General features: G+C 55.4%; 47 protein-coding genes (1 of these 47 only partly in view). 25 read left to right on the forward strand and 22 right to left on the reverse strand.

All coding sequences use genetic code 11. From position 1 onward, the window contains the following. The first annotated feature begins 304 nt into the window (after window positions 1-304). Together B0B09_RS02485 and B0B09_RS02490 are read left to right on the forward strand one after the other, a co-directional pair. Window positions 305-3943: a vitamin B12-dependent ribonucleotide reductase gene (locus B0B09_RS02485; protein ID WP_076658226.1), complete on the forward strand. Its 3639-nt coding sequence runs from the start codon at window positions 305-307 to the stop codon at window positions 3941-3943. Between the two features lie 481 nt (window positions 3944-4424). Further along, window positions 4425-5915, forward strand: coding sequence for a TniQ family protein (locus B0B09_RS02490; protein WP_076658227.1), 1491 nt, complete (start codon window positions 4425-4427; stop codon window positions 5913-5915). A 259-nt stretch (window positions 5916-6174) separates the two neighbouring features. Here B0B09_RS02490 and B0B09_RS02495 read toward each other — a convergent pair whose 3' ends face one another. The 4 genes from B0B09_RS02495 to B0B09_RS02510 all read right to left on the reverse strand — a co-directional run bounded on the left by B0B09_RS02495 (window position 6175) and on the right by B0B09_RS02510 (window position 14104). Next, window positions 6175-9177: a TrlF family AAA-like ATPase gene (locus tag B0B09_RS02495; RefSeq protein ID WP_076658228.1), complete on the reverse strand. Its 3003-nt coding sequence runs from the start codon at window positions 9175-9177 to the stop codon at window positions 6175-6177. 430 nt (window positions 9178-9607) lie between these two features. Further along, window positions 9608-10966: a hypothetical protein gene (locus tag B0B09_RS02500; RefSeq protein WP_076658229.1), complete on the reverse strand. Its 1359-nt coding sequence runs from the start codon at window positions 10964-10966 to the stop codon at window positions 9608-9610. Continuing rightward, window positions 10953-11411 carry a response regulator gene (locus tag B0B09_RS02505; RefSeq protein ID WP_076658230.1) on the reverse strand — a complete coding sequence of 153 codons (459 nt, stop codon included), beginning with the start codon at window positions 11409-11411 and terminating at the stop codon, window positions 10953-10955. The genes B0B09_RS02500 and B0B09_RS02505 overlap by 14 nt, the downstream gene beginning before the upstream one ends. Next, on the reverse strand, window positions 11408-14104 hold the full coding sequence (locus B0B09_RS02510; protein ID WP_131824983.1) for a hypothetical protein: 2697 nt from the start codon (window positions 14102-14104) through the stop codon (window positions 11408-11410). The genes B0B09_RS02505 and B0B09_RS02510 overlap by 4 nt, the downstream gene beginning before the upstream one ends. A 311-nt stretch (window positions 14105-14415) precedes the next feature. Between B0B09_RS02510 and B0B09_RS17765 the strand changes: the two genes are divergently transcribed. Both B0B09_RS17765 and B0B09_RS02515 read left to right on the forward strand, forming a co-directional pair. After that, complete coding sequence (locus B0B09_RS17765) at window positions 14416-14721, forward strand: hypothetical protein (protein ID WP_131824984.1); 306 nt, start codon at window positions 14416-14418, stop codon at window positions 14719-14721. 176 nt (window positions 14722-14897) lie between these two features. After that, window positions 14898-15845, forward strand: coding sequence for a hypothetical protein (locus tag B0B09_RS02515; RefSeq protein ID WP_242654328.1), 948 nt, complete (start codon window positions 14898-14900; stop codon window positions 15843-15845). 126 nt (window positions 15846-15971) lie between these two features. On the opposite strand, the gene B0B09_RS02520 is transcribed toward B0B09_RS02515, so the two are convergent. From B0B09_RS02520 to B0B09_RS02535, 3 genes are all read right to left on the reverse strand, one after another. Beyond that, entirely contained in the window at window positions 15972-16439 is a 468-nt protein-coding gene (locus B0B09_RS02520; RefSeq protein ID WP_076658233.1) for a glyoxalase superfamily protein, read from the reverse strand. Window positions 16440-17343: 904 nt separating this feature from the next. After that, complete coding sequence (locus B0B09_RS02530) at window positions 17344-17880, reverse strand: 3'-5' exonuclease (RefSeq protein WP_076658235.1); 537 nt, start codon at window positions 17878-17880, stop codon at window positions 17344-17346. A 101-nt stretch (window positions 17881-17981) separates the two neighbouring features. Next, the gene (locus tag B0B09_RS02535; RefSeq protein WP_076658236.1) at window positions 17982-18776 is read right to left on the reverse strand and encodes a metallophosphoesterase; all 795 of its coding nucleotides are present in this window, start codon (window positions 18774-18776) and stop codon (window positions 17982-17984) included. A 471-nt stretch (window positions 18777-19247) separates the two neighbouring features. Between B0B09_RS02535 and B0B09_RS02540 the strand changes: the two genes are divergently transcribed. The 7 genes from B0B09_RS02540 to B0B09_RS02575 all read left to right on the forward strand — a co-directional run bounded on the left by B0B09_RS02540 (window position 19248) and on the right by B0B09_RS02575 (window position 31032). After that, window positions 19248-21281, forward strand: a complete 2034-nt coding sequence (locus B0B09_RS02540) for an N-6 DNA methylase (protein WP_076658237.1) — start codon at window positions 19248-19250, stop codon at window positions 21279-21281. Then, entirely contained in the window at window positions 21278-22504 is a 1227-nt protein-coding gene (locus B0B09_RS02545) for a restriction endonuclease subunit S (RefSeq protein WP_076658238.1), read from the forward strand. The genes B0B09_RS02540 and B0B09_RS02545 overlap by 4 nt, the downstream gene beginning before the upstream one ends. A gap of 15 nt (window positions 22505-22519) precedes the next feature. Beyond that, window positions 22520-25756, forward strand: a complete 3237-nt coding sequence (locus tag B0B09_RS02550; RefSeq protein WP_076658239.1) for a type I restriction endonuclease subunit R — start codon at window positions 22520-22522, stop codon at window positions 25754-25756. A gap of 73 nt (window positions 25757-25829) precedes the next feature. Further along, window positions 25830-26360, forward strand: a complete 531-nt coding sequence (locus B0B09_RS02555; RefSeq protein WP_165689281.1) for a transposase — start codon at window positions 25830-25832, stop codon at window positions 26358-26360. Window positions 26361-27050: 690 nt separating this feature from the next. Beyond that, a complete protein-coding gene (locus tag B0B09_RS02565; RefSeq protein WP_076658242.1) occupies window positions 27051-27827 on the forward strand; it encodes a hypothetical protein in 777 nt (258 codons plus the stop codon). Then, window positions 27824-30067, forward strand: coding sequence for a TnsB C-terminal domain-containing protein (locus B0B09_RS02570; RefSeq protein ID WP_084190707.1), 2244 nt, complete (start codon window positions 27824-27826; stop codon window positions 30065-30067). Before B0B09_RS02565 ends, B0B09_RS02570 begins: the two co-directional genes overlap by 4 nt. A gap of 8 nt (window positions 30068-30075) precedes the next feature. After that, window positions 30076-31032: a TniB family NTP-binding protein gene (locus B0B09_RS02575; RefSeq protein ID WP_207552125.1), complete on the forward strand. Its 957-nt coding sequence runs from the start codon at window positions 30076-30078 to the stop codon at window positions 31030-31032. A gap of 204 nt (window positions 31033-31236) precedes the next feature. Here B0B09_RS02575 and B0B09_RS02580 read toward each other — a convergent pair whose 3' ends face one another. The 7 genes from B0B09_RS02580 to tyrS are packed head-to-tail and all read right to left on the reverse strand — an operon-like array spanning window position 31237 to window position 37053. Then, window positions 31237-31656 (reverse strand): cupin domain-containing protein, encoded by a 420-nt coding sequence (locus B0B09_RS02580; protein ID WP_076658245.1) that lies wholly within the window; start codon window positions 31654-31656, stop codon window positions 31237-31239. Continuing rightward, window positions 31653-32228, reverse strand: a complete 576-nt coding sequence (locus B0B09_RS02585) for a GNAT family N-acetyltransferase (RefSeq protein ID WP_165689282.1) — start codon at window positions 32226-32228, stop codon at window positions 31653-31655. The genes B0B09_RS02580 and B0B09_RS02585 overlap by 4 nt, the downstream gene beginning before the upstream one ends. Before the next feature lie 11 nt (window positions 32229-32239). Then, window positions 32240-33517: a phosphopyruvate hydratase gene (gene eno / locus B0B09_RS02590; protein ID WP_076658247.1), complete on the reverse strand. Its 1278-nt coding sequence runs from the start codon at window positions 33515-33517 to the stop codon at window positions 32240-32242. 41 nt (window positions 33518-33558) lie between these two features. Continuing rightward, a complete protein-coding gene (locus tag B0B09_RS02595; RefSeq protein ID WP_076658248.1) occupies window positions 33559-34449 on the reverse strand; it encodes a DMT family transporter in 891 nt (296 codons plus the stop codon). Window positions 34450-34451: 2 nt separating this feature from the next. Beyond that, a complete protein-coding gene (locus tag B0B09_RS02600; RefSeq protein WP_055292600.1) occupies window positions 34452-34871 on the reverse strand; it encodes a Fur family transcriptional regulator in 420 nt (139 codons plus the stop codon). 59 nt (window positions 34872-34930) lie between these two features. Beyond that, window positions 34931-35782 (reverse strand): PhzF family protein, encoded by an 852-nt coding sequence (locus B0B09_RS02605; RefSeq protein WP_076658249.1) that lies wholly within the window; start codon window positions 35780-35782, stop codon window positions 34931-34933. 20 nt (window positions 35783-35802) lie between these two features. Beyond that, complete coding sequence (tyrS, locus tag B0B09_RS02610) at window positions 35803-37053, reverse strand: tyrosine--tRNA ligase (protein ID WP_076658250.1); 1251 nt, start codon at window positions 37051-37053, stop codon at window positions 35803-35805. A gap of 63 nt (window positions 37054-37116) precedes the next feature. On the opposite strand from tyrS, the gene B0B09_RS02615 reads away from it, so the two are divergent. Both B0B09_RS02615 and B0B09_RS02620 read left to right on the forward strand, forming a co-directional pair. After that, window positions 37117-38205, forward strand: a complete 1089-nt coding sequence (locus tag B0B09_RS02615; protein WP_076658251.1) for an anhydro-N-acetylmuramic acid kinase — start codon at window positions 37117-37119, stop codon at window positions 38203-38205. A gap of 224 nt (window positions 38206-38429) precedes the next feature. Further along, window positions 38430-39053, forward strand: coding sequence for an outer membrane protein (locus B0B09_RS02620; RefSeq protein WP_076658252.1), 624 nt, complete (start codon window positions 38430-38432; stop codon window positions 39051-39053). Between the two features lie 118 nt (window positions 39054-39171). On the opposite strand, the gene B0B09_RS02625 is transcribed toward B0B09_RS02620, so the two are convergent. From B0B09_RS02625 to soxR, 4 genes are read right to left on the reverse strand one after another with little or no spacing between them, the layout of a single operon-like run. Continuing rightward, window positions 39172-39981 (reverse strand): isocitrate lyase/PEP mutase family protein, encoded by an 810-nt coding sequence (locus B0B09_RS02625; protein WP_076658253.1) that lies wholly within the window; start codon window positions 39979-39981, stop codon window positions 39172-39174. After that, a complete protein-coding gene (locus B0B09_RS02630) occupies window positions 39978-41039 on the reverse strand; it encodes a bifunctional transcriptional activator/DNA repair enzyme AdaA (protein WP_076658254.1) in 1062 nt (353 codons plus the stop codon). The genes B0B09_RS02625 and B0B09_RS02630 overlap by 4 nt, the downstream gene beginning before the upstream one ends. A gap of 50 nt (window positions 41040-41089) precedes the next feature. Next, window positions 41090-42265 (reverse strand): pyridoxal phosphate-dependent aminotransferase, encoded by a 1176-nt coding sequence (locus B0B09_RS02635; protein ID WP_076658255.1) that lies wholly within the window; start codon window positions 42263-42265, stop codon window positions 41090-41092. 33 nt (window positions 42266-42298) lie between these two features. Continuing rightward, window positions 42299-42742 (reverse strand): redox-sensitive transcriptional activator SoxR, encoded by a 444-nt coding sequence (gene soxR / locus B0B09_RS02640; protein ID WP_076658256.1) that lies wholly within the window; start codon window positions 42740-42742, stop codon window positions 42299-42301. Between the two features lie 77 nt (window positions 42743-42819). On the opposite strand from soxR, the gene B0B09_RS17850 reads away from it, so the two are divergent. Both B0B09_RS17850 and B0B09_RS02645 read left to right on the forward strand, forming a co-directional pair. Continuing rightward, window positions 42820-42993: a hypothetical protein gene (locus tag B0B09_RS17850; RefSeq protein WP_165689283.1), complete on the forward strand. Its 174-nt coding sequence runs from the start codon at window positions 42820-42822 to the stop codon at window positions 42991-42993. A 2-nt stretch (window positions 42994-42995) separates the two neighbouring features. Continuing rightward, the gene (locus B0B09_RS02645; RefSeq protein ID WP_076658257.1) at window positions 42996-43385 is read left to right on the forward strand and encodes a VOC family protein; all 390 of its coding nucleotides are present in this window, start codon (window positions 42996-42998) and stop codon (window positions 43383-43385) included. On the opposite strand, the gene B0B09_RS02650 is transcribed toward B0B09_RS02645, so the two are convergent. Further along, window positions 43376-43714: an MmcQ/YjbR family DNA-binding protein gene (locus B0B09_RS02650; protein WP_076658258.1), complete on the reverse strand. Its 339-nt coding sequence runs from the start codon at window positions 43712-43714 to the stop codon at window positions 43376-43378. The genes B0B09_RS02645 and B0B09_RS02650 overlap by 10 nt on opposite strands. Before the next feature lie 750 nt (window positions 43715-44464). Between B0B09_RS02650 and cysS the strand changes: the two genes are divergently transcribed. Genes cysS through B0B09_RS02670 form a run of 3 tightly spaced genes read left to right on the forward strand, consistent with a single transcriptional unit; the run spans window position 44465 to window position 48287 of the window. Beyond that, a complete protein-coding gene (gene cysS, locus B0B09_RS02660) occupies window positions 44465-45898 on the forward strand; it encodes a cysteine--tRNA ligase (protein ID WP_076658260.1) in 1434 nt (477 codons plus the stop codon). After that, on the forward strand, window positions 45898-47523 hold the full coding sequence (gene cimA / locus B0B09_RS02665) for a citramalate synthase (protein WP_076658261.1): 1626 nt from the start codon (window positions 45898-45900) through the stop codon (window positions 47521-47523). Before cysS ends, cimA begins: the two co-directional genes overlap by 1 nt. Beyond that, window positions 47520-48287 (forward strand): squalene/phytoene synthase family protein, encoded by a 768-nt coding sequence (locus B0B09_RS02670; protein WP_076658262.1) that lies wholly within the window; start codon window positions 47520-47522, stop codon window positions 48285-48287. Before cimA ends, B0B09_RS02670 begins: the two co-directional genes overlap by 4 nt. On the opposite strand, the gene B0B09_RS02675 is transcribed toward B0B09_RS02670, so the two are convergent. The 3 genes from B0B09_RS02675 to cobA all read right to left on the reverse strand — a co-directional run bounded on the left by B0B09_RS02675 (window position 48284) and on the right by cobA (window position 51720). After that, window positions 48284-49498, reverse strand: a complete 1215-nt coding sequence (locus B0B09_RS02675; protein ID WP_076658263.1) for an MFS transporter — start codon at window positions 49496-49498, stop codon at window positions 48284-48286. The two genes, B0B09_RS02670 and B0B09_RS02675, sit on opposite strands and share 4 nt — an antisense overlap. A gap of 44 nt (window positions 49499-49542) precedes the next feature. Then, window positions 49543-50796 (reverse strand): cobyrinic acid a,c-diamide synthase CobB, encoded by a 1254-nt coding sequence (locus B0B09_RS02680; protein WP_076658264.1) that lies wholly within the window; start codon window positions 50794-50796, stop codon window positions 49543-49545. 72 nt (window positions 50797-50868) lie between these two features. Next, window positions 50869-51720 (reverse strand): uroporphyrinogen-III C-methyltransferase, encoded by an 852-nt coding sequence (gene cobA, locus B0B09_RS02685; protein WP_076658265.1) that lies wholly within the window; start codon window positions 51718-51720, stop codon window positions 50869-50871. 98 nt (window positions 51721-51818) lie between these two features. On the opposite strand from cobA, the gene B0B09_RS02690 reads away from it, so the two are divergent. From B0B09_RS02690 to B0B09_RS02720, 7 genes are all read left to right on the forward strand, one after another. After that, a complete protein-coding gene (locus B0B09_RS02690) occupies window positions 51819-52868 on the forward strand; it encodes a cobalt-precorrin-5B (C(1))-methyltransferase (RefSeq protein ID WP_076658266.1) in 1050 nt (349 codons plus the stop codon). Further along, window positions 52865-53587 carry a cobalt-precorrin-6A reductase gene (locus B0B09_RS02695; RefSeq protein WP_076658267.1) on the forward strand — a complete coding sequence of 241 codons (723 nt, stop codon included), beginning with the start codon at window positions 52865-52867 and terminating at the stop codon, window positions 53585-53587. Before B0B09_RS02690 ends, B0B09_RS02695 begins: the two co-directional genes overlap by 4 nt. After that, complete coding sequence (locus B0B09_RS02700) at window positions 53569-54213, forward strand: DNA-3-methyladenine glycosylase family protein (RefSeq protein WP_242654329.1); 645 nt, start codon at window positions 53569-53571, stop codon at window positions 54211-54213. The genes B0B09_RS02695 and B0B09_RS02700 overlap by 19 nt, the downstream gene beginning before the upstream one ends. Then, window positions 54210-54878 (forward strand): alpha/beta hydrolase, encoded by a 669-nt coding sequence (locus B0B09_RS02705; RefSeq protein WP_055292623.1) that lies wholly within the window; start codon window positions 54210-54212, stop codon window positions 54876-54878. The genes B0B09_RS02700 and B0B09_RS02705 overlap by 4 nt, the downstream gene beginning before the upstream one ends. 65 nt (window positions 54879-54943) lie before the next feature. Next, on the forward strand, window positions 54944-56086 hold the full coding sequence (locus B0B09_RS17770; protein ID WP_076658268.1) for a DUF4240 domain-containing protein: 1143 nt from the start codon (window positions 54944-54946) through the stop codon (window positions 56084-56086). Window positions 56087-56250: 164 nt separating this feature from the next. Next, the gene (locus B0B09_RS02715) at window positions 56251-56973 is read left to right on the forward strand and encodes a GGDEF domain-containing protein (RefSeq protein WP_084190708.1); all 723 of its coding nucleotides are present in this window, start codon (window positions 56251-56253) and stop codon (window positions 56971-56973) included. Window positions 56974-57108: 135 nt separating this feature from the next. Then, window positions 57109-57671, forward strand: the 5' portion of a protein-coding gene (locus B0B09_RS02720) for an HNH endonuclease (protein ID WP_076658270.1). The gene runs 25 nt beyond the window's last position; 563 of the gene's 588 nt are visible here — the first part of the coding sequence; it begins with the start codon at window positions 57109-57111; the stop codon falls past the right edge of the window.

Here is a 57671-nt window from a genome sequence, read left to right on the forward strand (position 1 = left end):
AGGGCGGGCATGTGAGGACGGGCAGGTCAACTGAATTAATCCACATTTTGTGTTAAAAAGCCGTTGACCCACGAGGGCTAGATGCGTCAGGTTGTGCAGGCCGACGAGCACGACACAAGATGTGGTAGCGGCGCGGGGACAGATCAACAGGCGGGTGCATACATTGAGCGCCCAATGACGGGCTCTTGGACATGTATCAAGAGCAGTACACCGTCGATACGTGACATCTCCTTTATTCGGCCGCAGCCGCGGTCATGTTGAGACTTTAGCCGCAACGTCGGCGCATACTAGATGGGGCAGACCAATGAAAATTGACCGTAATTTCACGAAAGCAAAAACAGGCGCCTACGGCGAGCTGGCGTTCAAAACGACGACGTCAGAGATCCGCAATCCTGATGGGACGGTTGTTTTCAAGCTCGACAATTGTGAAATTCCGGCTGGCTGGAGCCAGGTTGCGTCTGACGTGATTGCGCAGAAGTATTTCCGCAAGGCGGGTGTGCCCTCGGAAGTGAAGCGCGTGAAGGAAAAGGGCGTGCCAGAGTTCCTGTGGCGCTCGGTGCCCGCCAAAGACGCGACATTTGGAGGTGAGACATCTGCCAAGCAGGTGTTCGACCGTTTGGCCGGTGCATGGACATATTGGGGCTGGAAGGGCGGCTATTTCACCTCCGAGGAGGATGCGCGCGCCTATTTCGACGAAATGCGCTACATGCTGGCGACCCAACGCGCCGCACCAAACAGCCCGCAGTGGTTTAACACAGGTCTGCACTGGGCTTACGGTATCGATGGTCCCGCACAAGGCCACTACTATGTCGACTATCAGACAGGCGAGCTGACAAAATCGGCTTCCAGCTATGAGCACCCGCAGCCGCACGCCTGCTTTATCCAGTCTGTTGACGATGATCTGGTGAACGAAGGCGGGATCATGGACCTGTGGGTCCGTGAAGCACGTTTGTTCAAATACGGCTCTGGCACAGGCACAAACTTTTCGTCGCTGCGTGGCGAGGGTGAGCCTTTGTCCGGTGGTGGTAAATCATCCGGCCTGATGGGCTTCCTCAAAATCGGTGACCGCGCTGCCGGTGCGATCAAATCGGGCGGCACAACACGTCGTGCTGCCAAAATGGTCATCGTCGATGCGGACCACCCCGATATTCAGGAATTCATCAACTGGAAGGTGATCGAAGAGCAGAAAGTGGCATCCATTGTCGCCGGCTCAAAAATGCACGCCCGTTACCTGAACGCGATCTTTGCGGCGATCAAATCTTGGGACGGCACAGAAGTCGCGGCCTATGACCCCAAGACAAACGAGACACTGGCTGCGGCCGTCAAAGACGCCAAGCGCTCTGCGATCCCCGAGACCTACATCAAGCGCGTGCTGGATTACGCCAAGCAGGGCTACACCAGCATCGAATTCCCGACCTATGACACCGATTGGGATTCGGAAGCTTATTCTTCGGTCTCTGGCCAGAACTCCAACAACTCGATCCGCGTCACGGATGCTTTCCTCAAGGCTGTCGAAGAAGATGCCGACTGGAAACTGATCAACCGCCGCAACGGTGAGGTCGCCAAGATCATCAAAGCCCGCGAACTGTGGGAACAGGTGGGCCATGCGGCGTGGGCCTGTGCTGACCCGGGTATCCAGTACCACGACACGGTCAACGCATGGCACACATGCCCCGAAGACGGTGAAATTCGCGGCTCAAACCCTTGTTCCGAATACATGTTCCTTGATGATACGGCTTGTAACCTCGCATCGATGAACCTGCTGACATTCTATTCGGACGGTCAATTCCAGGCCGAAGACTATATGCACGCCACACGTCTGTGGACCGTGACACTGGAAATCAGCGTGATGATGGCGCAATTCCCGTCCAAGGAAATCGCGCAGCGGTCCTATGACTTCCGCACATTGGGTCTGGGCTATGCCAATATCGGCGGTCTTTTGATGAATATGGGCTTTGGCTATGACAGCGATGAAGGCCGTGCGATGGGCGCTGCCCTGACCGCGATCCTGACCGGTGTGTCCTATGCGACATCGGCCGAAATGGCCGGTGAGTTGGGTGCCTTCCCGGGCTATGCCAAGAACAGCAAGCACATGCTGCGTGTCATCAAGAACCACCGTCAGGCGGCCTTGGGCAAGTCCGATGGCTATGATGCTCTGGACGTCAAACCTGTGCCGCTCGACCATGCCAATTGCCCCGATCAGCGTTTGATCGAACTGGCTGTTGGCAGCTGGGACGAGGCGCTGAAGTTGGGCAAAAAGCACGGCTACCGCAACGCGCAAGTGTCCGTTATCGCGCCAACAGGCACGATCGGACTGGTCATGGACTGCGACACCACCGGGATCGAGCCTGACTTTGCGCTGGTGAAGTTCAAGAAACTGGCCGGTGGTGGCTACTTCAAGATTATCAACCAGTCGGTGCCAGCGGCCCTTGAAAAACTGGGCTATGGCTCGGCGCAGATCGAGGAGATCATTGCCTATGCTGTCGGTCACGGTTCGATCGGGCAGGCGCCTGCGATCAACCACACCTCACTGATCGGACACGGCTTTGGTCAGGCGGAACTGGACAAGATCGAAGGCGCGCTAGCGTCGGCATTTGACATTCGTTTTGTCTTTAACCAGTGGACACTGGGCGAAGAGTTCTGCACCAAAACTCTCGGCATCCCTGCCGAAAAGCTGAACGATCCGACATTCGATCTGCTGCGCCACCTCGGCTATTCCAAGCAGGACATCGAGGCCGCCAACGATCACGTCTGCGGAACCATGACGCTGGAGGGCGCGCCATTCCTGAAGGAAGAGCACTACAGCGTGTTCGACTGCGCCAACCCATGCGGCAAAAAAGGCAAGCGTTATCTGAGCGTTGACAGCCACATTTACATGATGGCTGCGGCCCAGTCGTTCATCTCGGGTGCGATTTCCAAGACGATCAACATGCCAAACGACGCGACAATCGAGGACTGCCAAAAGGCCTATGAATTGTCGTGGTCATTGGGTGTGAAGGCCAATGCGCTTTACCGTGACGGCTCGAAGCTGTCCCAGCCTCTCGCGGCGGCCCTTGTCGAGGATGATGAGGACGCGCAAGAGGTGCTGGAAAGCGGCAACCACCACGAGAAAGCCGCCGTTCTGGCCGAAAAGATCGTTGAAAAGATCATCGTCCAAGAGGTGCGCAACCGTGAGCGCGAAAAGATGCCACAGCGCCGCAAGGGCTACACCCAGAAGGCCATCGTTGGCGGGCACAAGGTTTACCTGCGCACCGGCGAATATGAAGATGGCCAGCTTGGTGAAATCTTCATCGACATGCACAAAGAAGGTGCCGGTTTCCGCGCGATGATGAACAACTTTGCCATCGCCGTGTCGGTTGGTCTTCAGTACGGTGTGCCGCTTGAGGAATTCGTGGATGCCTTCACATTCACCAAATTCGAGCCCGCAGGCATGGTGCAGGGTAACGACAGCATCAAGAATGCGACCTCGATCCTTGACTATATCTTCCGCGAACTGGCTGTGTCCTACCTCGACCGCACCGATCTGGCGCACGTCAAGCCAGAGGGCGCATCGTTTGACGACATCGGCCGTGGCGAGGAAGAGGGCGTGTCCAACGTGAAAACACCAACCGAAAACGCGGCTTCACGCTCGCTCGAGGTGCTCAAGCAGATCTCGTCCACAGGTTACTTGCGCAAGCGGATGCCGCAGGATCTGGTCGCCTTGCAGGGCGGCGTGCGTCTGGCGCCGGTGGACAGCAGCATTGACCCTGTCGCGACGCTGCAAACCATCGTCAGCGAAAGCGTGACGTCCACAACCGCCACAGCAACAATCTCGGCCCGCGACAAGGCCAAGATGCAGGGCTATGAGGGCGATCCGTGCGGCGAGTGCGGCAACTACACGCTGGTGCGCAACGGCACCTGCATGAAGTGCAACACCTGCGGCGGGACAAGCGGCTGTAGCTAAGGGATAACGAGCTTCGGAGCGGGTGCGCTCGCTCCGGCGCGGATTGGGCCGCAGGCAAACAAACCGAGCGGTATAATGAGTGAGCCTGATCAGCGAAACTATGGGGGAGCATCCGCTCCCCCTTTTTTATTTCGGAGACTAGCTGTCAGAAGCCGTAATTTTGTCGGAATTTCAAAATTCGGCGGAATTCGGTGTCAAGAAATAAGCTGGTTGCAGAGGCCAAACTTTAGGAAATATCCCTTTCCGCCAATGAATTGGTGGGAAGGGTATCAGTAAAAATAGGATCCGGGGCGGGTGCGCTCGCCCTCGGCGCGGTTCGGGCCGCAGGCAAAAAACTTCGAGCGGTATAATTCGAGCCCGAACAGCAAAACTCATGGGGTCCCTTCGGGGGCCCCTTTTTTATGCGCCCCGTCCAAGCAGAAGGTTGTGATTTTGGCGTCTGCCCTTGTGGCGCGCTTTTTTGTCTGCAACATCCAAGACCATGAGATTGAAGAACACGGTTCTGCTCCAACCTGACGAGACTACAGCGTCATTTGTGTCGCGTTTGGCCTTTGCTAACGGGGTCCCAACGATCACGGATTTCTTGATGGATGCTGAGTTGACCATGGCTGGGTTCCTGAAGGGGGACCCAAAGGTCTTTGCCAAGGTTTCTGATCTTTCCGGAGTCGCAGTTAGCGACCTGATGAGACAGGCATGCGTACCCCATGGATCGTCTCGTTTCGAACTGCTTGGGCATGACTTGGGAAAACAACATCTCTTACGTGGGGAGAGTCGTATTTGCCCGGCGTGCATTCGGGCCGATACCGGCATGCAGGTTACGCCTGAAGCAATAGCAAAAGCTTTTGGTCGCACACTTTGGGTGATGGCTTCAGCGCGGGTCTGTCCGGTTCACGGGCTTGCGTTGGTTGCGCCGCCGGAAGAAGGTGCGAAACATGAGTTCCTTGATGCCTGGCTGCCGTGGATGTTTGAGGTCATGGAAGGTGAGCTGGATCTGGACATTGCTGCGGGTGGTCTACTTGAAGACCACCTTGTGCGCAGGCTTCGGGGCGAGCACCCTGCAGGATGGGCCAGCAGCTTCCCGCTCGGCGCTTTGGGCGCAATTTGTGAGATGTTGGGGGTGTCGCGGGTTCATGGAAAGACAGCCACTCTGGGGCGGCTCTCGCAGGCTGAATTGGCTATCGCGACAGCTGCTGGTTTTGAACTCCTGAACGATGGCCCAACAGAAGTCCTCGCCTACTTTGAGGGCCTCAGAGTGGACCCAGGCAAGCCGCAGGACCGGCCACAAGCACGTTATGGCCGGATCTACGACTGGTTGAAACGCGGGGCAGGGAGCGGCCCGGAGTTCGAGCCGCTTCGGGGCCTGCTGCGGCAGCATATCTTGGAAAGCTGGCCGTTGGGTGCCGGTGATTATGCGCTGGACTATGTGTTGCCGGCCCGTCGGTTGCATTCCATCAGAACGGCGGCAAAGACCCATGACTTGCATCCGAAACGATTGCGCCGAATCTTGGTCGACGCAGGCATCATACCTGAAAGTGATCGGGCAGATTTTGAGGTCACCTTTGACGCAGGTGAGGCGGGAGACCTTCTCGAACAGGCAAGTGGGTCAGTTGCGTTCTCTGCCGCACAAAAGAGATTGGGTCTGACCCGTGGGCAAATGGAAACGCTGATCAAAGCTGAAATCCTGATCCCGGGTGAGGGAGGCGATCTGGCCCGCCCCAGGTTTACAGAGGCAACCATAATGACGTGGCTGAAGCTGTTTGGGTCATTCCCAGAATCTCAGAAGTGGGAGACGTTGACGGGTATCGCCGATGCGGTTCGAAAACATGGGGTCGCTACCGATCAGATTTTGAAACTCATTCTGGACGACCGCATAAAGAAGGTTTTCCGGTTAAAAGGGCAGAACACCTTTTCCACCATTCTGATCGATAAACATGAAGTTGTTGAGCAGCTTACAAACGGCGACGACAACTAGAAGATGCCATAGTTCGACGTCACCATGGGCGGGAAGTGTGAATTCGCCGCTACGCAGCAAGATTTTGAGATGCCGCCAAAGCGGACCTCCAAGACCGAGCAGCCTGATCGGTCCTGTTTCGGGATGTTTCTTCAGGAAAACGGAAGTTCGCTACGTTCCAGAGAATATCCGTTAAGCGTAAGGCCTTGATTGTAATTTTGTGCTCCGTTCGACCAAACTGATTAGAGCTGACCGCCAACGGCAACTCACCCAATGTTCGCTACCGTTCCATTTTGACCCGCAACCTTCGTGCACGGTCCTGAAACGCGGGCTCGCCGCCTTCGAGAATCTCGCAAACCTCGGAACGGATTTTGGGGTCGTCCAAGCCTGCTCCATTATATGTGATGGGCGGCAACCCACCCAAAGCATGCGGACCTGCTTCAGCAATGATGACCTGATCTGCGTCGGTGTTGACCACAAGATTAGCGTTGTGGGTGACCATGATTACCTGGCGGCGCTTCTTCGCTTTGATGAAGAGAGGCACCAATTCATCATTTACAGACTTTGGATCAAGGTTCTCTTCGGGTTGGTCGATGATGAGTGGTCGGTCATCCTGGTCATCAAGAGCCAGATACAAAAGCAAAAGCACGATGCCTCGTGTGCCTGGCGACAGCTTGCGAATATCGACGCCGTCATAGCCAATTTCATAGCGAACAGTGATGTGATCTGTGGCGAACAGCCAATGGGCAAACTGGTTCATCCAGTTACGCAATTCTGCCTTCTCGGTCTTTTCAAAGGGGGCGTGGGAAAGAAGTTCCGCTGCATGAGCGCCCATGAACGCTTCCATCGCCGCGCGCACATCGGCAGCGGCCCCAATTTTCCATGCTGGCGCCAGCTGCTCGGCTGCAAGGGCTGTGAGGGACCCGACGCCTTTCGTGGCACCCTTGCGGCGTTTGTCGAAGAGATTCTCCTCGCCGAAACGACCCCATTTTTCGACGTCTACGACGCGCGTTGCCGAGAATTGCAGTTTGCTGAGCGTGCCCGATGTGGCTTCAAGCCGTTTCAACAAGGGCTGGTAAAGCTCCTGTAGTGCGGTTTGTTCATTGATGATCGCTTGGAAAATCCGCTCGTAGCAATCGATGCGCTGGCGCTGCAGGTCTTTCCGGCGCACCTCAGCCCCTTCGGCGGAGGTCAGTGTCGCTTTCAGCTTTTCGAGGGCAGCAGTTTCCCGAGTAATGGTCGTGGTGGCGGCCTGCAATTGCTTGCGCACATGTTCATCGGCTGTGATGAACGTCGATAAACGAGAGATCTCGGCCGTGAGCCTATTGAGAGTCACGGCTGAGATGTCTTGATCCCGTGCGATCAAAGGGGTGTTTTGGTCCTGGGCGACGACGGCATCGCCTGTCAGACGTTGAATTTCGCGATCTGTATCTGCAATCACTGTGTGCAGAGTGGCATCCACATCGCCGTTGTAGACTAAGAGGAAATGGTCCCACTGGGTGTCAGACATTTTGCCTTTGAGGTGCTTTTCTTTGGTCTGTCGCAGCATCTCAGGCGCGGTCGAGGCGCGAACACTTGCCACTTCGTCCTGAAGGTCAACGTAAGCGCGCCGTTTTTCGGACATCGCATTGATGGTCCGCCGCAGATCGGCCTCGGCTGTCACCAGCGCGTTATGTCGCGCAATGAACTCGGGCTTCCCGGTGAGTTTGAGTTTGTCTTTGTCGGCGGTTTGATCTGCGATTAACTTCGTTTTTTGCGCCACTAGCTGCTTCAGGCCGGCGACTTTCGCTTCGTTTTCCAACTCTGTGGCGATGTGATCGGACAGGTCGGCAATCGCAGTTTCCTCTCGATCCCGGGATTGCCGGAAGCGATGCGTGTTCTGGTCTCGAAGCTCGCTGAAGTTGGTCGCGCCCTCGGTGTTGTTTGGATCATGCGCCTGATAAACAACGCGCTCGATCTCATGGACCAGACCATCGGAGATACCGGTGGACGAACAAAGATCCTCGACAAATTGTTGGGAGAGATAGCGCGCGCGGGGATAGGCGGACAGCTGTCCTGCGTCAGAGCCATCAAGAGCGCGATCGACACGTTCGCCGCTGCCCCAAGTGAGGGTCGCGCGGGACGATCCGATCAAAGGCTTGGCACGTGCAAGAAACGACGGAGTTTGTAGGTTTTCTTCGCCACCTGACCAGACGGCGGGAGGCACGGCATCGCATGTAGCGGCAATGATGTCGGCCAGGGCAGTTTTGCCCGAGCCCCGCGCGCCGATAACGGTGACAAGGCCTGGATTCAACGGAACGGTGGGTGTGGCGGCCCAATCCGCATTTGAGACGGTAATTGAGCTGATCACTTGAGACGGAAGGGCACCGGAAGGGGGCGCATCCGCAACGAAAGCGCGGTATTCGGGATCGATGCAAGCCTGGCGCAAAGCATCAAAGGTCGCGGCGCCCTTTACCCAGGAGTACCGATTATGGTCGGGCTGGCCGACCTCATCAGGGCGATGCGCATCGCAACCATGCAGACAAGGCTTGCAGCCGTCATATCGCTCCTTAAGCCCTTGGACGGAAATAGCCTGGCGCTTGCCAGTCCAGAATTCCCGTTGGGCAACGCTGCTTGCAAAGATGATATGTGCGAATTTCTCGATTTCAGCGCGCAAGGTCGCATCAGACGCCTGACGCAATCCAGATGTGCCGTCATCTTTTCCACCGGCGACAGCGATCAGGACGTTTTTCTTCGCCCAATCGGATTTCCGGTAGATGTTCTTGAGCTGGTTGAATTCGACTTTGAATTGGTTCGCACCGGCAGCGATCAGCGCCTTTTCGGATGCGTCGCCAGCCAGAGACTTGCGGCCCAGTCGAGTAAGATCGTCGCGGGTGCATTTGAAAACGTCGCCATGGGCCTCAAATTCAAGCAAACTGAGGAACCGCTCTGCCGCTTCAATGTGGTCGTCTTCGGTTGGGTCGATGAGGAGATGGATATTGACGAACCCATTGGCCGCCCGCGTTGTCAGGCGCAGCTCGATGTTGGGAAAGATTGTTGTGACATCGGCCAATCGGCTGTTCGCCTTTTGCAGAAACACCGCGCGATACGTGTCAAGAAGATAGTAATCTGTGACCCCAAGCACCTCGATCTTGGGATCGCTGGCTTCAACGGCGGACAGGTAGGTTTCCCAAGCATCGGCACCGCCAAACTGGTCGTTCAGGGTCGTGCCAGGCGCATGAATATGTGGATCCCATCGTCTCCATATTGATCCAAGGGTGAGGGCCGGGGCTTTTGTAGTCATGTAAAGTCTCTTTGCATCAGATTGAATATAGCAGCCTTTTGGGGATCCTGCGGCGAATGTCTGGTCTTCGCGACCTCTCAAAACTCGATGGACGCGGGCCAAAGGAGAGTCCGGGTATCGAGAGACCGTTCTGAGCCCAACTTGACCGATGCTGCACAATGCAGGAATGTCTGCAACCGTCAGGTTAAGCGACCGAAAGGCCCAATTGAACATGACGCCAAAATCGAAATTTGTTCTGGCCAATGATGGTGTTGGCTGTAAGCGGCGTTTTGCCCCGACCTTCCCCGTTGCAGCTTTGATCTGGGATCCCCTACCTCGATAATTTGAGGGAGTTTCTCCATGGAAACTATTAACAAGTTATTCGTGCGTGTTCCACGAGGTTCGAACGGCCACAGTCGCTGGTGGAGGGGAATACCTTCAAAGCGATTCCCTAAGACAACCTGCATAACTCTTCCCGAAGAATACGTTCGAATACTCGATACGAGGCCTGAGAAGCCATCGCTTGCACCGGTTTCGCCTTCGTTCCATCACCAAAATCAGCTACCCCCTTAATTACCAAAGTGTTTGGTTGTAAGCCAATCGTTGAAGCCGACGCCGAATAGATTGAATGTGCCTCCATCTCGAGACCGATAGCGCGAGGAAACCTAGTTTGAATCGTATCAATCATCTCATCTGAATCGATAACGCATGCCCCCGAGACGATTGGCCCCCAATGAACTGAGGCATCCGCCGAAAAAAATACGTCCCCAATCAATCCACTTTGAACGACATCAAGATCGTAGCTCTCGTACAGCGACCTGATATCATTTGACAATTCTTCCTCATTTTCATCCAAGAATCTATCCACACGCTTCCAAAATACTGGGTCCGGTGACTTGTCTACTGCCCGATTATTAAAGAATGGGCTTTCTGTTAATGAGGGGTCGTTGTCGACATACTTACCCTCATCCCAGCAACATGTATCTCTTGCGACGATGACATCGCCTAACTTGCATATAGAATTCAGTGGCCGATCTGCTTTGTCTGGGCGAACGATTTTCTTTAGGCCACAACACATTCCTAACATAGCCAAATATCGTGGGCGCAATATTGAAACCAAACCCGCCGTCACTGCTGCCGAGTGCGACAATCCCATCTCGTCCAAGCAAACGACACCAATTGAGACTGACGCGCCGGCTTCCAAGTTAATCTTACCGAATGTGTTCCTAATCTCCCCTAACTCTGGTCTTGGAGCGTTGTAATCTCCTAGCCAGTCGATTTGTTGCAATATTGGATCATACTCATTCTTCTTCCGTGCAGTTATTATAAGCGCATCAAGGCCACTGTTGTTATTGAGGTAATGCGACAACCCTGACTTTGCACCCAAAACAAAGCTCACCCGGTTCATTAATTGGTTAAGCCAATCTCCGTCGTGATCATACTCTCGAATTGTAAAATTCGCCGTCTCGATGAATTCTTGGCCTACTTCATCAAGCGGAACTGATGTGAGGCCAAGTACGTAAAAGGGCTTATAGGGAGCTACATCACGAACAAATTCAAATAGTTCTTTAGAATGCTCGATCCTTGATTCGCCATTCGGCATCACCGGAATCTTCAGATCAAGAATAATCGCATCAAAGTAATCGCTTTGAAGTAGTGATTGAGCTTCGGAGAAGCATGTCGCAGTCTCCAGTATGAAGATTACACCTTCTTTGGAAAGCCTGCAGTCATTGATGGACTGGACAATAGCCTGCAACTTCTCTGGCGTATCTTCTACGACCAGAAGCTTTATTTGATCAGATTTCCGCATTTATTATCACTTCTGCAAGTTGTTCATGCCAAATTTTTTCGTCGGGACCCAGTGACAAGCACTCCATAACGACGTCGCCAAAGTTCTCATGAATATAGCCTTTCAGCGCATCGAGACCGACGATTTCGCCAAAATCGGGGTCCGTATATCTATCGTGGGTTGTCAATATAACCGTCGGAAGCGAAATATTCTCCACCCACAAAAATTGCAGGACATGCAAACCCGCCAAGCCGTTGAATGCAACATCCTCGGAAGTAGCGCCATGCCGTTCAAAAGACATGTCAAGTATTAGGAGATCATAGTCGAAATACAGAAGATTATTCTGTGATTGTCGAAAATTTTTGAACCAAGAAACCTCATACGTTGGGAAATATCGCTCAAAAAAATCCAATATTGCGGTATATTTTTCACTGGTATCATCAATCACTACAACCTTGGCACTCATGCAGAAGCTCTCTTTTTGGGCAGCCCGCATTGAACTAAGAAGGTATCGCGGTTGATCTCGTCATCTTTGGCTAACAACCAAAAATCGTCACCTAAGTGGTCCTGTAAGTCGAAGAATATTCGCTTCAGCCCCGATCCACCGACTTCTACCGGTGCAATTCCGCCGTCTATTTTTGCGGCGGCCCTCGCCTGCGACACCATTTGATTAAACTTTTTAACCTGATCTCTCATCTTTCCTCGCACTTCAGGAGCGAATGCATTACGGAATTCTACTTCGATATGGTCTTGCCCCAAATCAATAATCGCAACTTCAACCCTGATTTGTTTGATGGGAAGGGAGCAGTACTGAAAGGAATTTTGTAAGAGGTTCTGTATGAGTTGCACAACTCCCCCAAACAACTCGCCAGATAGATAGACGTCTTTCACACGGTCGATGGGCTTCCCACCCTCCTCCTTGTCATAACAGGACACGGTAATAGGTCTACGATGTGTTCGCGCCGATGAGTAGTTTGTTGCTTCGAATTCAAACAGCTCTCTTAGCGCAAACGAAGCTTGGATAGGGTTCTGATTTATCGACAACCAACCCTCTGTATCTGCAAAAATATATTCAAAATTCTTTGTCAAAGAATCTAAAAGCACTGAATCTGTTGCATAGTTCGTTCCTAGTAGTGTGGATAGCACCGCTTCAAGAATCTCTTCTTTCGCCCCAGAACCCCAAACTTGCTTGCAGGCAACCAAGAGACGCTGATAAGAGCCGATCACCTCGTCTACAATCATGTCCGATACTGCATCGTAGTCGTCCGCTTTCGCGGACTCCACAAGAGAAAGGTGTGACAGTATCATAGAGCGCAACCCTTTATAGAATGAGCGGGTTTTTGATATTGTCAGCCAATCCTTGCAGTAGGCATCCAGAGGTATCTTAATCGAGGATTTAAATGCTGGTACATGTGCCTCAGGATAGGGTTCGAAGGATTTGTCGATAGCCGTTTCCAGCTTAAACCGCAAAAAGCTATGGCGAAGGTTACTCAGCAAGTAATCCAATGCAAACTTGCTAGAAAAACATATATGGTAAGTAAGCCTTTCGGCAAATTTTTGGTTGTAATCTCTTAAGAGAAAGTTTCGAAGCTCAACTTCGCGCTGATCATTCGATCTGGTTTGCTGCGGAATAGCATAGTGGTTTTTGCCGAAGAAGGTCCGAATTTCCGAACGGAGTTTCGCAGAATTCAGATGTATTCGTCCTCCGCTAATGTCGTCCTCATACTTGACTTGGCGCAATCTATGGCGAGCATCAGCATCAATTGCGTCAAGACTTTCATGATGGATAATGTCCCTTATTTTCAAAAAGCTGACGCAATCCAATTTTAGGCTTAGAGCATTGATGGCATCGTTCCGCTCGACGTGTTTGAGGAGTTTTCGACCCGACGGGAAAATGTTTGACAAACCATCCATTACGCCCGGTCTGAGAAGATACTCGAATATGGTTATTTGTGTTGGCTTCGAGAACTTCTGAAATGTTCGAAAGAAGCGATGTGCGGTCCCATCCGAACGTGACCTAAAATAGTCAGCGTACTTAAAAAGATGAGTTGCGGCACTCGTGGGAATATAGCGTGCTTTGAAGCGTTGTGAGCGCCTCAGCACGTTTTCCTGCGAAAAGATTGCAGCCATAGCTACCAATTGAGGGCTTGGAATTTCGGTACACTCTCTGACGGTTGGGAGAAAAGGGTCCCATTGCAACAGTCCCAGCACACTTTTGTCCGTGTTGTTTACTTCAATCAGACGCTCCATGAAGTCAAACTCTGATCGAAATTCCAACATGTACATGGTCAAGAATGTTGCTCGTTCGATTGGGTTCTCACTCTTTGCCTGTTCGAGTTGTTCCTTATCGATCCCAGATCCATTCGTTTCCAAATGTTCGTATACTTGCTGAATTTGAAAATCTGAGTACTCACATAACTCCAAAACACCTCCACTGGTAACGATTTGCTTTGCGGTTTCTGATTTGCAGACAGCCTGCAAGACTATGAGCCGTGCGAGTAGGCGCTCAAGGCCAAAACCATCCATCAGTGCAAGGTGATTTTGCATTTCGGAGACGGTGATTTCGTGATCAAAATCAAAATATTTTAAAGGTATGTGTAGTATTGTGGCATCAAAGAGCGGCCATGTTCGCAGCGCGAAGTCCCAAATGAAAAGGGCTAAAGCCCCAAAACTGTGTAGGTTTGGAGGCTCGTATGCCTTATCGACGCGGCGCGCTAGAGCGAGCATCCCTTTTTTGTCCAGTGGCGTTCGAATTCCCAGTTCGCGCAATATGCTATCATAGCAACTGCGCTTTCTTTTTGAGAAGCCGTCGAACATCAAGGGTGCGGAAGCCAAATACCTGTCTGTGTAGTGCGCCAGATCGACATCAATAGCCTCGTCCGGTGACAATATCAGTTTTGCGGGTGTGTTTGTCCCATTGGCAAAGTTGCCAATTACCTCGTCTGCAGCTTCAAATCCGTCACGCTTAGCTACACGCAGAGCAATTTTTGTTAATGTGACATCAAAAGGCTCTTCTTCGCTTTCGTCCTTGTAACTGGTGAGGTAACCAATGCTGAATGATGAGCTCCTCGCTCTATCGACTGACGGCGATGGCAAATTTCCTACCGAAGAAAAACGTCGCAATAGACTTGCTTGAAAATTTACAAACTCTGAAGTCACTTTACTTCCCCAAATCCGTTGTACCGTTACTTATTTGGGCTCGTGGATCAAGGCTTTGTTTATACTAATAGTTGTGTGATTGCGCGGCAGACGCAGCAAAGCATGGGCGACTTTTGGATCCTGATGCGACCAGTAGCTCCCTCGGGCACCATGCCCGTTCAAAGCAAGGTTTGCCAGTTGATCAATCGGTTTGCATTCTGTGTCAACGTTCGAACATTTCCGATGCTTCTTGATCCTCGAAGTACCACCCATCATGGACCTCCTCCGGCCCAAGGAGCTCAAGTTTTTCGGCGGAGGCTGAGCGCCTGGCGGTGTCCGATGCTATCATCGAATGGGCAAAAGCTAGTCAGGGTTTCGAACTATTGCCCACCTGCATGGACGATAGCTTTTGCTATTTAAGCCTTTCAGAATATGAAAAACTTGCCCGTTTAAAAGCAGCCATTCAATTTCAAATTTGGATGATCGCTTTGTCCGCGTTGCAGTCATCCAATTTGTTGAAATGCTGCGTTCGTGCGGCAATGTCCGCTATGCGGGCTGCAACCGCAGCATCCGATAAAGACGTCGAGTGTCCGGTATGGGCCGCTCCTGCTCAACAAAATATGAGCGTAATACAATGAGTATGACATATCTTCGTTTCTAGTAAGATTCTTCTCGTAGCGGCTAGCCATGTCAGCAAGACTGGGGCAGTAAGATCGTTGGAGCGAGTTGAATCGAAATGAAAGTCTACGTAGCAAATTTTGGGCGGCAAAACTACGAATGGCCAGCTTGTCGGGAGCGTGGAACAGTGGCGACTATGAACGCCATCGACGCTCAAAAATATTGGGAAGCGAATGACCGCGAGGGTTATGTTGCGACCCGAATGGCCAAAGACACCACTGCGGCAGGAAAAAAACCGACCAAGGCAACAGCTTCTCGCTGGTTCAATTTGATGACTACCGTTGCTGAGACTGTAGGCGATATTTGGGTTCACAAGGACGGGGACGAACTTTGGTGGACGACCTCGCGCAGTGACGCACCTACTTTCGAATCTAAGAAGGAACCCATCGAGCGAGGGCGTGACGTCGTAATTTGTCATAAGTTCTGTGAGCCATGGTCAAACAGGTCAAAGAAAGGCGTTCCACTGCGGTGGAACGAACTACACCCCAAGGCGAAAGACTTCTTGTCTACTGAGGCTACGCTACAGTCTCTGAGTCCTTTGTACCGAGACTATACATTGGCACTGATTGCCGGAGATGACCTAAGCCAATGGCATGATACTCCACTTTGGCAAAATCGAAGCGAAACCACCAAGAAAGGGTATGCACCGATCAAGTATGGGTCACAGGCAGACAAGATTGCATACCAGCGAGCTTCGGAGCTGTTCGAAGAGGCAGATGCCGCTGAACGCATGGCTCGTACCGCCGTTGCAACCACCAATTCAGCAAATGGTCAGACGGTTGAGCGTGTAGTGAAAAAGAAGGACCTTGGATTCCCGTCGGCAGCAGCTCTTCAGGACTACATCATGGAACTAATGGGTTCACAGGAGTATTTCTGCGAATTAACAAACCTCCCGCTGGAACTGGATGAGGTCAACGGCGATCCTGCGATGTTCGCTTCTTTGGATCGCATCGACAGCAATGGGCATTATGCACCAGGCAATCTTCAGGTTGTCTGCCGTTTCGCAAACTTCTGGAAAGGTGCCTCTGAAAACGCGGAGTTTCGACGCTTGATCGAAGCTCTACGGTCATCTGTGAACATTTAGTGGGACGCGACTGTGCGAATGTCCGCAATGCGGGTTGCGACCGCAGCATTTCTACCGCTTGGTGAATGGCTGGTTAGGGCCGGTCACGGACAGGGGAGCTAACACAGCTCCCCTGTAAGTTCGACGCTAGTCCTTTCCAAGTGCCATCTTGTCGGCTGTGGTCGCCAAACCAACGACATGAGAGAGCATAAATGCTTCAATCAATGACAAGGCGTAGTCGCTATCGATTGGCAAGTTTTCGGGTGAAAAATGATCGTCATCGATGTGCTTTTCAGCATTCCATAGTTTGCGCGTCATTTCTGGATTATTGGGTTCTATCCCGTCAAATACTCTCTCGAATGCTGCGTTGGCGACTTCGATGGCTTCAGCACGAAAGTCGACATCCAATGGAAGTTTATTGATTTCAAAACTAACGCGGTCTTGGACTATTGGCTTAGGTTTCTGATCCTCGTACTTGTGGATCAAGAGGCTCCAGCTTGTGAAGCCTTCTTCGTTAGCAATACAGTTTAGGGCTTCGCTATGCTTAAGCCCTTTCTCACGACGAAGCTGTTTGGCCTTGCGCTTGAGCTCATAGATTGGGGCAGAAAGTTCCATTTTGGGTTCTCCTATAACGAGCTATGAACACAATCCCCCCTTATGTGAGTGCTCGAATAGAAAATCCTAAAGCTTAACCCTACATTCCAAATGCTTTCCCGTCGGAGGGGCGGAGGCTCGGGCACAAGCCTATCCAACAAAGCTAGGTGATCGACTAACTTAGTTCAACCTCTAAAAGGGCTTTCTTGCGCGGCTCAACTTCAGAATCATGCGCGCACAACTATGTAGGAAGTAGAAACGTGCGCTCAAAGCCGTCGTTCGCTCCGATCTGCTCGAACGGCTCCTAAGGGCCGTCAGAGTCGCTTTCCTATAACCAATCCGCCTGAGGTCGCGCCGTCATGCTATCGTCCAGTCAGGCTTCTCGGAGGTATCGCGCGAACCTGTTGTTGCTGGTTCACTTTAGAAGTTCAAATCGCTATCTGACCAACTTGTTGTAGCTGTGGGCTCCGGTGCGTCCAACACATACCAGATCGCCGCTCGTAAAGTCTCAAACACCCCCCATAGTTTGGGCTTGGTCTCTGTTGGCCTGATACAGAACACGCGGTATCCATCTGAGGTGCTCACGATCCACGGCTGGTTTGCCCAGACCCTCTCGGCGTCGTCCTGCCACCGCCGGATCGGATCAACGTGTTCCATTAATGGAGGGCGAACTGGGTTTATGGGGATATTCCTGATCTCTGCTTCCGCAAATATCGGCCCCTCTTTAGTTTCGATCTTTATCATTCACTGAACCCTCATGTCAGTCATAGCACCCTGTGAGGACGTCTCCCGGCTGTTATCGCAAAGATCGGCACGCAACATCGGCACCGACGTCAAATCAATTCGTCTTCGAGATTGATTTAATTCAATTTTTACCGATCTGTAGATCGGCACAAAATGGTTACAACAGATCGGCACAAAATGGTTACAACTTGCTGCCACCGTTTTTTAGGTGCCGCAATCCCACAGCCCATGCCTCAGCCAATTTGGCGCTGTCATCTCCGGCGCGATGTTTTTTGCGGCCGCGCGTCATGCGTTCATAAATGTGATTCAAAGCCGCATCTGGAAAAGTCTGAAACGTAGTTGCGTCAAAGTCTTGGATTTGAACAGTATTGACCAGCTGCGCGGCTTGCAGCAGGGTTTCGAGCCAGTGGCGCTCGAACGCAGGCGCATCAGACAACGCGATGCGGTCCCCCAAGATCGTCAGAAAGTCTCGGGCGACAACATCAAGACTGGGAGCGGTGTCTAAGTCACGACGCGGAATATTGTGGACTTCAGCACTGATCGGAGACCACGCATCCTCAAACCAATCGGGTGAAGGTTTGATCAAGTTGGCGTAGGTTTCGACCTGAAAATCCGTTGTGATCCAGCTTACGCCCAGCTCGATCGGCCAGCTGTTGGGATCTAAGCCGCTCGCTTCGAAATCGAGGAATACATATTTTTCAAAGGGAATATCTGTCATTTATTAACTCAATTTTTCTGATGTTTGGTGAAGCGGGGATCGCAGTTATTTAAAGGCCGCATACTTTGCCGGTCCAGTGATCACGCTGAAACGGCATAAGATTATGAGCTCTCCGCCTCGACGATGAAGCGGTCCAGAGGTTCTATTGGGCTATTTTGACCGGGGTAACCGACCGATACGTTTCGCAGTTCTGTCGCACCAATCGTAAATGAGACGCGATGATGCGTGTGCCCGTACAACCAACGCCTCGGCTGATATTTCAGGATCATGTCTTTGAGATCTGAGGCATAGCAGGGACTATATGAAGTCTCCGCTTTCAGCGCATTGCGATGCGGCGCATGATGCGTAATCACCGTAGTCTCGCCTTCAAATCCTTCCGCTAGCCGCGCTTCGAGCCACGCACGGTGATCGCGGTGAATTTCTGCGGTCGTGGACGGCGTTAAGCGCTTGAATCCGTTCTGTGCAACTCGAATATGATGATAGTCATTCATCACACGCGAAGCGGTATGCATGTTTGCGACCCGGTCGCCGTAAACTTCAAAATCAGACCATAATGTTGCGCACAGAAAACGTTGATTTCCTGAGATAAGGTCTGATTTCTGGATGTATGTGGCCCCATGTTCCGCAGCGACACTCTCTAGGCGGTCTTCTTGATCAATACGAAAGTCATAAAAATCATGATTGCCAGGCATCACATAGATCTGCGCATCTGGCAGCCTTTCTGTCAGCCAAGACAGACAGCGCGGCCATTGTTTATGTGCTTTGTTGGAAAGGTCTCCGGCGATGATGCAGTGCGTGATTTCATCCAGCGCACCGGTTGCGATCTTGGAAAACGGATCCATCCGTTGCTTGAAGTGATAGTCAAGATGGAGGTCAGCAAGGACGAGGTATTTCATATGGTGACCTGTTACTTAGGTTTTAGTACCTCGACTCGTACCGCTAATCCCGTTGTACCAAGAATAAATATGGCATCTTTGCGTTGATTTTTTAGGAGGAATCTGTGTCGATTTTTTTTCGCAAGTGGGAGTCTATTCCCGTACCTCAAGTCATACGAAACGAGGTTGAAATGTTCGCGTTTTGCCCTTCGATTTTTCGCAATGCGTGTTTGTCGTAACATAGCAACAAAGCCGGATTTTCATCACTATAAAGCCCGTTCTTGTTTCGTTGAGCCGCGAGCTGAAGCGGCACGAAAGATCGACGACCCCCGTTCTCATTTCAACGTGACGCGGGTGGGTTCCCTTGCATTGCGGAAATCAATTTCCACACCAAGGTTGAGCATCAGCCAATTTCGTCAAAACAGATTGTGGCGTTCAGATATCGTTTGCCTGTAAAGGTCTTGCAACTGCAGGAAAAGTGGAGCGTTCGTTATGGAACATGTCGGCAACTTGGAAAAGCGCCTCTGGTCTTCAGCGGATGTTCTGCGCTCAACATCAAATTTCGCCAGCAACGAATACTTCATGCCGGTCATGGGCCTAATTTTCCTACGTCATGCCTGTTCCAGATACCTAAAGGTTCGCGATGAAATTCTTCCGACGCTACCAAGCCGTGGTGGCAAAACGAGGGATCTGACCAAAGCAGACTTCTCCAGCCGTAGCGCCATTTTCCTGCGCCATGAAGCACAGTTTGACTACCTTGTAAGCCTGCCTGAAGATCAAAGTCCGTCCGTTGCGGTCATCCACGCGATGGAAACGATCGAGGAAGACTACGAAAACCTCAAAGGTCTTTTGCCTAAGCAGGAATACACTGAGCTTGATGATGACGCGCTGCGTCAGGTTCTTCGTATATTCAACGATCCCGCTCTGCAAAAAGCAGATGGTGATGTCTTCGGGCGGATTTACGAATACTTCCTAACCCAGTTCGCAGACCAAAAAGCCCACGACAACGGAGAATTCTTCACACCTGTCAGCATCGTGGAAACGATCGTTAATATCATTGAACCCACCCGGGGCAGTGTGATCGATCCGGCCTGCGGGTCTGGCGGCATGTTCGTGCAGTCGGCGCATTTCGTCGAGGCTATGAAAGCCAATCCAAATGAAGAACTGACTTTTTATGGGATGGAAAAGAACCCGACGACGCTGCGGCTGGCCAAGATGAACCTCGCGGTGCATGGGCTGGACGGCGACATCGAGAAAGCGATCAGCTACTACGAAGACCCGCACAAAGCCAAAGCGCCGTTTGACTATGTCATGGCCAATCCGCCCTTCAACGTGGATGAGATCGACGCGGAAAAGATCAAGGATGACAAGCGCCTGTCCTTTGGCCTGCCGGGTGTGAACAAGGGCGGCAAGGTGTCGAACGGCAACTATGTCTGGATGTCGTTCTTCCATTCCTACCTGTCCGAAAAGGGCCGCGCTGGTATTGTGATATCGTCGCAGGCGTCATCAGCTGGCGGGCAGGAGGCCAAGGTGCGCGAGGCGATGGTCAAGTCCGGCGACATCGACATCATGTGCGCGATCCGCGGCAACTTTTTCTACACCCGCACGGTGCCTTGCGAAATCTGGTTCATGGACAAGGGCAAGCCTGAACATCTGCGCGACAAGGTGTTGATGCTGGATGCGCGCAATGTCTTTCGTAAAGTGACGCGCAAGATTTTTGACTTCTCGCCAGAGCAGATGAAAAATCTGACGTCGATCGTCTGGCTGTATCGCGGGCAAGAGGATCGGTTTGCAGCGCTGGTGCAGGACTATCTGACCACCGCGCAGTCAGAGGCGCAGGCGGCTGACTTTGACGGCCTGATCGCAGCACTTGAGGCGGCGCAGGCCTATCTGACCAAACACACCGACACGGCTGATTTGACGGCTGCCATCGGTAAGCTGCGCAGTGATGCGGCGGGTTTCGGCAAGGCAAGCGCTGCTTTGGTCAAACCTGATAACGAGATTGCGGCGCTCGCGTCAACGCAGGCGGCCCTGCAACCTGTTGCGGATCAGGCGAAGACCTTGATCAAGGATATCGACCACGTGGCGAAGCTGGCGCAGAAGGCGCAGGACGCGGCGGTCGCAGGAGGTGAGAAGGCGGCTGAGGGCAAGAAGCTGTTGGCGGCAATTGCCAGCGCCCGCGTTCCGCTGACAGGTGATCCGGATGTGCAGCTGACGGTGACGGGTACGTTGAAACGGGCGCGATATTTTGAGGGGCAGGCGGACTGGCTGTTGTCGCGCTTTCCAGATGGCGTGTTTTGCGATGTGGAGGGGCTGGTCAAGCTGGTGGGGCAGAAAGAGCTGGCCGCCAATGACTACAGCCTGACACCGGGGCGCTATGTGGGCGTAGCGCCGGAGGTGGAGGATGAGGATTTTGATTTCGAGGAGACCATTAAGGACATCCATCTGGAGATCGACGTTCTGAACGCCGAGGCCGCAGAGCTGGCCGAGACGATTGCAAAGAATTTCGAAGAGTTAATTGTATGAGTTGGCCGACGATGCGTCTGAGCGAAGTTGCAGACTTCAGGCTTGGAAAGATGCTCGATCAACGAAAAAATAAGGGCGATCTCCTCCCATATCTGGCAAACAAGAATGTTCGCTGGGGTGAATTCGACTTGAGCGAAATGCGGGAGATGCGTTTTGAGGAACGAGAGCTTGAAACGTTCTCGTTGAAAAATGGCGATATCGTCATGTGCGAAGGCGGTGTTCCTGGCCGATGTGCCATCTGGCGCGATCAACTGCCAAAAATGATGTATCAAAAGGCGCTTCATCGCATTCGTCCATTTGAGACGATGAACGAAGTGTATCTATATTATAACCTTTCATATCGCGCGAAGTCTGGGCATTTTGAGGGCCTTTTCACTGGATCAACGATCAAGCACCTACCGAAAGAAAAACTGGCACTTGTTGAGGTTGATGTTCCCGACCTTCCCACCCAAGAACGCATTGCAGCGATCCTTTCGGCGTATGACGACCTGATCGAGAACAACCGGCGGCGGATTGCGTTGTTGGAGCAGGCCGCAAGGCTGCTCTACCGTGAATGGTTCGTCCATTTCCGCTTTCCCGGCCATGAGACAGCAAAGTTTGTTGATGGGCTGCCGGAGGGGTGGGACAAGCGACCGCTGATTGATCTGACTACAAAGCTGGGCAGTGGCGCTACGCCGAGAGGTGGTGCAGGTGCTTATCAAGAAGTTGGGCTGACGCTGATCCGAAGCTTGAATGTTTACGACTATTCCTTTCACGACGATGGCCTTGTTTTTCTCAATGAGGATCAAGCCAAAAAGCTTGCGAACGTGACCGTCGAAAAACATGATGTTCTGCTAAATATTACAGGGGCATCTGTAGCGCGTTGTTGCATGGTTCCTGACCGCCATTTGCCTGCGCGGGTGAACCAGCACGTTATGATCGTCAGAACAGATTTAGATGAGAGTAGCCCATTCTTCATCCTCCATTCGATCAATGCCCAGCAAAACAAGGAGAAGCTGCTTAGCATCGCAAGGGCTGGTGGTGCGACCAGAGAGGCACTCACTAAAGATGTTGTCGGCAACTTCGAAATTCTATGTCCACCAAATGAGTTGATCACGCTTTTTGGCGATCAGGTTGAGCAGATGCACGAGCAGGCAGAAACACTTTCGGCGTTAAACGCCCAACTCACCCGCGTCCGCGATCTTCTCCTCCCGCGACTTATGGATGGACGAATTCCCGTTTAGCGTTAGTCTGTTGATATGAATGATTATACCGAGGACCAATTGGTCCAGACCACCATGGCCGATTACCTCGCAGCGGAGCACGGTTGGCGCTCTGTCATGGCGTGGAACAGCGAGACGTTCGGGGCTGAGGGCACGCTGGGGCGGCGTTCTGACAAAGACATTATTCTCACGCGCTATCTGTCAGAGGCCTTGGTCAAGCTAAATCCCGGTTTGCCCGATGACGCCTATAAACAGGCTCTCCGCGAGATCACCGACATTTTCGGCTCTCAATCCTTGGTCCGGATCAATCAGGAAAAATACCACCTGATCCGCGACGGCGTGCAGGTGAAGTTCCGCCAGAACGGTGAACAAAAGACCCACCGCCTGCGCGTGTTTGATTACGACACCCCCGAGAACAACGATTTCCTGTGCGTGCGCGAGTTGTGGATACGCGGTTATGCTCACCGCCGCCGCGCCGATATCATCGGCTTTGTCAACGGTTTGCCGCTGATGTTCTGCGAGCTGAAACGCCCCGACAAAGACTTGGCGCGCGCGTATAATGAGAACCTGTCGGATTACAAAGACACGGTCCCGCATCTGTTCCATTTCAACGCCATGGTAATTCTGGGCAATGGGGGCGAGGCCAAGATGGGCTCGATCACCGCCGACTATGAACACTTCGCCGACTGGCTGAAGCTGGATGAGGTCGACCGCCGCGACGACATGCTGCCGATGGAGGCGCTGCTGAAGATCGTCTGCGACAAGCGGCGGTTTCTGGACCTGTTCGAGAATTTTATCCTGTTTGCGGATACGGCAAGCGGCCCTGCCAAGATTTTGGCGAAGAACCACCAATACCTCGGCGTGAACCGTGCAGTTGAGGCTGTAGAGCGGCGTGAGACCCTGAATGGTAAGCTGGGTGTGTTCTGGCACACGCAAGGGTCAGGTAAGTCGTTCTCCATGGCGCTGTTTACACAGAAGGTGCATCGCAAGCTGGGTGGTGATTATACCTTTGTGGTGTTGACGGACCGCACCGATCTGGACAACCAGATTTACAAGACGTTTGCGTCGGTCGGGTTGGCGAACAACGACAAAGACCCGTGTCGTGCCGGATCAGCCGCAGGGTTGCGGGACCTGCTGGGTAAGCAGAAGAAGGTCGTCTTTGCGATGATCCAAAAATTCACAGACGCGCAGGCCGAAGGGGGCGTATATTCGGACCGTGACAATGTAATCGTTATGACGGACGAGGCGCACCGCACGCAATACGGCACGCTCGCGCTGAACATGCGCAAGGGGCTGCCTAACGCCAGCTTCATCGGCTTCACCGGAACGCCCCTGTTCGGGAATGACGAAGTTACTAAGCAGGTGTTTGGTGAATACCTGTCCACCTATGACTTTCAGGATGCGATCTTGGATGGCGCGACCTTGCCGTTGTTTTACGATGCACGCGGCGACAAGCTTCAGGTTGCGGGCAACGGGCTGAACGAAAAGCTTGCAGAGGCCATTGCTGAAGCGGAGATTGATGACCCCGACGTTGCAGCGAAGCTATCGGATGATCTGAAACGTGAATACCATGTCGTGACTGCTGAGCCGCGTTTGCAGCATGTGGCGAAGGATTTCGCATCCCACTTCGCGACGAACTGGGAAAGTGGCAAGGCCATGTATGTGGCTATTGATAAGATCACAGCTGTTCGGATGTATGAGTATATCAAGACGGCATGGGCAACGCGGATAGAGGCGCTAGAAGTCGAATTGAAATCCGTAGGTGATGATCAAGAAAAGGTCATCAGGAGCCAGCAGATTGAGTGGATGCGTGAGACCGAGATTGCCGTTGTTGTCAGTGACGAGCAGGGCGAGGTGAAGAGGTTCGCGGATTGGGGACTGGATATCATCCCGCATCGTAAGTTGATGAAAGACGGATTCACTGTCAGAGAGATCGTTGGTGGACGTGAGATCGAGAAGCGGCTGGACGTTGAGACTGCCTTTAAGCGCGATGACCATCCGTTCCGCATCGTGATTGTCTGTGCGATGTGGCTGACAGGTTTTGACGTGCCGTCGCTGTCTACGTTGTATCTGGATAAGCCGTTGCAAGCACACACTTTGATGCAGGCCATTGCGCGGGCGAACCGAGTGAAAGAAGGCAAGAATAACGGGTTGATCGTGGACTACTGCGGGATCCTGAAAAACCTTCGCAAAGCGCTGGCGACCTTTGCTGGGCATACAGGGCAAGGTCCTGCCGGAGGGTCAGGGGAGGCGCCTGAAGTTGATCCCTTGAACCCTGATGACAAACTTCTCGGCGAGTTGGCAGAGGCCATTGGGTTGGTGCGAGAGCGCTTGACAGATGAAGGGTATGATCTTGATCGAATGAAAGATTCATCCGGCTTCAACAAACTGAAAGCGCTTCAGGATGCGAAAGAGCTGATCAACACAAACGACGAGACACGCAAGGGGTTCGAAATTGCCTGCCGCGCTGTGTTTCGCAAATACAAAGCATGCCTGACGTTTGAGCGTGTTGAGACCTACAAAGCCGACTATCAGGCGATCAACTACATCTACAGCTCACTACAGGATGACAAGGCTGACGCCGATACTGCGGCCATCATTCAACAATTGAATGCGATCGTCGCAGAGGCCATCGATATCAAGGCAGACCGTGAGGAAGATCGGATATTCGACATCTCGAAGGTCAATTTCGAAATGCTCCGAAAGGAATTTGCGAAAAGTGAACGCAAGGCTGGCGACGTACAGGATCTACGAAGTGTCCTACAAAAACGGCTCGCCAAGATGCTCGCAGCCAATCCGACGCTGAATGATTTTCAGGAGCGATTTGACGAGATAATTGCGGAATATAACAAGGAAAAAGACAAAAACACGATCGAGGCGACTTTCGAAGCCTTGATGAGGCTCACAGCAGAGATGGAGGGCGAGGAGCAAGCGCATGTCGCACTTGGTCTTACGGCTGATCAGAAACCGGTCTTTGATTTGTTGGTACGGGATGACCTGTCAAAAGACGAGATAAAACAGATAAAATCTGCCTCCGTTGCCTTGCTGAAATCAATTCAGAGAAAGATCGAAGCGGTTCAAGATGTATTTGAGAAGCAGAGCACGCGGGATGGGCTTCGGCAGGAAATCTACGACCTTCTATATGATGAAAGAACTGGGTTGCCGCCTTCGAAATACAATGATGACGCCCTGGACGCGAAAACCGATGCGTTGTTTCAGTTCTTTGAGAATTCCCAGCATGGTCTTTCTCGAATGAGCGCGTCGATGGTGTGACGGTCCAAAGAGTGAATGTGAGCCTTTTATGCTAAGACTTTCAGGCGACAACTTAGACGTGACGCACTGGCGTATGTTGGCTTCTGGCCTGCCAAAACAAGGTATTAAAAAAGCTTTTCCAACCCTCGCCGCGGCTGAGCGGCGCGTTGCAACAGTTGTTTGGCCAGACGGTCCGTGTTGTCCTAGGTGTCAATCCGAAGACTCCTGGTACATAAAATCGCGCAATCTGCGGCAGTGTAAGGGAATGTATGACGGAAAAAAGTGTAAAAAGCAATTTTCCCTAAGGTCGGTCTCGCCTTTGCGGCGTTCGCGAATCCCGCTGCATAAATTGTTCTATGGTGCGTCTACGCTGATCTGGACACTGGCCAAAGAGGAGCGGAGTACCCAGCGAACCATCGACTATTTGCAGCAGCAAATGGATTGCTCTTATGTGCCCGCTCGAAATCAAAGATTGTCTATGTTTGCTGATCTCAAGATGGATCGTGGCGGATTTTGGGGAAGCTTGATCTGTATCAATGAGATGACTCCTGCAAGCTACGCTGACGAATGGTATCGCGATTTTATTGATGAGCAGGATCCCTCCTTGCTCTTGGATTTTGACTAAGAAATAGCAAAGCCTGAATTAAGTATACATCGCAATGCGGCCGTATGAGTTAAGTATATGTCCATCTCAGTTCAACGCCTTCCATTACAGAAAAGGCTGCCCTAGCTCAAAGTCATCGAGAGACTGTTGGTCATCAAAAAGGAGCAAGTTTGCGAAAAGCGTAAAAGCTGCGAAAATCGCATAAGTCATTGAAAATAAATGATTCGACTCCGTTTTCAAATTGTGCATTTTGCTGCGAACACGGAAATAAATTATCCTAAGACGCCCTGAAAACAGAAACGAGGAGGGCAAACACCGAGGTAGAAAAAACAAAGACCCCGCTGGTGGTACAGCGAGGCCTTTGTGGACTGATCTTGCGACCAATCACCTTCTGAACATCAAAGTAGTCTCTTTTGGGTCTCCGTTCAACAGATTTCAAAGCGCGCAAACAATCCTGCATATCTCCCAGCAGCAACAGATCTAGGTCGCATCAGCGGCCTCCCCCCAAACTTTGAATTCCAATAACTGCGCCATGATGGGCGCAAACGGAGAAGCTATGCCTAAGACGAAACTTGAGAGCCAGTTGAATGGCTCGACCCCCTTATTTTCTTACTTTGAGAACAGGAATGAACGTCCCCTTCGGGACTCGCCAATGATTGAGCGTTTTTTTTCGAGACTGCAGGCCGAATTATTGAAGCAGGAGGACAAGAAATGTCGGTAGCCCTCCAAGAAATCCAGACAATCGCCGCAGGTTCGGTGAAGAAACAAAGAGCTGCAAAAGAAAAGCGAAAACGGAAGCAGAAGATCCACATCGAGGCCATCGATGGGTTTTTGCCATATGAGGGCCTTCATAATCCGCTGTCTCGTAGCGACACCTCTTACAAGTCCGGGATGCCATTGAGGACGAAGGCGAATGGTGGCGTGCCGAAGGTTGTTCTGAATGATTCAGATGCAGAGGAGGCTGTGAAGATCGAAGCCGTCCTGCAACCGAACGTGTGGGATGTCCATTGCCAGCCTGTGAAAATCAAGCTGCCGGGGGGCAAGGGTGAGCCGAAAAGTCATACTTTCGATGTTGGTATTGAATATGATTGTGGGCGTAAAAAACTCATCTTTGTTCGGGGGCAGATCAGCCTCGACAGCAGCAAGACCAAAAGCCGTATCGCCAACATCGTACGCCATACACCGGCGGACGCTGCGGATGAGATTGTTGTCATCTCTGATGCCTCCTTTTCTCGCGTTTATCGTGACAACAATCGGCGCATCTTGATGTGTCAGTTGATGCCAAACTTGGACGCTGACGAAGGCGTTGTTGAGCTTGTCGACTATGCTCGAGCTGGCGCCCGTCTTGAAGATATCGTTACGGATTCCGGTCTCCCGGAATCCGTCGCTTACCACGCCATTATGCGAATGATTGGCGCTGGTCGCATTGGTGCCGAGCGTGATGCCGTCATCGATTACCCCTCACAAATTTGGAGCAAGAAGCAATGAGTAAGATGAATCCACCTGAATTTCCTATCGGTTGTCTGTTTGTTCAAGACACCAAGACATCACGCCTTGTTGCCATGGTTGATGGCCTTGCAGTGCTTCGCCCGACCGGATCTGATGCACACGATAATCAAGACTTCACGATGACTGTTGAGCAAATTCGCGAAAACATGAAGCGCGTTGATTTTGAAATCAAGTTTCCGACGGCGGCATACATGAAGGGTGCTACCGCCATGAGGACCAGTGGGGACCAATACGTGGACCTTGATGATGAGGCCAAACAGAAAATCCTTTTCTCTATTTGCTGTTGTATTGCGTTGGAAGAATTGGCGCGGGAGAAGGCAATTAAGATCACTGAGACGTCGATCGACGCAAACTTCCATATCGTAGAAAAGCGTATCGAGGAACTTTACAGGAAAGCCTCTGGCACACCGCGGCGAGGTAATGCCAAGCGGGTGGAATACGTGGTTCCAGCTGGTGAAACGCTTGTAAAACAATACCGTACATATGCGACCGATAGCTTCGATCCTGTCGACCTGAATACAAAGCACAGCAATGCTGGACGTCCACGTAAGCAGTTTCCTCAGTGGGTTGTCGACCTGATGCATGAAGCGTTGGAGCCGAATCTGGATGACCGTGAGCCCAAGCTAATCCGCTGCTATGAAGATCTTAAAGGTAAGGTCTTGATCGCGAACCGGGAGCGCTCCACCACCGTGCCGGATCATACCGACGTAAAAGTCTCAGAGCGCAAATTTCGTGAATTCGCCAAAAGCATGGACCCTGCGTCTGTAAAAGTAAGTCGGAAGGGCTGGGACGAACTCAAGCGTACGATGCGTTTGGGCTTTGGGGAACTCAAGGCTCGAATGATTGCTGAGGCCATTCAAATTGATGAATGCGAGATGCCGTTGTGGACATTCCTGGAAATGACAGGCCTCGACAAGGTGGTCGGAGCGAAAACCATGCGCCAACTCGAACGGGAGGCCAAAGCGGGTGATGTCGGGAAGATCTGGATCTTGGTGGCAGTCGATGTCGCAACCGGGTTTCCATTGGCATTTCATCTTGCGCAGAACCCCAATGCCGATGACACACTTGAGCTTTTGCGTCGACTGGTCTCTGACAAAACACAACTCGCTCGCGACGCCGGATGTGAAAATGCGCCACCGCCGCCTGTAAGGCCATTCATGATCATGATGGATACCGGCTCAGGGCTGTGGAACAACACCATTCCACATGCAATCTTATCGCTTGGCGCAATGTTTCGGTTTGGTCGGACAAAGTCGCCATCTGACAAGGCGTTTATCGAACGCTTCTTTGCGACCCTTGGGTCTGACCTCCTCAAGGCACTTCACGGCTATAATGGTGAAGGACCAGGCAAACAGACTGGATATGATGGTCAGGAGATGGCTGTTATGTCCATGGCTCAACTTGAGAAAATCCTGTGGTGGTATTTCACCGATTGCCTGCCTTTCAAAGCAACGCAGCGCAAAGGGGCCTGGGGTGGCATTCGACACGTCATTTTTGACCGCATCAAGCGCATGTACGGCATGTTGCCTGCACTGTCCCATCGTGAGGTACGCCGAGCGGTTGGTCTGCGCGTCACGCGCAAAGTTACCAAGATGGGGATCGAAGCGTTTCGGATGCCTTATCAGGGCAACGAGGCATTCCGCCGGTGGGTACCCCGGAACATCGGTGCCACACTGACTATCTGCGTCGACCCTAACCGGATCGAAGAGGTCACGGCGATCACCAACGACGGGCAGGTATTCTATCTCAAGGCCTGCTTGTCCCAATTTAAGCATTTCAGTTTGCGGGAGTGGCGGCATTTTCTGGAGGAATGGCGCGCGACTGATCCCGTGACAGAAGAGATCGCGGTGGAAGCACTGTATCGTTTTTATAACCGTGTGCGCGCTGAAATGGACGGGCTGTTGGCGTTTTACGGCAAGGAGCACAAAGTGATCAAACGGGCCGAAGCGCAGCGCCTAGCTGATACACTTGCTGGTTCCGACATGACCATCCTTCACGGTGAAGACGCCAGCCCGTCAGCAACCCTGTCTGCCTTGGCTGAGCCGATCGGCATGGGAGAAGGAGTGTATACACCCGGTGACGAAGCTGCGGTCGAGGACGTGGATGAAGGTGACGACGCCGACAAGCCGGACGTGGCAACAAGCGGCGGCGATAAATCACCCGCAAAGAAAGTTCAGAAATTTACCGGTGCGCCTGAAGGCAAAGGATCATTGAAATGAATGGCACTATGAGTACGGACGCCGATCTGAAACCATCAGTTGCGGTTCTGAAAACTCTGAAGTCGCGGTATTATGAATTGCCGCGACTTCAGAAGCTAGACAGCGCCTTCGACCGCGTACTGGACCAGTTCCTTTCGGCCTACCTTGCGGGGCAGCACATCGAGGGCAGGGGCTTGCTTGTCACTGGAGGGACAAGAACTGGGAAGAGCCATGACATCAAGTATCTTCTTCGGAGTTTTGCTGCGTCAGAAGAGCTTTTGGCGGGCAATTTCCAACGCAAATACCTTCGCGTGTCATTGCGAACTAATACCAGTTGGAGAGGCCTGGGAGTGGCGTTTTTGGAAGCCATGGAATACCCATTCAGCCTTGATCATCGCAGCACGGCGACGATTTGGTCACGGGCAGAAGCGCAGCTGCGTCGCGACAAGTATCTTGTCTTAAATATCGATGAGGCTCAGCACCTATTTATGGGTAAAAAGGATAAGGAGATCGAAGTAATTCTGAACGGTCTCAAGGACCTTATGAAGCGACCGGGATGGCCAGTGTTGCCGATCTATTCTGGTGTGCCTGAGCTGATGGATCACGCCAATGCGAACGAACAACTGACCAGCCTATTGGAGCCGGTCACATATGAAGACATCGCATACGATGCGACCAGTCTGACGGAGGTCGATGCGATCTTGGTGACATTCAGTGAAGTCGTCGGTTTGGACCCAGCCGAGGTGCGCAATTCGGATGTCTACAATCGGCTGATCCATGCATCAAATCGGCGTTGGGGCAGGCTGATCGAGTTGATCGTTCATGCATTGGCCGAAATCTGTGTCGAACATCCCGATCGAAACGAGGTCCTCATCACCGACTTCGCCTTGATCTTTCAGCGGTGGACCGGTGTTTCGGACGCGGCAAATGTGTTCCTCGTCGAGAACCCATATCGGATTTCTGTTGGGGTTCTCTATAAGAAATAATACCGTCCTAAATTTCATGAGGCCGACGACCCCGTAGCTGTTTCAGCTGCGGGTTTTTTCTTTATCTCATTGAAAACATGGGTAATTATGAAATTGGGCTGCAGAATTTTGAAATTTCAAAATTAACTTCCGATAACGCATTGAAAATGCTTGTAAATTTCTGATTGTCTTGAATGATTTCCGATGAAATTACGGCATCTGACACTAGCGCGGGATATCCACGCCGGGTGCGGCCAGCGTGAAGCCTGCGAACTGAAACCCGGGTGAGACGGTACAGCCCACGAGTGTCCAGTCGCCCGTCGTGGCCGCCATCTGCCAGTGACCTTCGGGCACGATGGCTTGCGGTAGCTGTCCTGCAGCAAGGTCCGGTCCCAGCATGTGGTCCGTGGCTGGCCCGTCCAAGCTGGGGGCCAATGACAAAACCAGCGGCGCGCCTGCATAGTAATGCCAGATTTCAACCGCATCGACCGCATGCCAATGACTGGCCTGTCCGGCTTTGAGCAGGAAATAGATGCAAGTGCCCGTCGCGCGCCCTTCGTTTTCGGCCACCCACGTCTGGCGGTAATACCCGCCTTCGGGATGCTGGGCGAGGTCGAGTTGGGTGATGATGTCGTCAGCGGTCATTTGATCAACGGTACATGCGGGGCGGTGGTTTCAGGATGGATGCCATCACATCTTGGGTCAGAAAAGACTTCCACCGCAATCTTATAGGGGACAAAACCGGCTTTTTGATAGAAGCGAAGCGCACGCGGATCGTCCCAGTTGCAGGTATGCACATAGAAACGGGTGATGTTACGCGCAAAGGCGCGGCTTTGCGCCAGCGCCATCATCGGGCCGCCAAGTCCTTGGCCTGTTGCTTCTTTGATGATCCCGAAATACGCCAGCTCGCAGTCCTTTGCGCCTTGAAAAGCCAGTTCAACAAGGCCGATCGGGTCTGATCCCTTGCGGATCACCCAGACTTCTGTCGTCTCGCGTGCCAAAATTGCGCTGAGTTCTTCCGCATCGAGCATCAGCCGCGACGACCAGAGCCATGGTGCGCCCACTGCACGGAACAACGCGCGGTAATCTGCGATTGTGGGCACTTCGCGGGTTGCTGTGATGCCATCGGGAAACGGCATGTCGCCCGTAATCGCGGGGGCGGACATCTCCAGATAGGTCACCACCGCCGGCACATGGCCGGCGGGGATGTCGTGCATCCCTTCGCTGATCATCCTTTCAGGATGCTGCGCCCAGCGTAGACAGCGGTTTCGCCCAGCATTTCTTCGATGCGGATCAACTGGTTATACTTTGCCAGACGGTCCGAGCGGGAGAGCGAGCCGGTTTTGATCTGCCCACAGTTGGTGGCCACGGCAAGGTCAGCAATCGTCGCATCCTCGGTCTCACCCGAGCGGTGCGACATCACATTGGTGAACTTCGCACGGTGTGCCATATCAACGGCCTGCAATGTCTCGGTCAGCGTCCCGATCTGGTTGACCTTGACCAGCATGGAGTTGGCTGAACCTTTGGCGATGCCGTCGGCCAGACGCGCAGGGTTGGTGACGAAAAGGTCGTCGCCCACAAGCTGCACCTTGTCGCCGATCATGTCGGTCAGGGTCTTCCAGCCGTCCCAGTCGTCCTCGGACATGCCGTCTTCGATGCTGATGATGGGGTAATCTTCGACCAGCTTTGCGAGGTAAGCCGCGTTTTCTGCCGATGTCAGGGACACGCCTTCGCCCACCATTTCGTATTTGCCGCCCTTGTAGTACTCGGTCGCGGCGCAATCGAGCGCGAGGTAGATGTCCTTACCAGGCTCATAGCCTGCCTTCTTGATCGACGTCATGATGAAATCAAGTGCTACACGGGTGCTGGCAAGGTTGGGGGCAAAGCCGCCCTCATCGCCGATGCCGGTGTTTTGACCCGCGGCAGAGAGTTCTTTTTTCAGCGTGTGGAATACTTCGGACCCCATGCGCACCGCTTCGCGGATGTTTTCCGCAGACACCGGCATGATCATGAATTCCTGAATATCAATGGGGTTATCAGCATGTTCGCCGCCATTGATGATGTTCATCATGGGCACGGGCAGGGTGCGGGCAGAGGTGCCGCCGATGTAGCGGAACAGCGGCTGTGCGGTGAAATCTGCCGCAGCTTTCGCCACCGCCATGGACACGCCAAGGATCGCATTTGCGCCAAGGCGGGCTTTGTTCGGTGTGCCGTCCAGTTCGATCATCGCCATGTCGATGGCCACCTGCTCGGTCGCGTCAAAGCCAAGGATGGCTTCGGCGATTTCGCCGTTGACGGCGGCGACGGCCTCAAGCACGCCTTTGCCCATGTAGCGGGACTTGTCGCCATCGCGCTTTTCGACCGCTTCATGCGCGCCGGTTGAGGCGCCCGACGGGACAGCGGCGCGGCCCATGGTGCCGTCTTCCAAAATCACGTCAACCTCGACGGTCGGGTTGCCCCGGCTGTCCAGAATTTCGCGGGCGTGGATGTCGATGATCGTGCTCATGGGGATGCTCCTGAGGGCGGGTGTTAGCGTTATCAGCGCTTCTATAGCGCGGGTCCGGGTTGAAGGGAAGCGCGGTGCAGGCGGGCCTCGCGCCATAGAGTATAGATGCCGGTGGCCATGATGATCGCCGCCCCGATGACCGTGGGCATGTCGGGAACTTCGCGGAACATCAGATAGCCGACGATCAGCGCAAAGATCATACGGCTGTAACGGAATGACGAAATAATGCCTGCATTGCCGCCACGGGTTGCCGCGAGGATCGCGAGATAGGCAATCATGCCCACCACGATGGTGCCGAACAGGATCAGCGATTGATACGCATCCGGCATGACAAAGCTTTGCCCGCGCAAGACTGTGACCAGCAAACCTGCTGGCACGATCAGGGCAAAGGTATGGGTTGCAAGCTGAGGCCCATTCAATTTCACCGTCAGGCTGCGCGTAATGAGATCACGCGCCGCAAGCCCGAGCATCCCCGCAACGGCCAGCAGGGTGGCGGGGGTGAAACCTTCCATGCCGGGACGGATGATGATCAGCACGCCGATGAACCCGATCACAATCGCGATCCACCGCCGCCAGCCGACAGCTTGGCCAAGAAAGAGCGCCGCCCCCACTGTGACCACCAGTGGTGTGGCCTGAATGACCGCTGAAGCGGTCGTGAGCGGTACAAGCGCCAGTGAGGTGGCGAAAAGGATAGAGCCTGCGGTGTCAGAGGCACTGCGCAGCAGGACTTTACGGTTCAGGTACTCAGGCTGCCACAGCGCATCGCCCTTGATTGCCGACCAGACCAGAAAACCGATCAAGCCGCCGAGACAGGCAATGGAAATGATCTGCCCCACGGGCATATCCGCCGCCAACAGCTTGATCATGCCGTCCTCGACGGCAAAGCAGAGCATCGCAAAGACCATGAAGCCCGCGCCGCGGATATTGTCCACGTTCAGTCGTCCTTATCTGTGAGGGGAACCGCATAAAGTTCGAGCCGGTGTCCCATCAGACGGTACCCCAGTTTCGCCGCGATCCGTTCCTGAAGCTCTTCGATTTCAGGGTCGACAAATTCGATCACCGCGCCCGAATGCACATCAATCAGGTGGTCATGGTGTTCGCGGTCCGCCGCCTCATAGCGCGCGCGGCCGTCGCCGAATTCGTGCTTTTCAAGGATACCGGTCTCTTCAAACAGTTTGACTGTGCGGTAAACCGTCGCCAGTGAAATGCGCGCATCGACGGCCGAGGCACGGTTATAAAGCTCTTCGACGTCCGGATGATCCTCCGCTTCCTGCAATACCGCAGCAATCGTGCGCCTTTGGTCTGTCATCCGCAGCCCATTCGCTTCGCAGCGTTCAAGAATGGTCGTCGTCATACCGGCCTCTTTGTATCCTGATCTTGTGATAGCGGGGCAGGCCGCCGGTTTCCAGAAGATTAGACCACTAGCGTGCCTTGCATCGTCCGCACAGCTTGGCCCGCGATGGTGACAGCGACAGGACTGCCATGGCGGGTCGTGGCGGAAATATTGGACGGGCGGCCCATCTTTTCGCCTTGCAGGATATCAAGCGTCAGGTCTTGGCCCAATGCCTCGGTCAGCAATGCAGCCAGTGTGGCTGCCGCACTTCCCGTGGCGGGGTCTTCGGGGATATTATCAAGCGGTGCGAACATGCGCGCGTCAATGTGGTTGCCGTCGCGGACATAGGCGTAGAGCGCGAAATCGATGCTGGCAGGGTAGGTTTCGGCCCCTTGCCGGATATGGTCAAGCGATGGCGCGCAGGCGTCCAGTGCGCCTTTGTCGCGCAGTGCGACCAGCACGAAAGGCAGCCCGATTGTGGCCTGCACAGGGGCATGCGTGGTCAGATCAATTGCCGCTTTCTCCAGTCCGAGCGCCTGTGCGACAAATGCCGGATCAGGCGTGGCGAGCCGCGTCAGCGGTGCGTCGATTGTGAATGCGGCGCTGTCGCCTGCAAAATCACAGGCGATCGGGCCAATCCCCAGCTCTAGGGTCAGTGGGCCTTCGTGGCCTGCATCGCGCAGCGCGATTGCCGTGCCGATGGTGGGATGACCCGCGAAAGGGATCTCCATTGTCGGGGTGAAGATGCGGACCTTTGCAGTATGTGCGGGATCCTTTGGCGGATACACAAAGGTCACTTCCGAGAAGTTGAATTCGCGCGCGATCTTTTGCAGATTTGCCTCGGGCAGCCCGCGCGCATCAGGAAAAACCGCGAGCTGGTTGCCGCCAAAAGCCGTGTCGGTAAAGACGTCGTAGACCAGATAATCCGTCATTGCTTTACCTCTGTCTTTCACTACGCCAGCTGCACCAAAGCATGGCGCTTTTTACCAGCGCTCAGCTTGATCGGTGTGGCAAGCTGGCTTGCATCCACCATCAGGCCCGCATCGGTCAGCGGTTCATCATTCATACGTGCACCGTTTTCTGCGATCAGGCGTTTGGCCTCTTTCCCGCTTTTGGCGAGGCCCGATTTCACGATCAACTGCACGATAGACATACCACCGCCCAACTCATCGTTTGTTAACGTCAGCGTTGGCAGGTCATCCCCGACGCCGCCTTTTTCAAAGACTTCGCGCGCCGTGGCTTCCGCTGCTTTGGCAGCCTCGGCCCCGTGCAACAGGGTTGTGACCTCATTGGCCAGAATAATCTTGGCGGCGTTGATCTCGGCCCCTTCCAGCGCGCCTAGGCGGTCACATTCTTCCACAGGCAGTTCTGTGTAAAGCTTCAGGAACCGTCCGGTGTCCGCATCGGTAGTGTTCCGCCAGAACTGCCAGAACTCATAGGGGCTGCACATATCGGCATTCAGCCAGACGGCCCCGGTCTGCGACTTGCCCATCTTGCGCCCGTCGCTGGTGGTCAGCAGGGGTGAGGTCAGGCCGTAAATTTCCTGATCCAGCACGCGGCGGGTCAGGTCGATCCCGTTGACGATATTGCCCCATTGGTCCGACCCGCCCATCTGCAACAGACAGCCATAGCGGCGGTTCAGCTCTAGAAAGTCATAGGCCTGCAGGATCATGTAGTTGAATTCGAGGAAGGACAGCGATTGTTCGCGGTCCAGCCGCGATTTCACGCTTTCAAACGACAGCATCCGGTTGATCGAGAAATGCCGCCCGATATCACGCAGGAATTCGAGGTAATTCAGCCCGTCAAGCCATTCGGCATTGTTGATCATGAGTGCGTCGGTCGGCGCATCGCCATAGCTGAGGTAGGCCGCGAACACCTGTTTGATGCCCGCGATATTCGCGTCGATCTGTTCCGGCCCCATCAGCGGGCGTTCATCCGCGCGGAAGGACGGATCACCGACCTTCGTCGTACCGCCACCCATCAGGGTGATCGGCTTGTGACCGGTCTTTTGCAGCCAGCGCAGCATCATGATCTGGATCAGCGATCCCACATGCAGCGACTTTGCCGTGGCATCAAAGCCGATATAGGCAGGCACGACCCCCTTGCTCAGCGCCTCATCAAGGCCCTGATAATCCGTGCAATCGGCCAAAAAGCCGCGCTGCATCATGACGTTCATGAAATCGGATTTCGGATGGTAGGTCATTGGCTTGTTCCCGGCATTGTCTCGGTGCACTCTATAGTGAGGACGAAGGCATAGGGAAAGTACATGTTGCAAGATGGCGTGATCACCGTGCTTGGCACCATGTCGGGCACCTCGCTTGACGGGGTGGATGCGGCCGTTTTGCACACGGATGGCAGGCAGATTGCGGGTTTCGGGCCCAGTGCCTACCGGCCCTATAGTGCCGCCGAACAAGCGGTCCTCAAGGCGCATTTGGGCCGCTGGCAGGACGCGGATTGCAGCAAGGCGGCTCAGATTATCGAAGACGCCCATATCGCTGTGATGGCACCTTTCGCGGATATCCAGCTTGCGGGGTTTCATGGGCAGACCCTTGCCCATGATCCCGGTGGGCGCGGTACCCATCAATGCGGCGACGGGGCGCGGCTGGCGGCGGCCTTGGGGTATCCTGTGGCGTGGGATTTTCGGACCGCCGATGTGGCGGCCGGCGGGCAGGGGGCGCCGCTGGCGCCTTTCTATCACTTTGCCTTGGCCAAGTGGATCAAAGCGCAAACACCGGTCGCCTTTCTGAACCTTGGCGGCGTCGGCAATATCACATGGGTCAATCCTGCCTGCGCCGCGCCCGAAGACCCTGCGGCCCTGCTGGCTTTTGATACCGGCCCTGCCAATGCGCCGATGAATGATCTAATGCGCCTGCGCCGAGGGGTGGATTATGACGCGGATGGCGCGCTGGCGGCGCAGGGGCAGGCGGATGCCGGTATCCTTGCGGCCTTCATGGCCCATCCGTATTTTGGCAAACCCGCACCCAAATCGCTCGACCGCAATGCCTTTGCAGGGCTGGTCCGTGCTGTTACAGGTTTGCCCGACGCCGATGCACTGGCCACACTTGCCGCAGCTGTGGTGCAATCTGTTGTCGCGGCATGTGCGCTTTGCCCTACCATGCCCGCACAGCTTTTGGTCACCGGCGGCGGGCGGCACAACAAGACCGTCATGGCCGGTTTGGCGCGGGCGCTGTCCTGCGCAGTGGCCCCGGTTGAATCCGTGGGTCTGGACGGCGATATGCTCGAGGCACAGGCCTTTGCCTATTTGGCAGTCAGGGCCGTGCGAGGGTATCCGTTATCAAGCCCGGAAACGACCGCTGTGCCGACCCCGCTGACGGGTGGGCGGCTGAGCAGTTAGGCAAAGCCGACAAGTATAGACGATCACGAAATCGTGCGATTGATCTAAGGCAAAAGATGGGTACCTACCTGTTTTTCTTAGAAAATCGGCCAGTTTTGGCCGACGCAAAGCGCCGCGCTCCGCCAGTTTTGGCCGATGGCTGTCACAGCCGCGTGAGCCTGGTTGAATACGGCAAAGGAAGTGTCATCTGTGCCTCGTACAACAACCGAAAAACGGAGACTACAATGACTATGACATCAAAATTCGCCCGCACGAGCATGTTGGCCGCACCCCTGGCGATCGTCGCCGGTATGGCATCAGCAGGTGGACTTTCCGAGCCAGTTGCAGCGCCTGCACCCGCACCTGTTGCTGTTGCCCCTGCGCCTGTGATGATGGGCAATGACTGGACCGGCTTCTATGTCGGTGGCCAGCTTGGCTATGGTAAACTGGACCCAAGTGTAGACACAGATCCATCCGAGCCCGATGGCGTGATCTACGGTGTGCACGCCGGTTATAACTATGACTTCGGCTCTATCGTTCTGGGTGGTGAAGTTGACTATGACCTGACAGACATCTCGCTTGATACGCCAGAGTCCGATCTGGACGGCGTTTTGCGCGCAAAAGCCAAACTTGGCTATGATGCAGGTGCCTTCATGCCATACGTGACAGCGGGCTACGCACAGGCACAGACATCTGACGACCTTGACGATGAAACAGATGGGGCATTTGCCGGTCTCGGCCTGTCCTACATGATGAGCGACTCGATCGTGCTGGGTGGTGAAGTTCTGCAACACCAGTTCGAAGATGTTGCTGACACTGCAGACGTGGACGCAACGACGCTGACACTGCGTGCATCGTTCAAGTTCTAAGAACTGACCAAAAAGGTATCCAACCGCACTGTCCCTTCCCCAAAAAACAAATGCATTGGATGCTTTGATGGGGCCTGTCAGAAATCTGACAGGCCCCATTTTTATGGCTTGGGCCTGTCTATGTCAGCAGATCGTCAATGATGTCGCTGCTGATGCCTTTTTGAAGCGGTGAAAAATCACCCGATCCGAACATGGCGGTTGCGGCATCATAAATCGCGCGGTGGGTGATCCGCGAGAGCGCAGAGCCAAGCGACAAGCGCGCGACCCCAATCTTTGCGAAATCCGCTTGGCTGTGGCGGTTGAAAGGCCCCGCAACCAGCGCGTTGACCGGCGCTGTTGTTGCCGCACAGATCCGCGCAAGTGCGGCCATATCCGGGGGCAAGGGCGCAAAAAGGCAATCTGCCCCCGCCGCCTCAAACGCCAGCAAGCGGCGGATCGCTTCATCGGTATCATAGGCCCCGGTCAAAATGCCGTCGGCACGGGCTGTCAGCACAAAATCATGCCCCAAACCACGCGCTGCCGCTGCCGCAGCGGCGATGCGTTCGACAGCGAGGTCGAAATCATACGCCGTCTGATCAGGCAGGGCGGTATCTTCGATGCAGATGCCAGCCAAACCTATCTCGGCGGCCATCCGCACCGTCTCGGCGCAAGTCTCGGGACCATCGCCGAACCCGTTCTCGAAATCACCTTGCACAGGCAGCGGTGTGGCGCTGACAATATCCTGCGCATGCGCCAGTGCCTCGTCCCGCGTGAGCGTGCCGCCATCGGGCCGACCGCGCGTAAAAGCATGGGCCGCTGAAGATGTCGCAAGGGCCTTGGCCCCCATGGCCGCCATCATCTTGGCCGACCCGCCATCCCAGACGTTCACCATCAAAAGCGGATCACCTTTGATGTGCAGTGCGCGAAATGTAGCACCAATATCGGTCATGGCTGTCTCCTGTCAGCATAGTGTTTTTCAAGGTCGATCAGATATTGCTTGCGCCAAAGCCCGCCGCCATAGCCGGTCAGCGATCCATCCGCGCCAATCACGCGGTGGCACGGGATGACGATTGCGATCTGGTTGGCGCCATTTGCGCGGGCCACAGCACGGGTGGCAAGCGGCGCGCCGATGGTGGCAGCAATCGCGCTGTAACTGCGCGTTTCGCCCGCCGGAATGGTGCGCAAACTGGCCCAGACGTTGCGGGTGAAGGCGGTTCCATGCAGGACAAGCGGCGTGGCAAACTGATCCGATGTGCGGGCAAAAAACGCGTTAAGTTCCGCTTCGATCTGGTCATGTGTTGCAAAACGACCGATCCCGATGCTGCCCTTGGCGGCTTTGCGCAGCCGTTGCATTTCCGCGGGCAGGGCCCTGCGGTCGGCGAATTCCAGCAGGTGCAGCGCGCGGTTGTCGCACACCGCGATCATATCACCCAGCGGTGTTGCGATGTGGTCGGCGCGTAAAAGCGCATCCTTGGCAAGGCTGCCGGGGGCGACACCCATCAATCGCGCAAAGGCCGCGCGAAAGGCGGAGGGGCTTTCAAACCCCGCATCCAGCTGTGCGGCAATGACCGATCCGGTGCTCAGCGCAGTGAAGCCCAGTGCCAACCGCCTGCTGCGCGCCATTTCAAGGAATGTCAGCCCAAAGTGCCGTTTGAAGGTGCGGCGTACTGTTGATGGATCAAACCCCATGCGAATGACATCCGTTTCCGACCAGCGGTGCTCGGGTTGTGTCTCAAGCGCAGCAAGAAGAGCCTTTACAGCCGGATCGCCTTGCGCCGCCGGTGACAGCGGGTGGCAGCGCTTGCAGGGGCGAAAACCTGCTTGAAGGCAGGCGGATACATCGTTGTAAAATTGACAATTTTCACGCTTTGGTTTGCGCGCAGGGCAGGTCAGCCTGCAAAAGATACCTGTCGAGGACACGCCGACAAATGCCCGCCCGTCATAGTCGGGATCGCGCGCCAAAAGCGCATCATAGAGCGTGTCATCATCAGGCAGGTCAAACATCATGACCCGACGCTAGCCGATTCTATACCGCTGTGCCGCCTGAAATCGGGCGCCTATTGCGCAGCCAGGCCGCTGGCGAAACGGATCAGGCGATTGAGTGCATCCACATATTGATCATCCGCAATCGTCATGGCGACCCGCACATGGCCCGCCGCTGCCGCACCAAAGCTTTCGCCGGGCATCACTGCGATATGTTCGGCGTCCAGCAGGGCATTGGCGAATGCCTCACCGCTCAGCCCTGTCGCGCGCAAATCCAGCATCACATACATGGCACCCTGCGCAGGTACCGCACGAACGATGTTCTGGCGTGACAGCGCCTGCAGTGTCAGATCGCGGCGGCGACGGAAGGGTGCGGCTACTTCGATTTCAACGTTGTCGCCTTGTTTCAGCGCAAATTCAGCGGCGTCCTGAATAAAGCCAGGCACGCCGTAAGTGGTATGGGTCGCTAGATTGATCATCTGGTTAATCACATTTTCCGGCCCGCAAACCCAGCCCACGCGGCTGCCGGTCATCGCGTGACTTTTCGACATTGAGCCAACAACCAATGTGCGTTCAGCCATCCCGGGCAGGCTGCGTGGGGAGAAATGGTTGCCTTCCCAAACTTGGGTTTCATAAACCTCATCCGAGATCAGCCATAGATCATTGGTGATGCAGGCCCGCGCAATCGCATCAAGCGTTTCGGTGGCATAGACAATGCCGGTCGGGTTGTTTGGCGTGTTAACCAAAAGCGACGCCGCGCCTTTTGTCATCTGCATCAAGGTATCAGCGCGGGGTTGAAAGGCCGTGTCGGGGGTGGTGACAATTGCCTTTGGCACAGCACCGGCCCCGCGGATTGTGCCGGGGTAAGTGGCATAATAAGGATCAATATAGACGGCCGTATCACCCGCGTTGCAGGTGGCCAGATGCGCGGCAAATAGCGCGGCCTGTCCACCGGGCGTGATCAGGATATTCGCAGCGGTTGTCGGCACGCCTGTCCGCGCAGTGATCCGTCTGGCAACAGTTTCGCGTAGTGTCGGTGTGCCCGGTACGGCAGCATAGCCCGTGTGCCCTCCCATTGCTGCGTTGTGCATCGCCGCGAGAATGGCAGGGCTGGTGCGGATATCATGTTCGCCGATCGTCAGTTCTGTGACCCCAACGCCTTGGGCAATCATGCGCCGCGCTTTGTAAAAGACATCCCAACCGTCAGAGCCGCCGCCGGTGATATGTGAAATGCGATGTGAAACTTCCATGAGGCGCAGGTGAACGGCCAGTCAGGTCCAAAGTCAAGTGGTTGTGGCCTTTAGGTTTCGCGGCCCCGGGCCTTCGCTGGCTTTCATATCATCGGGATTGTACAGCGCGCAGGTTTTCAGGCTGAGGCAACCGCACCCGATGCAGCCATCAAGTTTGTCGCGCAGGTCCTCAAGCGCGGCGATCCGCGCCGCGATATCGACACGGAACGCACGGCTGATCCGTGTCCAGTCGGCTTTGGACGGTGCTTTGTGATCGGGCAGGCGGCGCAGGTGCGGGGCGATATCCGACAGGCTGAACCCCAGTTTCTGTGCCGCTATCACGAAGGATAACCGGCGGATGTCCGAGCGACCGTAACGCCGATGCCCGCCTGCATTGCGCACTGGCTTGACGATATCATGGGTCTCGTAAAAGCGGATCGCCGAGACGGCCAATCCGGTTCGTGCAGCAAGGTCGCCGATGGTCAGTCCCTGAGGCATAAAAATGAGTCCTTGATCTCAAGTTAACTTGAGGAAGCAAAACAGATTCGCACATTATTGAATAGAGGAGAAAACCGATGCCAAACCAAAGCACACAGCGTTATTGCGCCGACCCAGAGGCGCTTGCGGCGTTAAAACGCGATGGCTTGGGCTGGGGGCATGATCTGGAATGCGGCTGTTTTTATGACAGTCCGCGTCGCAAATCAGGCCCGTTTGCCCGTCTCATTGCCGCATTCCAAAGGAGAACTTGAAGATGGCTCGGCTCGAACATGTGAACATCACCGTCTCTGATCCCAAAAAGACAGCGGCAATGCTGGTTGATCTTTTCGGATGGCGCATCCGCTGGGAAGGTCCAACGGTGCAGGGCGCAGGGTATACGCTGCATGTGGGTACCGACGAGAGCTATGTTGCTGTCTATACCGGACCCGATCCCGCCAAGACAGTGCCCAAAGCGCATGATGCCTATCAGATGCGTGGGGGGATGAACCATCTTGGCGTGGTCGTTGATGATCTGGATGCGGTTGAGGCGAAGGTGAAGGCCCATGGTTTCACTCCGCACAGCCATGCCGACTATGAACCCGGTCGCCGGTTCTATTTTCATGACAGTGACGGGATCGAGATTGAGGTCGTCAGCTACGCCTGACCAATCGCATCGCGGGTCTTTTTTGGTAGCGCTTTGAAGATGATGTCATATGACACGGCAATCCTATGGCGCAATTCATCTTCTGCGCTGTCAAAACTGACAAGCACCCAGCTTTTGTGGAAATAGGGGGCCTTGGTTGCGGCGCCTGCATCTATCAGCATGGCAGCGGTGTCCACGCTGTCTGTCTTGACGCAGACACCGTCAATCCGGTCACCGAAACAGGCGAACATCTTGCCGCCCACCTTCCAGCTGTCCAGCTCGGTCGTAGGGTCGGCGGCGGTGGCACCGGGCAGGGCGGCGCAGATCTGGTTGACGAAGGCGCGTGACATGGGGCGAGGATGCCCGAGAGATGGGCGGTTTGGAAGGGTGCTTTGCGGGGCGAAACAGACTTTCGCTGCACTCGCGCCAACAACTGCTTTTGTTAGACTTCAACCTCTTTGACGAAATAGTCATGGTTTACCCCAGCGATCATTAGTGTCTTACCGAGCGGAATTGGCGCCTCCCTCGCACGATTGTAGACCCCTATCGTGTCCTTGATCTTTGGGTCAGCGTTTAACGCAGCACGAGCTTGATCGCGTCGATGATCCTCGCGCATGTCGATTATTTGAAAAGGATCATAAAACCGCTTGGAGTTTGATCGCAGGCAAGAAGTGATCACAACGTCGTCGTCCAAGTCTTGGCATATAAGCCTCTCCAGGAAAAGACGCAGATTTGTACTCTTGGGAGCGCGGAGTTTTCTCACAATGCTCCCGTCGCTTGCGTACTGGGTGACCAGATACTCGGTCCTCTTAGTCATCATACCCTCTTTAACGTTAGATGTGCCGATGTTTGCCAACGCAAAATAGCTGACATTCGCTCCGAGCGCAGCATGGTTCAGGCGGGGATCAAAGCAGCCCCCGCGCTGTCCAAGTTATTCTAGACGCAGTTCCCGTGACCTGCTATCCCGCCCTCATGAAGAACACCTGCATCATTACCTGCTGCATTATTATCTGCTGACATCAGTCGCGGGTTGCTCTTTCACGTTTCAAAACAAAACTGAACTTGGTAAGCCCGCGGCGTAACGCACGTGCGAGGCACCTATGACGACGATCCGCTTGAACAATACAAAGACCCGCCGCCGCGAGGACTTTGTTCCGATTGATCCGCAAAACGTGCGTTTGTACCTCTGCGGGCCGACGGTCTATGACCGCGCGCATATCGGCAACCTGCGGCCCTCGCTGGTGTTTGACGTGCTGTTTCGCCTTCTCAAAGAGGTCTATGGCAAGGGTCATGTCACCTACGTACGCAATTTCACCGATGTAGACGACAAGATCAACGCGCGTGCTGCTGAAACGGGCCGTGCGATTGGCGATATCACGGCAGAAACGATCCAGTGGTATCACGATGATCTGGATGCGGTGGGTCTGCAACGCCCCACCCATGAGCCGCGCGCGACCGACCACATCCCGCAGATGATCGCGATGATCGAAGATTTGATCGCCAAGGATCACGCCTATGAGGCCGAGGGCCATGTGCTCTTTGCGGTGGAAAGCTATGAGGCTTACGGCGCGCTGTCTGGCCGGTCGATCGACGATATGATCGCCGGTGCGCGGGTCGAGGTGGCCCCCTACAAGCGCAATCCAATGGATTTTGTCCTGTGGAAACCCTCGGGTGACGGTGTGCCGGGATGGAACAGCCCTTGGGGCTATGGTCGTCCGGGCTGGCATATCGAATGTTCCGCCATGAGCCACGAATTGTTGGGCGAAAGTTTCGACATTCACGGCGGTGGCAACGATCTGCAATTCCCGCACCATGAAAACGAGATTGCGCAATCCGCTTGCGCCCATCCGGATGGCGAATTTGCGCGCTACTGGGTCCATAACGAGATGTTGCAGGTCGAGGGCAAGAAGATGTCCAAGTCCTTGGGCAATTTCTTTACTATCCGCGACCTGCTGGATCAGGGCGTCCCGGGCGAGGTGATCCGTTTGGTCATGCTGGGCACGCATTACAGCAAGACAATGGACTGGACCGAGGCCCGCCGAACCGAGGCGGAAGGGACGCTGCGCAAGTGGTACGGCATCCTGCATGGGCACGGTTTTGGCCCCGAACTCATTGCCGCGCTGCGCGCGGAAGGCAAATGGCAGCCTGATGCCGAATTTCTTGGTGTATTGGCAAATGACTTGAACACCTCTGGGGCCTTGTCGCGGTTGCATGTGTTGTCGAAAGGGAAAACGCCGGTGTCGCTTGCGGGCTTTGCCCATGGCATGGAAATGCTGGGGCTGATCAATGACTGGTCCGATATTCCGCAATTCGATGGCGGCGAGGCCGGTGATGGTGTCGCCCCTGCGATTGCCGCGCGCGTTGATGCTTTGCTGGCCGACCGCGCCGCAGCGCGGGCCGCCAAGGATTGGGCGCGTGCCGATCAAGTGCGCGATATCCTCAATGCCGCAGGTGTGCAGGTCACGGACGTCGGCGGGCAGGCGACATGGACGCCGGGCCCCGATTTTGACGCGGCCAAACTGGAGGGGATGTGATGGCCAAAGAACGTCTCTACCTCTTCGACACCACATTGCGCGACGGGGCGCAAACCCAAGGGGTGCAGTTTTCCGCCGGTGAAAAGCACCAGATCGCGGCCGTTCTGGACAGTCTGGGGCTTGATTACATCGAAGGCGGCTGGCCGGGTGCGAACCCGACCGACACCGAGTTTTTCGCAAATCCACCGCAAACCAAGGCCACCTTTACCGCCTTTGGCATGACCAAGCGCAATGGCCGCTCGGCCGAGAATGACGACGTGCTGGCGGCGGTGATGAATGCGGGCACGGCGGCGGTCTGTCTGGTGGGCAAGGCCCATGATTTCCATGTGACGACCGCCCTTGGCATCAGCCTTGCGGACAACATCGAGAACGTCGCCGCGAGCTTTGCCCATCTCACAGCGCAGGGCCGCGAGGGGCTCTTTGACGCCGAGCATTTCTTTGATGGCTATAAGGCCAACCCGGACTATGCCTTGCAGGTCGTGCATGCGGCCTACGCGGCTGGTGCGCGCTGGATCGTGCTCTGCGATACCAATGGCGGTGTGCTGCCGCATGAGGTGTCGCAGATCGTCACGGAGGTGATTGCCAGCGGCATTCCGGGCGATCATCTGGCGATCCATACCCACAACGACACCGAAAACGCGGTGGCCAATTCACTGGCGGCGGTGCTGGCGGGCGTGCGGCAGGTGCAGGGGACGCTGAACGGGCTGGGCGAACGCTGTGGCAATGCCAACCTGACTACGCTGATCCCGACGCTGCTGCTGAAAGAGCCCTATGCCAGCCGGTTTGAAACCGGTGTCACGCCCGCAGCGCTCAAAGGTTTGCGCCGTGCGTCGCGCCTGCTGGATGATATTCTGAACCGTGTGCCCGCCAAACAGGCGCCCTATGTGGGTGCCTCGGCCTTTGCGCATAAATCGGGGCTGCATGCCTCGGCCATTGCCAAGGATCCCAGCACCTATGAACACGTCGACCCCGCGTTGGTCGGCAACACGCGGATTGTACCCATGTCGAACCAGGCGGGGCAGTCCAACCTGCGCGCGCGCCTGCTTGAGGCAGGGCTCGAGGTCGCGGCCGATGATCCCGCCTTGGCGCGGATTGTCGAACGGGTGAAGGAACGCGAGGCGCAGGGCTATTCCTATGACACGGCACAGGCCAGTTTCGAGCTTTTGGCGCGCGAAGAGCTTGGCGCCTTGCCCCGTTTTTTTGAGGTCAAACGCTACCGCGTCACCGTCGAGCGGCGCAAGAACAAGCGCAACCAGATGGTGTCAATCTCCGAGGCGGTTGTTGTCACCAAGGTGCGCGGGCAGAAAATGCTGAACGTCAGTGAAAGCCAAGGTCCCGATGGGTCAGATCAGGGTCCTGTCAACGCGCTGGCCCGCGCTCTCTCCAAGGATTTGGGTCCCTATCAGGACATCATCGACGATATGCAACTTGTTGATTTTAAAGTGCGTATCACCAATGGCGGCACTGAGGCTGTGACCCGTGTCATCATCGACAGCGAGGATGGCAAGGGCAGGTCTTGGTCGACTGTGGGGGTGAGTGCGAATATTGTCGACGCCTCTTTTGATGCGCTGATTGACGCGATCAACTGGAAACTGATCCGTGATGGTGCAAAGGCAGATGCATGAGCTTTGAGGCCTGCGCTGCACTGGTTGAAAAGGCCGATCCGCTGCGGTTTCGGGCGGCGATGGCAGCCTCCGTTCCCGCGCGGAAAATCCTGTTTCCACTCTATGCGTTCAACGTTGAAGTCGCGCGCGCCCCGTGGGTGACGCAAGAGGCGATGATTGCCGAAATGCGCCTGCAATGGTGGCGTGATGCGCTGGAAGAGATCGCCGCCGGCAAAACACCACGGCGCCATGAGGTGGTGGATGCGCTGGCAGGGTGTCTGGATGCAGAAGGCGCGCGCTGTCTGGACGGTTTGGTCGCCGCGCGGCGGTGGGATGTCTATTCCGAGCCTTTCGAGGACCGCGCGCATTTTGATGAATATATCAACGCCACCTCGGCGCATCTGATGTGGACCGCCGCCCGCCTGTTGGGTGAGGCAGATGAAGGGGTTGTGCGTGATTTCGGTTATGGCGTCGGGGTTGCGAATATTCTTCAGGCCTATCCCGCGCTCAATGGTCAGGGCCGCAAGCCTTTGGCCGATACCAGCGACGCCGCCATTGCGGCGTTGGCCGCCTCTGGTCAGGCGCGTCTGGACAAGGCGCGCAAAAGCCGCCGTTCTGTATCAAAGGCGGCGGGGGCTGCGTTGATTGCTGGCTATCATGCGCGGCCTGTGCTGCAACGGGTTCAGCGTGAACCGGCACGTGTTGTGGCGGATGCGCTTGATGTGAACCCCGCGCGCGACAGTCTGCGGTTCCTGAACGTGTCGTTGCGCGGCTGGTGGTGCTAGACCGCCATTCTGGGTTGCCGCACCAGCCAGATCAGTGACCCGCCAGCCAGCACGAGAAACGGAACCATTGCAAGGTTCACCGCATTCCAGCCCTCGACAGCGGTGCCGCCCGAGCAGTTCATCAAACCGCCCGAGGCCAGCGAAGCCACAGTCACCATGCCAAAGACGATCATGTCGTTCATGCCTTGCACTGCGCCGCGCTCTTCTGGACGGTGCGCGCCTGCCAGCATGGTTGTGGCCCCGATAAAGCCAAAGTTCCAGCCAAGCCCCAAAAGGATCAGCGCAATGTAGAAATTGGTCAGCGCGACACCGGACAACGCCACGATCCCGGCGAAAGCAAGAATGACCAGCCCGAGCGAGACGATCCGCTCGACGCCGAAACGCGCAATCAGGTGGCCGGTGAAGAAGGAGGGCGCAAACATCGCCAGAACGTGGGCCGAGACGATGTCATTGGCGTTGGCTGTGGTAAAGCCACAGCCCACAACGGCCAAAGGTGTCGAGGTCATCACGAGGTTCATCAGGGAATAGGACACCATCGCGCAGATGATCGCGACAAGCACCCGTGGGTCGCGCAGCAGTTCGAGCCGCGACCGCCCGACCACCGCTGTGGTTTCCGGTTCGCGTTTCGTGCCTTTGGGCAGGTCGAGCCAGAGAAACAGGAGCATCCCGACAAGGTTCAGCACGATGATGGCCATATAGGTCCCAAGGAAGGGCACAACATAGGCGTCTTGCACCAGCTTGTTGAGTTGCGGGCCAATCACCGCCGAGAGAAGCCCGCCAGCCATCACGTAGGAGATGGCTTTTGGACGGAACGCCTCTGAGGCAGTATCGGTCGCGGCGAAGCGGTAAAAACCCTGTGCGGACATATAGATGCCGGTGAGATATGAGCCAGCCAGCAGAATAATAAATGAACCTGTATAAAGACCGTAGGCCGAGACAGCTGCCCCCATGGCCCCCGCAAAGGCCCCGATGAAAAAGCCGAAGCGGCGGCCGTTGCGTTGCATCAAGGGGCTGATCCAGGGTGCTGTGGTCATGGACCCGAAGACGATGAACGAGATCGGCAGGGTGGCAAGACAGGGGTTCGTGGCCAGTTGCCCACCCGCAAGTCCGCCCACGACAAAGATCATCGGAAGTTGCGCGCCCAGAATGGCCTGAGCAAGCACCAGAACGGCCACATTACGTTTGGCCCGTGTGTCATCAGCTATTATCATTTCGACATCGTTACGCCTGCGCCTGAGGCAGGGCAAGGGCTTGGTTAAGCGGCGTCGATAATATGGGCGAAGCTGCCGCTGACATTGTCACGGATCAACCCCATGGCGGGCAGGGGCGTGCCTTCGGCGTCGGTGGCCGCAAAAAGCGGTGTGCCGCTGGCCTTCAGGGTTGTGGCATAGTGGAATTCATGCCCCTTCCACGCGCCGGCAAAGGGACCCGCCAGCGCCTGCAGGTCGCGATAGCCCAGATGCAAGGCGCGTTTCTCAAAGGACGTTTCCAAAGCGAGAAGCCCGGCCATTTGATGCGCCGTGCCCTCTGCGTCAATCAGCACCGCGCCCAAGGTCATATAGCCCCCGCATTCGCCGTAAATCTGGGCATTTGATCTGCGCAACGATCCAAGAAAGCGGGCGTTCGCCGCAAGGCGTCCGGCGTAGAGTTCGGGATAGCCGCCGGGCAGATAGATAAGGTCTGCATCCGGCGCGGCCTCATCTGCGAGGGGGGAGAAGAACTGCAAGTCCGCCCCCGCGTCGCGCCAGTCTTGCAGCAAGTGCGGATAGCAAAAGGCAAAGGCCGCGTCTTGGGCGATTGCAATGCGCTGCGCTGGCGGAATGGCTTTGTGAGACGGTCCGGATGCGTATGCGGTGGGGTGCAACATGGCTTGAATTGCATCCATGTCGCAGTGATTTGCGATCAGGGTAGCGGCTGCATCAAGATACGCCTCAAGGTCAGGCCTTTCCTGCGCCTGCACCAGACCGAGATGCCGTGACGGCTGGCTCAGGGCCGCTGTGCGGGGAATAACGCCGAGGATAGGTACATTTGCAAGCGCGCGCCGGAGCATGGCTTCGTGTCGGGGCGACCCCACGTTGTTGAGGATCACGCCCGCAATATGCACATCCGCGTCATGGGCCATGAACCCGTGCACCAAGGGCGCGACTGACCCTGCCATTTTGCCGGCATCCACGATCAGGATCACAGGCAGACCCAAGATGCGCGCAAGATCGGCAGTCGCCCCTTTGCTGTCGGGTGGGGCGCCGTCAAACAGCCCCATTGCCCCTTCGATAATAAGCGGCAGAGGGCCGGTGGCCAGTGACGTGATGCGCGCGGCGGTCATGGCCCATGCGTCAAGGTTCAGGCAGGGCTGTCCGCAGGCGGCTTCGTGAAAGCGCGGATCAATGTAATCTGGACCTGATTTTGCGCCGCGCACTGCGATGCCGCGGTTCTTGAGCGCGCGCAGTATGCCCAAGGTGACAGTTGTTTTGCCGCTGCCGGAAGCAGGGGCTGCGAAAATGAAGCTCATCGCGCGAGGAGGCGCGGGGATGCCTCCGGCGGAAGTTTGATCGGACATGGAAAGTAGGGCGGCATTGATGCCTCAGGCAGATTCAGCAGGGCGGCCACGGCCCAAAGGATCAAGATTGCGCGGCGGGTTCCCTGCAGCCATCCCCTGCCAGTCGAGCACCTGCCGCATCAGCACCGATTGCCCGATGCAGATAATCGCAGGCGGGGCCAGTGCGGCGGCAGCGATGTCTGCGACAATGGTTCCGAGTGTGGTTTCGAGCACCTGTTGGTCTTCGGTCGTGGCAGTCGTGACCACAGCGACAGGTTCATGCATGCTGCGCCCTGCAGTGATCAGTTGTTCGGCAATCTGGGCGATGTGTTTCATGCCCATATAGATGACGATGACCTGACTGCCTTTGGAGATGCTGGCCCAGTCAAGTGAACTGGGCGTGTTGCCGGACTGGTCGTGGCCTGTGACGAAAGTTACCGACTGGTTCACATCACGGTGGGTGACGGGGATACCCGCGTAGGCCAGCCCGCCGATCCCTGCAGAGATACCGGGGATGATACGGATCGGGATGTTATGTTGCACGAGGGTCTGGGCCTCTTCACCGCCGCGCCCGAAGACGAAAGGATCGCCGCCTTTCAGACGCAGGACACGTTTGCCTGCGCGCGCAAGATCAACCAGCCGCAGAGAGATGTCGCGCTGTTTGGCAGAGGGTTTGCCGCCGCGTTTGCCTGCATAGATATGTTCGGCCTGCGGGGCCCATGACAGGATTTGTTCCTGTACCAGTGCATCATAGATCACCACATCCGCCTGACGAAGTGCGTTGACCGCATGGAGCGTCAACAGCCCCGGATCACCCGGACCCGCGCCACAAAGCCAGACCCAGCCGCGTTCCAGCGTGGGCCATGTGTGGGAGGGAAGGGGGATATCGGTGCTCATGCCCCCTTTATGCCGCCGATTGCGGGGCTTGGAAAGGTGGCAAACGACCTCGTATTGGTGATTGCCGTCACCGCCCGCCCTGCCTATCGTCGCGCGCAATGAGTGATGACACCACACCCCAATTGCGCCGTGGCTGGACCACGGGGGCCTGTGCAACGGCGGCGACCAAAGCGGCTTTGATGCGTCTTTGGGGCGGTGCCTTTGTGCGCGAGGTGGGGATCGTGTTGCCCAAGGGCGAAACGCCGGTCTTTCCGCTGGCCTTGGCGGAGGCAGGCGAGGGCTGGGCGCGTGTGGGGATTACCAAGGACGCAGGCGATGATCCCGATGTCACGCATGGCGCGCTGATTGTCGTGACAGTGCGCCCGTCCGATAAGGGCATTGTTTTTCAGGCAGGTGAAGGGGTGGGGACAGTCACCAAACCCGGACTGCCGATTGGCGTGGGCGAGCCTGCGATCAATCCGGTGCCCCGTCAGATGATGACGGACGTTGTTGAAGAAATGGCAGCGCACTACGGGCAGCGCCCTGATGTGGTAATCGAGGTGTCCGTGCCCGGAGGTGCAGAGATTGCGCTCAAGACATGGAACCCTCGTTTGGGAATTACGGGGGGGCTGTCGATCCTTGGGACGACAGGTGTTGTGCGGCCCTTTAGTTGCGCGGCCTGGATCGCCTCGATCCATCGCGGAATAGATGTGGCTCGTGCGGCGGGTCTGACCCATGTGGCCGGATGCACGGGGGCCACATCGGAGGCAACTGTGCAGGCGCTTTATGCGCTGCCCGATCACGCGATGCTGGATATGGGCGATTTCGCGGGGGGGATGCTGAAGTATCTGGTCAAACACCCTGTCGGGCGCGTCACGATTGGTGGCGGTATCGGCAAGATCACGAAACTTGCGCAAGGCGCGGTGGATTTGCACTCTGCGCGCAGTCAGGTGGATTTTGCAGGGCTTGCGGCGATGGTGGGTGATCTGCGCGTGGCAGAGGCGAACACAGCGCTTGAGGCCTATGAGATTGCAGGGCCTATGATGGCGCAAAAGGTTGCTGATCAGGCACTGGCGCAGGTGCAGGCGCGGTTCGGCGCGGCGGGGATTACCTATGATATCATCATCATCGACCGCAAAGGCACGATTATCGCAAGGGCTGGCGTATGACTTTGTTGATCCTTGGCGGCACCGGAGAGGCGCGGCAGATCGCGGACCGCTTGCAGGGGTATGATGCGGTGATCTCGCTGGCCGGTGCAACGCGGGCGCCGGCGGCGCAGTCTTTGCCCACACGGATCGGCGGCTTTGGTGGGGCGGACGGGTTTCGCACCTATCTGCAAGAGGCGGGCATCACCGCTGTTCTGGATGCGACGCATCCCTTTGCCCATCGCATCACAACGCGAACAGCATCCATTTGCCAGTCACTTGGCTTGCCTTACGTGCAGTTCCTGCGCCCCCCATGGACGCCCGAGACAGGGGACAACTGGATCGAGATTACTTCGGAGACAGAGGCTGCGGCCCATATTCCAGAAGGCTCGGTTGTGTTTCTTGGCACGGGGCGTCAGACGCTGGACCGTTTTGCCAATCTGACCGGGCGCGAGGTGATCTGTCGCCAGATCGATCCGCCCGACAAGCCGTTTCCGTTTGCGGGCGGGCGGTTTCTGGTCGGGCGGCCACCGTTCTCGGTCGCGGATGAAGTGGCGCTCTTTACTGCGCTGGGCGTGCAGTATCTGGTGGTCAAGAACGCGGGTGGTGCGGCCAGCGGCACCAAGCTGACGGCTGCGCGGCAACTGGGTATTCCTGTGCTGATGATCGCGCGGCCACCGCAAGGCGATTGGCCTGTGGTCGCGACAGTCGAGGCCGCACGCGCTTGGGTGAACGCCTTGTGAGAGAACGCGTGATCATCGGGGATGCCTGCATCGCGGAGGGAGCGGCGTGGCTTGGCCGCAATGATGCGCGGTTTGCCCGCGCGATGGAAGGGCTGCCACCTTTGCCGCTGCGCCTGAAACCGGACGGCTTCGCGGAACTCCTCAGTGCGATTGTCAGCCAACAGGTCAGCGTCGCGTCGGCCAATGCGATCTGGGCAAGGTTGCAGGGGGCAGGGATGACAGAACCGCATCCGGTGGCCGCCGCCCGCACGGATGAACTGCGCGCGCTGGGCCTGAGCCAGCAAAAGGCGCGCTATGCCCATGCTTTGGCCAGTGCCGGAATTGATTATGAGGCTCTGCGCCAAATGCCAGCGCATGATGTGATCAAGACCCTCACCGCTGTACCCGGGATCGGCGCGTGGACAGCCGAAGTTTATGTGATGTTCTCGTTGGGTCGGGCGGATGTCTTTGCGCCGGGTGATCTTGCGTTGCAGGAGGCAGCACGCTTGATCTTTGATCTGCCCGCGCGCCCGAAAGAAAGAGAGCTGCGTGTGATGTCCGAGGCTTGGTCGCCGTGGCGATCGGTTGCAGCGCGCATCATGTGGGCCTACTACAAACATAGCAAACAAAGAGAAGGCATCAGATGACACGGGCTTTGGAAGCACAGCGGCGCGAACCGGTCTCGGGCGAGACCCGTTCTTGTGTAGTTTTCCTGCATGGCTATGGCGCCAATGCAGCGGATTTGATCGGGTTGGCGGATCCGCTGGCCGAGCATATGCCGGATACGCTTTTCATCGCACCCGATGCGCCCGAGGCCTGTATCGCAGCCCCGATGGGACTTCAGTGGTTTCCGATTCCGTGGATTGACGGCTCAAGCGAGGAAGAAAGCCGCGCGGGGATGGAAAACGCGGCGGCTGATCTGGATGCGTTTCTTGATGGAGTGATGGTTGATGAAGATCTGCTGCCTGAACAAGTGATCGTGCTTGGCTTTTCGCAGGGTACGATGATGGCGTTGCATGTGGTGCCACGCCGCGAAGATGCCATTGCGGGGGTCGTTGCCTTTTCGGGGCGTCTGCTGGAACCGGAGACGCTGGCTGATGAAGCGCAAAGCAAACCTCCAGTTCTGCTGATCCACGGGGATGCGGATGATGTCGTCCCGCCACAATCGCTGCCGCAGGCGGCCGAGGCGCTGCAAGAGGCGGGCTGGACCGAGGTCTATGCCCATATCATGAAGGGCACAGGGCATGGCATTGCGCCAGACGGGCTACAGGTCGCGCTGGCGTTCATGCGCGACCGTTTCGGCATGGGGTGATCGGCGGCGTCGCTTGATCTTGCGCCTGGCAGAGAAAAGGACCGATCTTCGAGGCAGGGTTCGGAATGCGAAAAAGCGAAATCGACTCGTTGGGTTTTGAAAGTGGCCGGATCACGGGGTTTATCCCGCGGTTTCGGTCCATTGATGATGATTGGGAACGCTATACCGATGCTTTGGTCGCGCTTGCCGAACGTGGTGTTGTGGCGCAAGAAAAAGGGCAATCCCTTTACGGGCTTTATTGCCAAGACCTCAATGAATGGCTGATTGAGCTTTATTTTGAACAGAAACGGTATGATCAGATCGAAGCGCATTGCACCCCGTCAGGTGAGGTTAGCTTTGGTCCGATAGGGCAAGGGCGCTTGGCGGTGCTTGAAAGGTTTCTCGCAATCGGCGAGGGGGCCCGGGTGCGACGTATTTGGCGGGCGCACATGGGGTGCCTCAAAGCCACATTTTGGTGGTATATCGCGGAACGAAATGCGCAGTTTCGGAAATCCAAAAATATCGGGTCATCCGAGCAACGCCAGCGCTGTGACTATGAAAAGCTGATCAGCGGTATTCCAGACATGAAGCGGGAATTATTGGACCTGATGGCCGCGTTTCGTGAAACAGCAACGAGAACGGGTGCGAGCGAAACGGAACTGGCAGGCATCGACGCGGACATTGCAGCAATCGAGGCCGAAGCCAGACCGCGCCCCAATCGCAAGGCCGATCCACGCAAAATGGATGAAGACCTGTTTTGGAACCTTGTCGAAGAGGGCCGAACAGATCAATCCATCGGCGAACGCATCGAAACGCTTCCAGAAAGACTGGCGGCATTCAAAGCGACAGCCATCCGCGATTTTGATAAAATCCTACGTAATCTTGAGGCCCGCGCCTATCGCTGGGACCTGTGGGCGCTTGCCTATCTGCTGCAGGGCGGTTGTTCAGATGACGCCTTTGCGGACTTTCGCGGCTGGTTGATCCTGCAAGGACGCGACGTATTTGAAGCCACGATCGCAGACCCTGACGGTTTTGATGTGTCCTTACATCAAGGGGTGGCCTCGGGGATCAACGGACTGCACGACGCGGCACCCTTGGCCTATGAAATGCGGCAGGGGACGGCGATGAAACCCGTGCCGCTGAAGTTGATGAACGTCGCGGGTCCAGAAATTGCCGAAGAAGATTTCGCATCGGCTTTGCCACGGATCGCGGGCCTGATGGAGCGGTAATGGGCGCGCCGATAGCCGCGACCGCGCCTGACGGGCTTTCATGCGCAATCGGCTGGGGATAAGATACGGTGCGTCAATCTGTCAACTTTTACTGGGACTCATTACAACATTCATGCAGACACTTGTTTTGAAATTAACGATTCTGACAAAATAACGGGTAAAACATGCACAGTCCTATCGTTTCACTACTGGGTCCCAAGGACCGGCTGGGCTGGGTGCTGCGGTACAGTGTTCTGGCGCTGGGCGTTGTTGGGACAGTCTTTGCGCATGATGTGCTGACCGATCATGCGTTTCACGGTGTCATGGGACAATACCTTGGTACGATGGTGATGATTGGCCTGCCGCTCTATGCTGTCGCGACGGGCATCATGACAGATATGGGCCGTTTGCGCGTTCAATTGATCAAGGCGAGTGAAACCGATCAGATGACTGGCTTGCTCCAACGGCAAGCGTTCTTGCGGCACACAGAACGTAAACTGGTACAGACCGGCGTACTGATGATGCTCGATATTGATGGCTTGGGACAAATCAATGCGAAACATGATCATCACGCGGGCGATCTGTGCCTGATGGCGCTCGCCATCCGCCTGCGTGAGATGACGCAGACCACAGATGTGGTCGGGCGGATCGATGGCGCAACCATTGCCGTCTATTTGCCGGGCACGCCCCTGGACGCGGGACGCGAGATTGCTGAACGGCTGGCCCAAGGTTTGCTGGTGACAACCGGTCAGACGCGGTTCGAAGTCACCGTTTCTGTTGGGGTCGTTCTGGCTGATGGTCAAACCACGCTGAGCAAGCTGATGCAGCGCGCCGAGGCGGCTTTGCTGCGGGCCAAAATGCAGGGCCGTGCGCAGGTGATGCTGTCAGAGGATGCCATGGCCGCATAATTGCGGTGCACATTGCAGTTTTTGCCGCATATTCTGGGGCTTGTCACATTTCTGACGCGATATATAGTCTTCAATAAGATGAACGCGGGATTGCCGCATTGACTGGTCCCGCACAGCCTTATTGGGGTGTGACAGATGACGCAGGCCGACTTCAGAACTGACTTTGTGCGCGAACCGGGCGCACTCAAACACTATCCAGCGTTGGTTCTGAACGCAGATTATCGCCCTTTGTCATATTACCCGCTTTCACTGTGGCCCTGGCAGGAGGCGGTCAAGGCTGCCTGGCTCGACCGTGTGGATATTGTAAGCGAATATGACGAGGTGGTGCGCAGCCCGTCGACGATTATCAGAATCCCGTCGGTTGTTGTGCTCAAGGACTATATCAAGCCGCAGAAACAGGTGGCGTTTACCCGCTTCAACCTGTTCTTGCGCGATGAGTTTTGCTGCCAGTATTGCGGCGCGCGCGGTGATCTGACCTTTGACCATGTCGTTCCGCGTGCCAGTGGCGGGATTACAAGTTGGGAAAATGTTGTGGCGGCCTGTTCACCCTGCAACCTGCGCAAAGGATCACGTTCGCTCAAGCAATGCGGCATGAGCCTGCAAAAACCGCCGCGCCGTCCCGTGCCTGAGCAGTTGCACAATGTCGGGCGCAAATTTCCGCCCAATCATCTGCACGAAAGCTGGCTTGATTTCCTCTA

The sequence above is a fragment of the Yoonia rosea genome, assembly GCF_900156505.1.
Lineage (GTDB): Bacteria > Pseudomonadota > Alphaproteobacteria > Rhodobacterales > Rhodobacteraceae > Yoonia > Yoonia rosea.

Coding starts and splice junctions, on each gene's coding strand:
- B0B09_RS02695 (WP_076658267.1), top strand. CDS start 52,865: ATGACTTTGTTGATCCTTGGCGGCACCGGAGAGGCGCGGCAGATCGCG.
- cysS (WP_076658260.1), top strand. CDS start 44,465: ATGACGACGATCCGCTTGAACAATACAAAGACCCGCCGCCGCGAGGAC.
- B0B09_RS02520 (WP_076658233.1), bottom strand. CDS start 16,439: ATGGAACTTTCTGCCCCAATCTATGAGCTCAAGCGCAAGGCCAAACAG.
- B0B09_RS02555 (WP_165689281.1), top strand. CDS start 25,830: ATGTTGGCTTCTGGCCTGCCAAAACAAGGTATTAAAAAAGCTTTTCCA.
- B0B09_RS02550 (WP_076658239.1), top strand. CDS start 22,520: ATGAATGATTATACCGAGGACCAATTGGTCCAGACCACCATGGCCGAT.
- B0B09_RS02715 (WP_084190708.1), top strand. CDS start 56,251: ATGCACAGTCCTATCGTTTCACTACTGGGTCCCAAGGACCGGCTGGGC.
- B0B09_RS02545 (WP_076658238.1), top strand. CDS start 21,278: ATGAGTTGGCCGACGATGCGTCTGAGCGAAGTTGCAGACTTCAGGCTT.
- B0B09_RS02630 (WP_076658254.1), bottom strand. CDS start 41,039: ATGATGTTTGACCTGCCTGATGATGACACGCTCTATGATGCGCTTTTG.
- B0B09_RS17850 (WP_165689283.1), top strand. CDS start 42,820: ATGCCAAACCAAAGCACACAGCGTTATTGCGCCGACCCAGAGGCGCTT.
- B0B09_RS02580 (WP_076658245.1), bottom strand. CDS start 31,656: ATGACCGCTGACGACATCATCACCCAACTCGACCTCGCCCAGCATCCC.
- B0B09_RS02540 (WP_076658237.1), top strand. CDS start 19,248: ATGGAACATGTCGGCAACTTGGAAAAGCGCCTCTGGTCTTCAGCGGAT.
- B0B09_RS02490 (WP_076658227.1), top strand. CDS start 4,425: ATGAGATTGAAGAACACGGTTCTGCTCCAACCTGACGAGACTACAGCG.
- B0B09_RS02570 (WP_084190707.1), top strand. CDS start 27,824: ATGAGTAAGATGAATCCACCTGAATTTCCTATCGGTTGTCTGTTTGTT.
- B0B09_RS02600 (WP_055292600.1), bottom strand. CDS start 34,871: ATGACGACGACCATTCTTGAACGCTGCGAAGCGAATGGGCTGCGGATG.
- B0B09_RS02680 (WP_076658264.1), bottom strand. CDS start 50,796: ATGAGCTTCATTTTCGCAGCCCCTGCTTCCGGCAGCGGCAAAACAACT.
- B0B09_RS02505 (WP_076658230.1), bottom strand. CDS start 11,411: ATGAGTGCCAAGGTTGTAGTGATTGATGATACCAGTGAAAAATATACC.
- B0B09_RS02650 (WP_076658258.1), bottom strand. CDS start 43,714: ATGTCACGCGCCTTCGTCAACCAGATCTGCGCCGCCCTGCCCGGTGCC.
- B0B09_RS02635 (WP_076658255.1), bottom strand. CDS start 42,265: ATGGAAGTTTCACATCGCATTTCACATATCACCGGCGGCGGCTCTGAC.
- tyrS (WP_076658250.1), bottom strand. CDS start 37,053: ATGACCTACCATCCGAAATCCGATTTCATGAACGTCATGATGCAGCGC.
- cobA (WP_076658265.1), bottom strand. CDS start 51,720: ATGAGCACCGATATCCCCCTTCCCTCCCACACATGGCCCACGCTGGAA.
- B0B09_RS02485 (WP_076658226.1), top strand. CDS start 305: ATGAAAATTGACCGTAATTTCACGAAAGCAAAAACAGGCGCCTACGGC.
- B0B09_RS02615 (WP_076658251.1), top strand. CDS start 37,117: ATGTTGCAAGATGGCGTGATCACCGTGCTTGGCACCATGTCGGGCACC.
- B0B09_RS02620 (WP_076658252.1), top strand. CDS start 38,430: ATGACTATGACATCAAAATTCGCCCGCACGAGCATGTTGGCCGCACCC.
- B0B09_RS17770 (WP_076658268.1), top strand. CDS start 54,944: ATGCGAAAAAGCGAAATCGACTCGTTGGGTTTTGAAAGTGGCCGGATC.
- B0B09_RS02690 (WP_076658266.1), top strand. CDS start 51,819: ATGAGTGATGACACCACACCCCAATTGCGCCGTGGCTGGACCACGGGG.
- B0B09_RS02530 (WP_076658235.1), bottom strand. CDS start 17,880: ATGACAGATATTCCCTTTGAAAAATATGTATTCCTCGATTTCGAAGCG.
- B0B09_RS02625 (WP_076658253.1), bottom strand. CDS start 39,981: ATGACCGATATTGGTGCTACATTTCGCGCACTGCACATCAAAGGTGAT.
- B0B09_RS02495 (WP_076658228.1), bottom strand. CDS start 9,177: ATGACTACAAAAGCCCCGGCCCTCACCCTTGGATCAATATGGAGACGA.
- eno (WP_076658247.1), bottom strand. CDS start 33,517: ATGAGCACGATCATCGACATCCACGCCCGCGAAATTCTGGACAGCCGG.
- B0B09_RS02575 (WP_207552125.1), top strand. CDS start 30,076: ATGAGTACGGACGCCGATCTGAAACCATCAGTTGCGGTTCTGAAAACT.
- cimA (WP_076658261.1), top strand. CDS start 45,898: ATGGCCAAAGAACGTCTCTACCTCTTCGACACCACATTGCGCGACGGG.
- B0B09_RS02645 (WP_076658257.1), top strand. CDS start 42,996: ATGGCTCGGCTCGAACATGTGAACATCACCGTCTCTGATCCCAAAAAG.
- B0B09_RS02535 (WP_076658236.1), bottom strand. CDS start 18,776: ATGAAATACCTCGTCCTTGCTGACCTCCATCTTGACTATCACTTCAAG.
- B0B09_RS02675 (WP_076658263.1), bottom strand. CDS start 49,498: ATGATAATAGCTGATGACACACGGGCCAAACGTAATGTGGCCGTTCTG.
- B0B09_RS02585 (WP_165689282.1), bottom strand. CDS start 32,228: ATGCACGACATCCCCGCCGGCCATGTGCCGGCGGTGGTGACCTATCTG.
- B0B09_RS02670 (WP_076658262.1), top strand. CDS start 47,520: ATGAGCTTTGAGGCCTGCGCTGCACTGGTTGAAAAGGCCGATCCGCTG.
- B0B09_RS02500 (WP_076658229.1), bottom strand. CDS start 10,966: ATGCGGAAATCTGATCAAATAAAGCTTCTGGTCGTAGAAGATACGCCA.
- soxR (WP_076658256.1), bottom strand. CDS start 42,742: ATGCCTCAGGGACTGACCATCGGCGACCTTGCTGCACGAACCGGATTG.
- B0B09_RS02705 (WP_055292623.1), top strand. CDS start 54,210: ATGACACGGGCTTTGGAAGCACAGCGGCGCGAACCGGTCTCGGGCGAG.
- B0B09_RS02605 (WP_076658249.1), bottom strand. CDS start 35,782: ATGACGGATTATCTGGTCTACGACGTCTTTACCGACACGGCTTTTGGC.
- B0B09_RS02515 (WP_242654328.1), top strand. CDS start 14,898: ATGAACGCCATCGACGCTCAAAAATATTGGGAAGCGAATGACCGCGAG.
- B0B09_RS02565 (WP_076658242.1), top strand. CDS start 27,051: ATGTCGGTAGCCCTCCAAGAAATCCAGACAATCGCCGCAGGTTCGGTG.